This is a genomic window from Trinickia symbiotica, from assembly GCF_003028655.1.
Classification (GTDB): Bacteria; Pseudomonadota; Gammaproteobacteria; order Burkholderiales; family Burkholderiaceae; genus Trinickia; species Trinickia symbiotica_A.
On record NZ_PYUC01000013.1, the window covers coordinates 1 to 55,890 of the forward strand.

Below are 55,890 nucleotides of genomic sequence, written 5' to 3' on the forward strand. Positions count from 1 at the left end.
GCCTGATGACCATAGCGAGTTGGTACCACCCCTTCCCATCCCGAACAGGACCGTGAAACGACTCCACGCCGATGATAGTGCGGATCCCCGTGTGAAAGTAGGTAATCGTCAGGCTCCCCAACCCCCATCAAACCCCCGCCAGCTCTCGCTCGCGGGGGTTTGTGCTTTAGCGCACCAAAATAGGTATAAGTGAGGGCGTCGAGAGATGGCTTGGCTGCACTATGCTTGACATAGTCGGTGGTCACCGTCATAATCGTCCGTTCTCTGCGGAGGGGTGCCCGAGTGGCTAAAGGGGGCAGACTGTAAATCTGTTGGCTTACGCCTACGTTGGTTCGAATCCAACCCCCTCCACCAGAATGCAATGGTGAGTGGCAGGAATCGCATGGCCCAAGCGGGTGTAGCTCAATGGTAGAGCAGAAGCCTTCCAAGCTTACGACGAGGGTTCGATTCCCTTCACCCGCTCCAATGCCAAGAAGTACCTGCCCATGTGGCTCAGTGGTAGAGCACTCCCTTGGTAAGGGAGAGGTCGGCAGTTCGATCCTGCCCATGGGCACCAGAGAGTGTCAGTGATAGTTTGCGTGCGGCGCAACATACGGTAAATCCTCTTAGGAGTCGAACATGGCTAAAGGCAAGTTTGAGCGGACCAAGCCGCACGTGAACGTCGGCACGATCGGTCACGTGGATCATGGCAAGACGACGCTGACGGCGGCGATCACGACGATTCTGTCGCAAAAGTTCGGCGGCGAAGCGAAGGCGTACGACCAGATCGACGCGGCGCCGGAAGAAAAGGCGCGCGGCATCACGATCAACACGGCGCACGTGGAGTACGAGACGGCCAACCGTCACTACGCGCACGTGGACTGCCCGGGGCACGCGGACTACGTGAAGAACATGATCACGGGCGCGGCGCAGATGGACGGCGCGATCCTGGTGTGCTCGGCCGCGGACGGCCCGATGCCGCAAACGCGCGAGCACATTCTGCTGGCGCGCCAGGTCGGGGTGCCGTACATCATCGTGTTCCTGAACAAGTGCGACATGGTCGATGACGCGGAGCTGCTCGAGCTGGTGGAAATGGAAGTGCGCGAGCTGCTGTCGAAGTACGACTTCCCGGGCGACGACACGCCGATCGTGAAGGGCTCGGCTAAGCTGGCGCTCGAAGGCGACAAGGGCGAGCTGGGCGAGCAGGCGATCATGAGCCTGGCCGACGCGCTGGATTCGTACATTCCGACGCCGGAGCGCGCGGTGGATGGCACGTTCCTGATGCCGGTGGAAGACGTGTTCTCGATCTCGGGGCGCGGCACGGTGGTGACGGGTCGCGTGGAGCGCGGCATCGTGAAGGTCGGCGACGAAATCGAGATCGTGGGGATCCGGGCGACGGCGAAGACGACGTGCACGGGCGTGGAAATGTTCCGCAAGCTGCTGGACCAGGGTCAAGCGGGCGACAACGTGGGTATCCTGCTGCGTGGCACGAAGCGCGAGGAAGTGGAGCGCGGTCAAGTGCTGGCCAAGCCGGGCTCGATCACGCCGCACACGCACTTCACGGCCGAGGTGTACGTGCTGTCGAAGGACGAAGGCGGTCGTCACACGCCGTTCTTCAACAACTACCGGCCGCAGTTCTACTTCCGTACGACGGACGTGACGGGCTCGATCGAGTTGCCGAAGGACAAGGAAATGGTGATGCCGGGCGACAACGTGTCGATCACGGTGAAGCTGATTGCGCCGATCGCGATGGAAGAAGGTCTGCGCTTCGCTATCCGTGAAGGCGGCCGTACCGTCGGCGCCGGTGTCGTCGCGAAGATCATCGAGTAAGCCAGTCCCGTCTCGTTGATCAGTGGTTTCGGGGTTGGCGGCAAGCCAACCCCAAATGGTTTAGGGGTATAGCTCAACTGGCAGAGCGTCGGTCTCCAAAACCGAAGGTTGGGGGTTCGATTCCCTCTGCCCCTGCCAACTTTCTGCGCGTAGTAGGCGCAAATAAGGTGTTATGGCGAATCCTTCCGTCGAAGCTGTGGATACTTCCAGCGACAAATTGATGCTTATCGCGGGCGTACTGCTTTTCTTGGCCGGATTCGTTGCTTTCTTCTGGCTGAGTGGCCAGGAATGGTATGTGCGCGGTGCGGCCTTGGTGGTCGGCATCGCCGCGGGTGTTGTGGTCGGTCTGTTCTCCTCCCCCGGTAAGAGCTTCATCGCTTTCGCCAAGGACTCCTACAAAGAAGTTCGCAAGGTCGTCTGGCCGACTCGCAAAGAAGCGACGCAGACCACGCTCGTGGTCTTCGGCTTCGTGCTCGCAATGGCGGTCTTTCTTTGGGTTAGCGATAAGTCCATCGAATGGGTCATTTTCTCGGCGATTCTGGGTTGGAAATGATATGAGCGGCGATACTCCGGCATCCCCGAGCGGCAAACGTTGGTACGTCGTGCACGCCTACTCCGGCATGGAGAAGAGCGTGCAACGCGCGCTTCAGGAGCGCATCGAACGCGCCGGCATGCAAGACAAGTTCGGCCAGATTCTCGTTCCGACCGAAGAGGTCGTCGAAGTGAAGGGCGGTCACAAATCGGTGACGGAACGCCGCTTCTTCCCCGGCTATGTGCTCGTCGAGATGGAAATGACCGACGAAACCTGGCACCTCGTGAAAAACACGGCCAAGGTCACGGGCTTCGTCGGCGGGGCGCGCAATCGCCCGAGCCCGATTTCCCCGCGGGAAGTCGAAAAGATCATGTCGCAGATGCAAGAGGGCGTGGAGAAACCGCGTCCGAAGACATTGTTCGAGGTCGGCGAAATGGTGCGCGTCAAAGACGGCCCGTTCACGGACTTCAACGGCAGCGTCGAAGAGGTCAACTACGAGAAGTCGCGCGTCCGCGTTTCCGTCACCATTTTTGGTCGCGCCACGCCCGTCGAGTTGGAATTCGGGCAGGTCGAAAAGCTGTAATCGAGCTTCATGGGGATTGCCCGCCCGCGGGCAGCCCCTTCAGCGCTTACGGTCCGCTCAATGACCGTTGAGGAGCGTCAGTAGCCGCCAGCATCGAAGCGACGAACGCGCGTTATCACTCACCGAACGCCCACGCGTTCCAACGAGGTTGTCCAAATGGCAAAGAAAATTGTCGGCTTTATCAAGCTGCAGATTCCTGCAGGTAAAGCCAACCCGTCGCCGCCGGTCGGTCCGGCACTGGGCCAGCGCGGCCTGAACATCATGGAGTTCTGCAAGGCGTTCAACGCGCAGACCCAGTCGATGGAGCCGGGTCTGCCCGTCCCCGTCGTCATCACCGCGTTCGCCGACAAGAGCTTCACGTTCATTCTGAAGACGCCGCCGGCCACGGTGCTGATCAAGAAGGCCGCGAAGGTCGACAAGGGCTCGAGCAAGCCGCATACCGACAAGGTCGGCAAGATCACGCGCGCTCAGGCAGAAGAAATCGCCAAGACGAAGATGCCGGATCTCACGGCAGCCGACTTGGATGCCGCGGTCCGTACGATCGCCGGCAGCGCCCGCTCGATGGGCATCACCGTGGAGGGCGTGTAAATGGCTAAGGTTTCGAAGCGTTTGCAGGCATTCGCAAGCAAGGTCGATCGTCAGAAGCTCTACCCGATCGAGGAAGCCCTCGTGCTCGTCAAGGAATGCGCGACGGCGAAGTTCGATGAATCGATCGACGTGGCCGTGCAGCTCGGCATCGATGCGAAGAAGTCGGATCAGGTCGTGCGCGGCTCCGTCGTGCTGCCGGCCGGTACCGGCAAATCGGTGCGAGTCGCCGTCTTCGCGCAAGGCGAAAAGGCCGAGCAGGCCCGCGCCGCCGGTGCGGAGATCGTCGGTATGGAAGACCTCGCCGAGCAGATCAAGGGCGGCAACCTGAACTTCGACGTGGTGATCGCGTCGCCCGACACGATGCGCGTGGTCGGCACGCTCGGTCAGATCCTCGGTCCGCGCGGCCTGATGCCGAACCCGAAGGTCGGCACCGTAACGCCCGACGTCGCGACGGCAGTGAAGAACGCGAAGGCCGGTCAGGTGCAGTTCCGCGTCGACAAGGCAGGGATTATCCACGCCACGATCGGCCGTGCCTCGTTCGAGCCGAGCGCGCTGCGCACGAACCTGTCGGCGCTCGTCGAAGCGCTGCAAAAGGCGAAGCCGGCGTCGAGCAAGGGCGTGTACCTGCGCAAGATCGCGGTGTCGAGCACGATGGGTGTCGGCGTACGCGTCGATCAAGCATCGCTCGCCGCGCAGTAAGCAGTCACCGCGGAATAGAGCAAGGTAGTAAAGAATCTATCGCGCCGGCAGGCAAGGCCACTCAGGGAGTTGGAACAGCCGGTAGCCGGCGCGATATTTAAGTGCTTTGGGCGGTCGCGGGAAGCGGAAGTTCGCCTCTCTCGGCCGGTTGTCAAAGACCGTTGGCGGAAGTGCAGCAGTTGGGCATTTCCTTAATCCCAAAGCCAACGCAGATGGCGAACCCGAACAGTTTTGCAGTGATGAAGCCGGCCGCCGGCTGCAGCGATGCGAAGGCGGACGGTCGAAATACTCCTAACACCTCGGACGCCGTTGTTGAACGCGGCACGCAAGGTTCGATTGAAGCAATCGCACCGCGTGTGTCGAATTTGGAGGTTGACCGTGCCACTCAACAAGGAAGATAAGCAGGCCGTCGTGGCTGAGGTTTCCGCGCAGGTCGCGAAAGCCCAGTCCATGGTGCTGGCCGAGTATCGTGGAATCACGGTTGGCGATCTGACGAAGCTGCGCGCGAAAGCGCGCGAGCAGCAGGTGTACCTGCGCGTGTTGAAGAACACGCTGGCGCGTCGCGCCGTCGAAGGTACCCCGTTTGCTCCGCTGGCTGAGCAGATGACCGGTCCTCTGATCTACGGCATCTCCGAAGATGCCATTGCCGCGGCCAAAGTCGTCAACGACTTCAGCAAGGGCAATGACAAGTTGATCATCAAGGCCGGTTCCTACGAAGGCAAGGTGATGGACAAGGCTGGCGTGCAAGCGCTCGCCAACATCCCGAGCCGCGAGGAACTGCTCTCGAAGCTGCTGTTCGTCATGCAGGCGCCTGTTTCGGGCTTTGCGCGCGCGCTTGCCGCGCTCGCCGAGAAGAAGCAGGGCGAAGCCGCCTGAGCTTGCTCAGGCCACGCATGAGGGACGGCGGCCGGGCGTAACTGATCGCTGGCTGTATCCGAATTCAATTTAGGAGTATTTCAAATGGCAATCGCAAAAGAAGACATCCTCGAAGCCGTTGGCGCGATGTCGGTGCTGGAACTGAACGAGCTCGTCAAGGCGTTCGAAGAGAAGTTTGGCGTGTCGGCCGCTGCCGTGGCAGTGGCGGGCCCGGCGGGTGCTGGCGGCGGCGCGGCCGCGGCGGCGGAAGAGCAGACCGAATTCACGGTCAACCTGCTCGAAGCCGGCGCGAACAAGGTTTCCGTCATCAAGGCCGTTCGCGAACTGACGGGCCTGGGCCTGAAGGAAGCGAAGGACCTCGTCGACGGTGCACCGAAGCCCGTCAAGGAAGCGGTGCCGAAGGCTGCCGCCGAAGAAGCGAAGAAGAAGCTCGAAGACGCCGGCGCGAAGGCAGAGATCAAGTAAGATCCTGCGCGCTGTGCGAAGGCTGGCGGTATTTCCACCGCCGGCCTTTTTGTGCTTTGTGGGGACTATGTTTTGCGACGTGCGAGCGCCGCGACCTGGGCCCCAGAGGCCAAAGAAAATTGCCCATCGGCCGCGCGTAGGCCAGCTCGATCGGCATTTTTCTTTGTCTTCTGAAGCGACTGCAGAAGGCAAGTTTGGTCGGGCAACGGAACGCAGTATTCAAAAGCAGCAGGCTCCGTTGCCGTCAGCCAGCGGTTGGTAGCGGCCAACCACCAAGCTTCTAGGCTCGTTCAAGCCTTAGGACGGCCATCGGGTCTCAGTCGGTGAACACTCGGGTTCTCAAATCTTGGCCACACGCCTCGACAATGCCCGCCGTGATTCGGAGATCGTATGCAATATTCCTTCACCGAGAAGAAGCGTATTCGCAAGAGTTTCGCGAAGCGCCCCATCGTTCACCAAGTACCTTTCCTGCTGGCCACCCAGCTTGAATCATTCAGCACGTTTCTGCAAGCGGAAGTGCTCGCTTCACAACGCAAGCCCGAAGGTTTGCAGGCGGCGTTTACCTCCGTTTTCCCGATCGTTTCGCACAATGGCTTCGCGCGCCTCGAGTTCGTGAGCTATGCCCTGTCGGCACCTGCGTTCAACATCAAGGAATGCCAGCAGCGCGGCCTCACTTATTGCTCGGCGCTGCGCGCCAAGGTGCGCCTCGTCATCCTCGACAAAGAGTCGCCGAGCAAGCCTGTCGTCAAGGAAGTGAAGGAGCAGGAAGTCTACATGGGCGAAATTCCGCTCATGACGCCGACCGGCTCGTTCGTCATCAACGGTACCGAGCGTGTCATCGTCTCGCAGCTGCACCGTTCGCCGGGCGTGTTCTTCGAGCACGACAAGGGCAAGACGCACAGCTCGGGCAAGCTGCTGTTTTCCGCGCGGATCATTCCGTATCGCGGCTCGTGGCTCGACTTCGAGTTCGACCCGAAGGACGTTCTCTATTTCCGCGTCGACCGTCGCCGCAAGATGCCGGTCACGATCCTCTTGAAGGCGATTGGCCTCACGCCCGAGCAGATCCTCGCGAACTTCTTCGTCTTCGACAACTTCGCGCTGATGGGCGAAGGCGCGCAGATGGAGTTCGTGCCCGAGCGTCTGCGCGGTGAAGTCGCGCGCTTCGACATCACCGATCGCGACGGCAAGGTCATCGTCCAGAAGGACAAGCGGATCAATGCGAAGCACATTCGCGACCTCGAGAACGCGAAGACCAAGTACATCTCGGTGCCCGAGGACTATCTGATCGGCCGCGTGCTCGCGAAGAACGTGATCGATAGCGAGACGGGCGAAGTGATCGCGAACGCGAACGACGAGATCACCGAAAGCACGCTGCAAAAGCTGCGCGAGGCGAAGGTCAAGGACATCCAGACGCTCTACACGAACGATCTGGATCAAGGCGCGTACATTTCGTCGACGCTGCGTATCGACGAGACGGCCGACAAGACGGCCGCGCGTATCGCGATCTACCGGATGATGCGTCCGGGCGAGCCGCCGACGGAAGAAGCGGTCGAAGCGCTCTTCAATCGTCTCTTCTACAGCGAAGAGGCTTACGATCTCTCGAAGGTCGGCCGTATGAAGTTCAACCGTCGCGTGGGCCGTGAAGAGATCACGGGCCCGATGACGCTGAACGACGACGACATCCTCGCGGCGATCAAGATCCTCGTCGAGCTGCGCAACGGCAAGGGCGAGGTCGACGACATCGACCACCTCGGCAACCGGCGCGTGCGCTGTGTCGGCGAGCTCGCGGAGAACCAGTTCCGCGCGGGCCTCGTGCGCGTCGAGCGCGCGGTCAAGGAGCGCCTCGGCCAGGCCGAGAGCGAGAACCTGATGCCGCACGATCTGATCAACTCGAAGCCGATTTCGTCGGCGATCCGCGAGTTCTTCGGCTCGTCGCAGCTCTCGCAGTTCATGGACCAGACGAACCCGCTCTCCGAGATCACGCACAAGCGCCGCGTCTCCGCGCTGGGTCCGGGCGGTCTCACGCGCGAGCGCGCGGGCTTCGAGGTGCGCGACGTGCACCCGACGCACTACGGCCGTGTGTGCCCGATCGAAACGCCGGAAGGTCCGAACATCGGTCTCATCAACTCGCTCGCGCTTTATGCGCACCTGAACGAGTACGGCTTCCTCGAGACGCCGTACCGGAAGGTCGAGGACGGCAAGGTCACGAACCAGATCGATTACCTCTCGGCGATCGAAGAAGGGCGCTACGTGATCGCGCAGGCAAACGCGGCGGTGGCCGACGACGGCACGCTGACGGACGAACTGGTTTCGTCGCGTGAAGCGGGCGAAACGCTGATGGTCACGCCGGATCGCATCCAGTACATGGACGTCGCGCCGTCGCAGATCGTCTCGGTCGCGGCTTCGTTGATTCCGTTCCTCGAGCACGACGACGCGAACCGCGCGCTGATGGGCTCGAACATGCAGCGGCAGGCAGTGCCGTGTCTGCGTCCCGAAAAGCCGGTCGTCGGCACGGGCATCGAGCGCACGGTGGCGGTCGACTCGGGTACGACGGTGCAGGCGCTGCGCGGCGGTCAGGTCGACTATGTCGACGCGGGCCGTATCGTCATTCGCGTGAACGACGATGAAGCGGTTGCCGGTGAAGTCGGTGTCGACATCTACAACCTGATCAAGTACACGCGTTCGAACCAGAACACGAACATCAACCAGCGTCCGATCGTGAAGGTCGGGGACCGCGTCGCGCGCGGTGACGTGCTCGCCGACGGCGCATCGACGGATCTCGGCGAGCTCGCGCTCGGCCAGAACATGCTGGTCGCGTTCATGCCCTGGAACGGCTACAACTTCGAGGACTCGATTCTGATCTCCGAGAAGGTAGTAGCCGACGATCGTTATACGTCGATCCACATCGAAGAGCTCAACGTCGTCGCTCGCGACACGAAGCTCGGACCCGAGGAAATCACGCGCGACATCTCGAACCTCGCGGAAGTGCAGCTCTCGCGTCTCGACGAGTCCGGCATCGTCTACATTGGTGCCGAAGTCGAGGCGGGCGACGTGCTCGTCGGCAAGGTGACGCCGAAGGGCGAAACGCAGCTCACGCCGGAAGAGAAGCTCTTGCGTGCGATCTTCGGCGAGAAGGCCTCGGACGTGAAGGATACGTCGCTGCGCGTGCCGTCGGGCATGAGCGGCACCGTGATCGACGTCCAGGTGTTCACGCGCGAAGGCATTCAGCGCGATAAGCGCGCTCAGCAGATCATTGACGATGAGCTGAAGCGCTACCGCCTGGACCTCAACGACCAGCTTCGCATCGTCGAGGGCGACGCGTTCCACCGTCTGGCACGCATGCTCGTCGGCAAGGTCGCGAACGGCGGTCCGAAGAAGCTCGCGAAGGGCACCAAGATCGATCAGGCGTACCTCGAGGATCTCGACCACTACCACTGGTTCGATATTCGTCTCGCCGACGAAGACGCGGCCGCTCAGCTCGAAGCGATCAAGGATTCGCTCGAGCAGAAGCGTCACCAGTTCGATCTCGCGTTCGAAGAGAAGCGCAAGAAGCTCACGCAGGGCGACGAGTTGCCGCCGGGCGTGCTGAAGATGGTGAAGGTGTACCTCGCGGTGAAGCGCCGTCTGCAGCCTGGCGACAAGATGGCGGGCCGTCACGGCAACAAGGGCGTCGTGTCGAAGATCGTGCCGATCGAAGACATGCCGTACATGGCCGACGGCCGTCCCGCCGATGTCGTGCTGAACCCGCTCGGCGTGCCGTCGCGGATGAACGTCGGTCAGGTGCTCGAAGTGCATCTCGGCTGGGCGGCGAAGGGTCTCGGCTGGCGCATCGGCGAGATGCTGCAGCGTCAGGCGAAGGTCGAAGAGCTGCGCGTCTTCCTGACCAAGCTCTATAACGAGTCGGGCCGTGCAGAGGAACTCGACGCCTTCTCCGACGACGACATCATCGAGCTCGCGAAGAACCTGCGCGAAGGCGTGCCGTTCGCGACGCCGGTGTTCGACGGTGCGACGGAGCACGAGATGTCGAAGATGCTCGACCTCGCGTTCCCGGACGACGTTGCCCAGCAACTCGGCATGACGAAGTCGAAGAACCAGGTGCGCCTCTATGACGGCCGCACGGGCGAGGCATTCGAGCGCTCGGTGACGGTCGGCTACATGCACTACCTGAAGCTGCACCACTTGGTGGACGACAAGATGCACGCCCGTTCGACCGGTCCATACTCGCTCGTGACTCAGCAGCCGCTGGGCGGTAAGGCGCAGTTCGGCGGTCAGCGCTTCGGTGAGATGGAAGTCTGGGCGCTCGAAGCGTACGGTGCGTCGTATGTGCTGCAGGAAATGCTGACGGTCAAGTCGGACGACGTGACGGGCCGGACCAAGGTCTACGAGAACCTGGTGAAGGGCGACCACGTGATCGACGCCGGCATGCCCGAGTCGTTCAACGTGCTGGTGAAGGAAATCCGGTCGCTCGGTATCGATATCGACCTGGACCGGAACTAATAGGACTATTGGAGAAAAGCGATGAAAGCTTTGCTCGATCTATTCAAGCAAGTCCAACAAGAAGAAGTTTTCGACGCGATCAAGATCGGTCTTGCCTCGCCCGACAAGATTCGTTCGTGGTCGTTCGGTGAAGTGAAGAAGCCCGAGACGATCAACTACCGCACGTTCAAGCCCGAGCGCGACGGCTTGTTCTGCGCGAAGATCTTCGGCCCGATCAAGGACTACGAGTGCTTGTGCGGCAAGTACAAGCGGCTCAAGCACCGTGGCGTGATCTGCGAGAAGTGCGGCGTCGAAGTGACGCTCGCGAAGGTGCGCCGTGAGCGCATGGGCCATATCGAGCTCGCCTCGCCGGTTGCGCACATCTGGTTCCTGAAGTCGCTGCCGTCGCGTCTCGGCATGGTGCTCGACATGACGCTGCGCGACATCGAGCGCGTGCTTTATTTCGAAGCGTATGTGGTGATCGATCCGGGCATGACGCCGCTGAAGGCGCGTCAGATCATGACCGAAGAGGATTACTACAACAAGGTCGAGGAATACGGCGACGAATTCCGTGCCGAGATGGGCGCGGAAGGCGTGCGCGAACTGCTGCGCGCGATCAATATCGACGAGCAGGTCGAGCAGCTTCGCACCGAGCTCAAGAACACGGGCTCCGAGGCGAAGATCAAGAAGTTCGCGAAGCGCCTGAAGGTTCTCGAAGCATTCCAGCGCTCGGGCATCAAGCCCGAGTGGATGGTGCTCGAGGTGCTGCCGGTGCTGCCGCCCGAACTGCGTCCGCTCGTGCCGCTCGACGGCGGCCGGTTCGCGACGTCGGACTTGAACGACCTCTATCGCCGCGTGATCAACCGTAACAACCGGTTGAAGCGCCTGCTCGAGCTGAAGGCGCCTGAAATCATCGTCCGCAACGAAAAGCGGATGCTGCAGGAAGCTGTCGACTCGCTGCTCGACAACGGCCGTCGCGGCAAGGCGATGACGGGTGCGAACAAGCGTCCGCTGAAGTCGCTCGCCGACATGATCAAGGGCAAGGGCGGTCGCTTCCGTCAGAACCTGCTCGGTAAGCGTGTCGACTACTCGGGCCGTTCCGTTATCGTGGTCGGCCCGACGCTGAAGCTGCATCAGTGCGGCCTGCCGAAACTGATGGCGCTCGAGCTCTTCAAGCCGTTCATCTTCAACAAGCTCGAAGTGATGGGCGTGGCGACGACGATCAAGGCCGCGAAGAAGGAAGTCGAGAACCAGACGCCGGTCGTGTGGGACATCCTCGAAGAGGTGATCCGCGAGCACCCGGTGATGCTGAACCGCGCGCCGACGCTGCACCGTCTCGGCATTCAGGCGTTCGAGCCCGTGCTGATCGAAGGCAAGGCCATTCAGCTGCACCCGCTCGTTTGCGCGGCGTTCAACGCCGACTTCGACGGCGACCAGATGGCCGTGCACGTGCCGCTGTCGCTCGAAGCGCAGATGGAAGCGCGCACGCTGATGCTCGCGTCGAACAACGTCCTGTTCCCGGCCAACGGCGATCCGTCGATCGTGCCGTCGCAGGATATCGTGCTCGGCCTCTACTACGCGACGCGCGAAGCCGTCAACGGCAAGGGCGAAGGCATGTCCTTCACGGGCGTGTCGGAAGTTCTGCGCGCGTATGAGAACAAGGAAGTCGAGCTCGCTTCGCGCGTGAACGTCCGGATCACCGAAATGGTGGCGAACGAGGATACGTCCGAAGGCGCGCCGAAGTTCGTGCCGAAGATCACGCTCTATCCGACGACGGTCGGCCGCGCGATCCTCTCGGAGATCCTGCCGCCGGGCCTGCCGTTCTCGGTGCTCAACAAGCCGCTCAAGAAGAAGGAAATCTCGCGCCTCATCAACACGGCGTTCCGCCGTTGCGGTCTGCGTGAGACTGTGATCTTTGCCGACCAGCTGATGCAGTCGGGCTTCCGCCTGGCGACGCGCGCCGGTATCTCGATCTGCGTCGACGACATGCTCGTGCCGCCGCAGAAGGAAGTGATCGTCGGGGACGCGGCGAAGAAGGTGAAGGAGTACGACCGTCAGTACATGTCGGGTCTCGTCACCGCGCAAGAACGCTACAACAACGTCGTCGACATCTGGTCGGCCACGTCGGAAGCGGTCGGCAAGGCCATGATGGAGCAGCTCTCGACGGAACCCGTTACCGATCGCGACGGCAATGAGGTGCGTCAGGAGTCGTTCAACTCGATTTACATGATGGCCGACTCGGGCGCGCGCGGTTCCGCCGTGCAGATCCGTCAGCTCGCCGGGATGCGCGGTCTGATGGCGAAGCCGGACGGCTCGATCATCGAGACGCCGATCACGGCGAACTTCCGCGAAGGCCTGAACGTGCTGCAGTACTTCATCTCGACGCACGGCGCGCGTAAGGGCCTGGCCGATACGGCGCTGAAGACGGCGAACTCGGGCTACCTCACGCGTCGTCTCGTCGACGTGACGCAGGACCTCGTCGTCACCGAAGACGATTGCGGCACGAGCAACGGCGTCGCGATGAAGGCGCTCGTCGAGGGCGGTGAAGTCGTCGAAGCGCTGCGCGACCGGATCCTCGGCCGCGTGGCTGTGGCGGACGTCGTCAACCCCGAGACGCAGGAGACGCTTTACGAAGCGGGCACGCTGCTCGACGAAGTGGCCGTCGAAGAGATCGAGCGCCTCGGCATCGACGAAGTGCGCGTGCGCACGCCGCTCACCTGCGAAACGCGCTATGGCTTGTGCGCGTCTTGCTACGGCCGCGACCTCGGCCGCGGCTCGCTCGTGAACGTCGGCGAAGCGGTCGGCGTGATCGCGGCGCAGTCGATCGGCGAACCGGGCACGCAGCTCACGATGCGTACGTTCCACATCGGTGGCGCGGCGTCGCGTGCGGCTGTTGCGTCGTCGGTGGAAGCGAAGAGCAACGGTACGGTGCGCTTCACGTCGTCGATGCGCTACGTGACGAACGCGAAGGGCGAGCAGATCGTCATCTCGCGTTCGGGCGAAGCGATGATCGCCGACGATCACGGCCGCGAGCGCGAGCGTCACAAGGTGCCTTACGGCGCGACGCTGTTGCAGCTCGACGGTGCGCAGATCAAGGCCGGCACGCAGCTCGCGACGTGGGATCCGTTGACCCGTCCGATCATCACCGAGTACGGCGGTACGGTGAAGTTCGAGAACGTCGAGGAAGGCGTCACGGTCGCCAAGCAGATCGACGACGTCACGGGTCTTTCGACGCTCGTCGTCATCGATGCGAAGCGCCGCGGCTCGCAAGCGGGCAAGAGCGTGCGTCCGCAGGTGAAGCTGCTCGACGCGAACGGCGAGGAAGTGAAGATCCCCGGCACCGAGCACGCAGTGCAGATCGGCTTCCAGGTCGGCGCGCTGATCACGGTGAAGGACGGCCAGCAGGTGCAGGTCGGTGAAGTGCTTGCGCGTATTCCGACGGAATCGCAGAAGACGCGTGACATTACCGGCGGTCTGCCGCGTGTGGCCGAGCTCTTCGAAGCGCGTTCGCCGAAAGACGCCGGCATTCTCGCGGAAGTCACGGGCACCGTGTCGTTCGGCAAGGACACGAAGGGCAAGCAGCGGCTCGTCATCACGGACCTCGAAGGCAACCAGCACGAGTTCCTGATCGCGAAGGAAAAGCAGGTCCTGGTCCACGACGGTCAGGTCGTCAACAAGGGCGAAATGATCGTCGACGGTCCGGCCGACCCGCACGACATCCTGCGTCTGCAGGGCGTCGAGGCGCTCTCGCGCTACATCGTGGACGAAGTGCAGGACGTGTACCGTCTGCAGGGCGTGAAGATCAACGACAAGCACATCGAAGTCATCGTGCGTCAGATGCTGCGCCGTGTGCAAATCGTCGACAACGGCGATACGCGCTTCATCCCGGGCGAACAAGTCGAGCGTTCCGACATGCTCGACGAGAACGACCGGATGACGGCGGAAGACAAGCGTCCGGCCACGTACGAGAACGTGCTGCTCGGTATCACGAAGGCGTCGCTCTCGACGGATTCGTTCATCTCGGCGGCATCGTTCCAGGAAACGACGCGCGTGCTGACCGAGGCGGCGATCATGGGCAAGCGCGACGACCTGCGCGGTCTGAAGGAGAACGTCATCGTCGGTCGTCTGATTCCGGCCGGTACGGGCCTTGCGTTCCATAAGGCGCGCAAGATCAAGGAAGCGTCCGATCGTGAGCGTTACGATCAGATCGCGGCCGAAGAAGCGTTCGAGTTCGGCACACCCGAGACGCCTGTCGAGGAGCCGCAGCAGCAGCATCCGACGGAGTAAGCCGCGGCGGCGTATGCCGCTCGGCCGATTCCACGGCGAAACCGCTCAGTCGCGAGGCTGGGCGGTTTTTTTTTACGCTTCTGGAAGGCGAAGCGGGTGCTGACTCACGCGTCGTTTTTACGAAGGGAAATCGAAAGAAAGACCTGGTTCTCGTTAGAAGCCCCGATGTCACTCATCTATCGTACGTGGGCGCAACTGCAAGTAAATGGGCCGCGCGCCGGCAATGAAAGCTTTGGATGGCCGCGCGCATTAAATTGAGCTTCGAATGAGAATCACGCCATCACAAATTGCCCCAGTCAACGCACTCGAAACCGGTGAACAATCGTCCGGTTCGACGCAAGTGCAACAGGAGGAGGGCGAGCAGGCCGCCGCTCGTCACTTCTCTGATCATGCTGATGCGCCGGACTCTTTGCGGATTATTGAGAACGACGCGAGGATGAAGACGGCGCTTCTCGACGAGGCAAGACAACAGCGCACGAAGCGGTTCGTTAGTGTGGCGGACCCTCTTATCATCGGCCCTGTCCTCGCGCGAGCGATTGCGGCGGTAGTGGACTCGGTCCGGAACAAAGAAGAAGCCGCGGCCCCCGCCAAGACCGATCGGTTTGTCTTTCTGACGATCGACAAGGAGTCGCCCGCATGGGGCACTCTATCAGCGATTCAGACAGCGACTCAGGCGCTGCTGGCTGCGGCTGTCACACAGCATGGCGAGCTTGGTTTCGCCGTTGCCGAAGGATTCGTCGAACGGTTGTTGGATGCGAGCGGCGAGCGAGCACGGTCGCTACCCCTCGAAATTTCGCGAGTGGTCGATAACGAAACGAAGCGACAGCGACTATCCGAACTCGCTGCACTGCTTTACTGCGCCGCTCGCGTGAAGATCTCGCCGTCGACCCGGGAGATAACGGTGGAGGGCGGTATCGCGCTCAACCAGTTCAACCCCGTGCTCGAGGGCGAGGCACTCAGGCGCCGCATGTTCGAGCGGCCTTCTCTCCCTGAGCACGAGCTACAAGACAAGGTTTATTTCGACGGCAACGCACTCGTCAACGCTGTCGGCAAGAGCGTCTCACAGCTGGCGGAGGAGCCCTCGCTCTTGAACATCCCCGCCTATGCCCGATTGAGCGCAAGTGACCGACTCGAAGCAGTCGAGAAATTCCTGGACGAGCGCGGGCTGGACTACCAATATCCGATTGGCCGCATGGAGAATGCCATGGCCAGCGTGCTCAAGGCTTCGGCGCTTGCGCGGGGCAATCCAGCCCCGGAACCTTATGCCACAGAAGCCGACGTCTATCGAGCCTTTATGGCGCTCGTCAACGATTGGCAGCAGGTAGACGGAACCCTAATCGATCCGCGAGTGCTCCTCGGAATCAATCTCGCCAAAACACGAGGCATTGCCCTAGCCGGCAATACTCCGGAAGAACGGTTCGCCGATTTGTGCAGCTATCTCAACGATGTCCTCATCGAATACAGTGGGCCGCCGCACTTCGACGAGCGTGCCGTTACGCTCGAAATCCTGATGGAGGAGACGGGGCTGAGTGCCGCCCAACTCATCCAACCGTTAAAGACGACCGGCAAGAGCATGCTCGATACGTTTCTCGATCGGAGCAAACAGACGCCAATTAACGATGCTGCACTTATTGCGGACAACGGTGCGGAGATCCATGTCCCATCCGTTGCTCGCAAACTCAAAAAAGCCGAGTCGACCTTCCGGACTGAGGGCCGATTCGATGCCCCGTACTTCAGCGCAGCGGCTCGCCTTCGGCTGCGCACCATCGATAAGGTTCCGCAGACTGATGCAGCCATCGAGGCAATACTGGCTGAACTTGTGAAGAGCGCGCAGAAGGAGGAGAGCGACGCACGGACGGCCGAGGCCGTCCGTGAGATAGCGAAGAAACATCCCCCTCGCGTTATCGATCCCTTCGTCGGTCCTATCGTAAATAGCGTCAACTGGATTTTGGCGCGCGTGAAGGAGCACGACTCAGAAAGGGGGACGAATATCAGGCACTGGCTGGATAACATGCCTATCCTCTCGAACGTTATTGGCTTTGCAGAAGGCGTCGAGACCGCAAACTTGGAGCAGATCATCAACTCCCTGCCGGTGGTCGGGGCCGCCTATAACATGGGGGACGGCCTTCGCACGGGTGACCACGAGCGGTTCGGGATGGCGGTGGTGTCGATGGTTCCTTTAGTTGGACCCGGCATCACTATCGCCGAGGGCATCGCCAAAGACGATACCGCGCAAGTGGTGGGCGGAATCTTGGGCCTCGCGCTCGATGCCGCGCCCTTTGCGGAAGGCAAGGGCAAGGCTGGGGGTGTTCGCAAGGTCGTCTCCTACTCCGCCTTGGACGATGCACGCGTGACTTCCCGGACGATCCCATTGGAGGGGATTTCTCGTCCACTGCAAGTGCAGGTGAACCAGAGCCTGACCGCACTGCGGGATCTTGGGTTTGCTCCTGATGCCAAGGCGCTGAAAATCGCTAGGGTGAAAGTACCCGGGAAAGCGGCTCCAAAGCCTGTCCCCTCCATATCCACGATCCGATCGCTCGATGTTGTTCGGGTTGCGAAGAAGCTCGAGGGCTACGAAGTCGCGACGCGACCTGCCATGTTGCAGCGAACCGCCTCTGGCATGCTCTGGGACCCTGCCACCGCTGCGCATTACGCGGAGTTGGAAGGCAATCTGTATCGGCTTGCTCCCGATAGGGCGAAAACCACGCCGCAGCGGCCGATCTGGAACGTCGTTTCGCCGGACGGCTCCAACAGGGTAAGGGCTGTCCACCTCGAATACATATTCGATAACGATGTGGAGGTGGGCCAGTGGCGGAATGCGAAGAACCTTCCCGGCCTCAAGGGAGGCAACCCGGACGGGGAAATCGGGGCGCATGGCGTCGATACCAATGTGTATGACGAGAGGGGATTCTTCAAGGTGGAGCTGGCGCGAGAGCGCGTTGAGAAAATTGATACGTATAACCGAGACAAGCGGCTCGGGTTCGATAGCGACGTTAGCCGCCTATCCCTTATGTTGGATCCGTTGGAGCGGCTGAAGGAAGAGGGACGTCGTGAGAAGGGCGCGCTAGTTGAGAAAAAAGAGCTCTTGAAGAAAGAACCAACTGACGGCGAAAAAAGCCGCCTCATTGAAGATATATCGAAACACAGAAGTCGGTTCAACGATATGGCAGCTCGGTACGGTGACTTGTCGAGCCAGTTTAGCTTCGCGCTTGAGGAAGTCGCAAAAAAAATAAATGACAAACTTAGTCACGTTGCCAGGATTGAGAGCACGGTCAAAGCCTTAGTGGATGAAGTACCGACAGGGCGATCATCTGATGGCGGCACGGTAATGCGTCTGATGTCGAAAGCGGAGGCCGACGATATCAAGAGTTCTGGCGAGTTGAGGCAGGGTGGAAGTTCTTTTGAGCAGCACAAGTGGTTTTACACTGACCGAAACAATCCTCCGATCCAGGGTAAATCTTCACCATATCGACTTGAAATCGATGTTCCAAAGAGCATCGTTGACGAGATTCACGACATGGGTAGCAACGACCCAACCGGAACGACCGACGCGTTCCGGGTGAAGCTGGGGCCAACAAATGAGTACCCGGATGCGCCTACGGCTGAGGAGAAAGCATTCGGCGTTCAAACGTATGGGCTTCGAGAGTTCTCGCGTCTTCTCGACAAACGCCCCTGGAAGATCGTGGATAACCAAACTGGCAGGGTCTATTTCAGCAAGTAGATCCACATGCTGATGGTGTGGGAGGGGCGCGGCCATATTGCGGCCCTATGCTTTCTCTGGCAAGGCTCTCGAGGGCTTGATCTCCTTGGCGGCCGCGACGCCGTCCGCCATGGACGTCATGCAGCACGGATGAATTCGCTGACCTCCTATGATCCCACTAGCTCTTATAGCTTGAATGGCCAGACGAACTCACATAAGATCGACTGGTTCCGAGAGGGCGCAACTTGGCGCCGATGCCATTACATAACGATAAGGTGAGCGCACAATGCCGTATATCTGTTATTGACCAATGGTCGACGAGTGGCACTATCAGGAAGCGGCGGCTCCGATTTCCCGGTAAGGACAAGAATGGGAACTATATTTCGCCTAGCGATAACGGTGATGCATTCTCGGTGATCAAGTGATTATGCGACTTTATCCTGGTTTTGCCGAAGTTGTTGCGCTATCGTCGCTCGTCATCCTTCCGGCGATTAGCCGAGCCGAAATTGCGTCTACTTGCCCCGCACATATTGCCGTGAGCCAGGCTTTCTCCGGCAAGGCGCCCGAGGGCTGGTCAAGCTATGACGCCAAGGGCGACTATCCGCTCACGAACGTTTCGTTCTGGTCAGGCCCGCCAACAGACAAGGCACAACTCGTTCCTGACCAACGTATACGCCGCGCCAACAGTGAAGTCGACACTTGGACGTTTCCGGATTCACCCAACGCCTACTGGGTAGCATGCGAGTATGCGGGGACAAGCGTGCTAATGGCGAGGCCGCTCGGCAAGGAGACGCGGGCTTGTACCGTCGAATACGACGGCCGGTTCTCGAACCCGGTCGCAAGAACCTGGCATTGCACAGCCGCCCGGTGATTCCGTTGGGCCCCGTTTGAGGGCGAGCGATCTGCCGATCGGCCAACGCGCGCATTCCGGGCGGCCTCACCACGCGACACATTGTTAGAATTGCGCCATCCGCAGCCAGTGTCGCAGCCCTCTCGCCATTTCATGTCACGCCCGCTCGAAATCCTCAACGAAGTCTTCGGTTATCCCGCTTTCAGAGGGCAGCAGCGCGATATTGTCGAACACGTGGCCGGTGGCGGCGATTGTCTCGTCCTCATGCCGACGGGCGGCGGCAAGTCGCTGTGCTATCAGATTCCTTCGCTCGTGCGCAGCGAGGCCGGGCTCGGCGCCGGCATCGTCGTCTCGCCGCTGATCGCGCTGATGCAGGATCAGGTCGCCGCGCTGACCGAGCTCGGCGTTCGCGCCGCTTTTTTGAATTCGACACTCTCGGGTGCCGAGGCGGCCGCGACGGAGCGCGCGCTACGCAACGGCGAAATCGACCTGCTCTACGTCGCGCCCGAGCGCTTGATGACGCCGCGGTTTCTCGATCTGCTCGAGCGCACGCGCGTCGCTCTGTTTGCCATCGACGAGGCGCATTGCGTGTCTCAATGGGGACACGATTTCCGGCCCGAGTATATCCAGCTGTCGGTGCTGCACGAGCGGTTCCCATCGGTGCCGCGCATCGCGCTGACGGCCACAGCCGACGCCATCACGCGCGAGGAGATCGTTCACCGTCTCGCGCTCGACGACGCGCGCGTCTTCGTTTCGAGCTTCGATCGCCCGAACATCCGGTATCGGATCGTCGAAAAGGACAATGCGCGCGCGCAACTGCTCGACTTCATCCGCGCCGAGCATACGAATGCCGACGGCACGACCGACGCCGGCGTCATCTACTGCCTGTCGCGCCGCAAGGTCGAGGAGACGGCCGAATGGCTCAAAGCGCAGGGCATACGCGCGCTGCCGTACCACGCCGGCATGCAGTTCGAGATGCGGCAGCGCCATCAGGAGATTTTCCAGCGTGAGGAAGGCGTCGTGATCTGCGCGACGATTGCGTTCGGCATGGGCATCGACAAGCCCGACGTGCGCTTTGTCGCCCACCTCGATTTGCCGAAGAGCGTCGAGGGCTACTACCAGGAGACTGGCCGCGCGGGCCGCGACGGCTTGCCCGCGAACGCGTGGATGGCCTACGGCCTCGGCGATGTCGTGCAGCAGCGCAAGATGATCGACGAATCCGATGCCGACGATGCGCACAAGCGGGTCCAAACGGCCAAGCTCGAGGCGCTTCTCGGTCTTTGCGAGACGATTTCCTGCCGCCGCGTGCGGCTGCTCGACTACTTCGGCGAAACGAGCGCGCCGTGCGGCAACTGCGACGTCTGTCTCGAGCCGCCCGCCTCGTGGGATGCAACGCGCGAGGCGCAAATGGCGCTCTCGTGCGCGTTCCGCGCACAGCGCGCGAGCGGCTTCAACTTCGGGGCGGGGCACCTCATCGATATCTTGCGCGGCAACCGCAACGAGAAGGTGCTGCAGCGCGGCCATGAATCCCTCAGCACGTTCGGAATCGGAGCGAGCCTTTCCGAAGCCGAGTGGCGTGCCGTTTTCCGGCAACTGGTGGCGTTCGGCTACCTCGCCGTCGACCACGGCGGGTTCGGGGCGCTGGTGCTGACGGAGGCGAGTAAGCCCGTGCTGAAGGGGGAGCGGACGGTCACCCTGCGTCCTTATGCAAAGCCTCAGCGCACGCGCCAGGCGTCAGGGCGCTCGGCGCAACGAGCCGACCCCACGGCCGGCATGGCACCGCGCGAGCGCGCCCGCTGGGAGCGGCTGCGCGTCTGGCGTACCGATACGGCGAAGCGCGACGGGGTGCCGGCCTACGTCATTTTTCACGACGCCACCCTTGCCGAGATCGCGCGCAGCTCACCGGACTCGATCGACGATCTGCGCCAGATACCGGGCATCGGCGCGCGCAAGCTCGAGCGCTTCGGGGGCGAATTGCTGGAAGTCGTCGCCGCCGACTGAGCGCCCCGTCGCGGCAACGCTCGCAAGCTATTGACGCGCTTGACGTTTTTGCCATATCATGCCGGGTTCCTGTTCGTGGCTTTTGGTATCGCTCGCCCCGAACGGGAGAAGAAGGTTTGGACGCAGGCGCGCTGCCGCTTTGCCCGGCAAGGCGTCGCGTCGGTTTTGATTAATTTCGGGAATACACAATGCCAACCATCAATCAATTGGTTCGCAAAGGCCGTGCTTCGGAAGAGACGAAGAGCAAGAGCCCGGCCCTGCAGAACTGCCCTCAGCGTCGCGGTGTGTGCACGCGTGTGTACACCACGACGCCGAAAAAGCCGAACTCGGCGCTTCGTAAGGTCGCCAAGGTTCGACTGACGAACGGCTTCGAAGTCATTTCGTACATCGGTGGTGAAGGCCACAACCTGCAGGAGCACTCGGTCGTGCTGATTCGCGGCGGCCGTGTGAAGGACTTGCCGGGTGTGCGTTACCACATGGTCCGCGGCTCGCTCGATACGCAAGGCGTCAAGGATCGTAAGCAGGCTCGCTCGAAGTACGGTGCGAAGCGCGCAAAGGCTGCGAAGTAAGCAGTACTGGTAGCAATCGAAAGCGGTGGTGCCGGAATGGCCGGTGCTGTCGAGTAAGTGGTCACCCGGCCAAGCTGGTTTGTCGTGCGATCGATCGGGTTAGTTGGTGGCCGCGGGGCGTGCAAGCGCTCCAACTGAAACGTCAAAGGAAGAAACATGCCGCGTCGTCGCGAAGTTCCCAAGCGGGAAGTGTTGCCGGATCCGAAGTTCGGCAACGTTGATGTAGCTAAGTTCATGAACGTGTTGATGCTCTCGGGCAAGAAGTCGGTGGCCGAGCGCATCGTTTATGGCGCTTTTGAGCAGATCCAGACCAAGGGTGGCAAGGACCCGCTGGAAGTGTTCACGGTGGCGCTCAACAACGTGAAGCCGGTGGTCGAAGTGAAGAGCCGGCGCGTTGGTGGGGCGAACTATCAGGTTCCGGTCGAAGTGCGTCCGTCGCGTCGTATGGCATTGGCGATGCGCTGGTTGCGTGAGGCCGCGAAGAAGCGCAGCGAGAAGTCGATGGCTCTGCGTCTTGCCGGTGAGTTGCAAGAAGCCGCGGAAGGTCGCGGCGGCGCGATGAAAAAGCGCGACGAAGTGCACCGGATGGCCGAGGCCAACAAGGCGTTCTCGCATTTCCGTTTCTAACAATCGCGCTTGCGGCTGCCTTCCCGGTCTGCTCGCAGGCGAAATCAAGCGGAAATACTTTCCGGGCGGGTGCGCTTTTCAGCGCCTCGCCCGTTTGTGTTAGGGCGCGAAGACTTTTCGAGATGCTTCGCGCGATCCAATAGAGGATAAAAGTGGCTCGTAAGACACCCATCGAGCGCTACCGCAATATCGGTATTAGCGCTCACATCGACGCCGGCAAGACGACGACGACCGAGCGCATTCTGTTTTACACCGGCGTGAACCACAAGATCGGCGAGGTTCACGACGGCGCGGCGACCATGGACTGGATGGAGCAGGAGCAGGAGCGCGGCATCACCATCACGTCCGCGGCGACGACGGCCTTCTGGAAGGGCATGGGCAACAACTATCCGGAGCACCGGATCAACATCATCGACACCCCGGGGCACGTCGACTTCACGATCGAAGTCGAGCGCTCGATGCGCGTGCTCGACGGTGCCTGCATGGTCTATTGCGCCGTGGGCGGCGTGCAGCCGCAATCGGAAACGGTCTGGCGCCAGGCCAACAAGTACCGGGTGCCGCGTCTCGCGTTCGTCAATAAGATGGACCGCACCGGCGCAAACTTCTTCAAGGTCTATGACCAGTTGAAGCTGCGCCTGAAGGCGAACCCGGTGCCCGTCGTCGTGCCGATCGGCTCGGAAGAGAACTTCAAGGGCGTCGTCGATCTGCTGAAGATGAAGGCGATCATTTGGGACGAGGCCTCGCAAGGCACGAAGTTCGACTACGTCGACATCCCGGCCGAGCTCGTCGATACCTGCAACGAGTGGCGCGAGAAGATGATCGAATCGGCCGCCGAGGCGAGCGAAGAGCTGATGGAGAAGTATCTCGGCGGCGAGGAGCTCACGGAAGCGGAGATCGTCAAGGCGCTGCGCGACCGTACGATCGCCTGCGAGATCCAGCCGATGCTGTGCGGCACCGCGTTCAAGAACAAGGGCGTGCAGCGCATGCTCGACGCCGTGATCGACTTCCTGCCGTCGCCGGTCGACATTCCGCCGGTGAAGGGCGAGCTCGAAAGCGGCGAATCGGCTGAGCGTAAGGCGTCGGACGACGAGAAGTTCTCGGCGCTCGCGTTCAAGATCATGACGGACCCGTTCGTCGGCCAGCTGATCTTCTTCCGCGCCTATTCGGGCGTCGTGAACTCGGGCGACACGGTCCTGAACTCGACGAAGGGCAAGAAGGAGCGCATCGGCCGGATTCTGCAGATGCACGCGAACCAGCGCGAGGAAATCAAGGAAGTGCGCGCGGGCGACATCGCCGCGGCCGTCGGCTTGAAGGAAGCGACGACGGGCGACACGCTCTGCGACCCGGCGCACCCGATCGTGCTCGAGCGCATGATCTTCCCCGAGCCCGTGATCTCGCAGGCCGTCGAGCCGAAGACGAAGGCCGACCAGGAAAAGATGGGCATCGCGCTCAATCGTCTTGCGCAGGAAGACCCGTCGTTCCGCGTGCAGACGGACGAAGAGTCGGGCCAGACGATCATCTCGGGCATGGGCGAGCTCCACCTCGAAATTCTGGTGGACCGCATGAAGCGTGAGTTCGGCGTCGAAGCGACGGTCGGCAAGCCGCAAGTCGCGTATCGTGAAACGATCCGCGCGACGGCGACGGACGTCGAAGGCAAGTTCGTCAAGCAATCGGGCGGTCGCGGCCAGTACGGTCACGCGGTCATCACGCTCGAGCCGCACGAGCAGGGCAAGGGCTACGAGTTCCTGGACGAGATCAAGGGCGGTGTGATTCCTCGCGAATACATCCCGGCGGTCGACAAGGGTATCCAGGAGACGTTGAAGAGCGGCGTGCTGGCGGGCTTCCCCGTCGTCGACGTGAAGGTCCATCTGACGTTCGGTTCGTACCACGACGTCGACTCGAACGAAAATGCGTTCCGGATGGCCGGTTCGATGGCGTTCAAGGAAGCGATGCGCCGCGCGAGCCCGGTTCTTCTCGAGCCGATGATGGCTGTCGAAGTGGAGACGCCGGAAGAGTACATGGGCAACGTGATGGGCGATTTGTCGGGCCGCCGCGGTATCGTCCAGGGCATGGAAGACATGGTCGGCGGCGGCAAGATCGTCCGTGCGGAAGTGCCGCTTTCGGAAATGTTCGGCTACTCGACGTCGTTGCGCTCGCTCACGCAGGGCCGCGCGACGTACACGATGGAGTTCAAGCATTACGCCGAAGCGCCGCGCAACGTTGCCGAAGCGATCATCAGCGCGAAGGCGAAGTAAGCTCGAAGTTGCTCGCGCAGTCTCGAATACCGGCTGAGCATTCTCATCGATACTTTATTTTTGAAAGAAGCGAATCATGGCAAAAGGTAAGTTTGAGCGGACCAAGCCGCACGTGAACGTCGGCACGATCGGTCACGTGGATCATGGCAAGACGACGCTGACGGCGGCGATCACGACGATTCTGTCGCAAAAGTTCGGCGGCGAAGCGAAGGCGTACGACCAGATCGACGCGGCGCCGGAAGAAAAGGCGCGCGGCATCACGATCAACACGGCGCACGTGGAGTACGAGACGGCCAACCGTCACTACGCGCACGTGGACTGCCCGGGGCACGCGGACTACGTGAAGAACATGATCACGGGCGCGGCGCAGATGGACGGCGCGATCCTGGTGTGCTCGGCCGCGGACGGCCCGATGCCGCAAACGCGCGAACACATTCTGCTGGCGCGTCAGGTCGGTGTGCCGTACATCATCGTGTTCCTGAACAAGTGCGACATGGTCGATGACGCGGAGCTGCTCGAGCTGGTCGAAATGGAAGTGCGCGAGCTGCTGTCGAAGTACGACTTCCCGGGCGACGACACGCCGATCGTGAAGGGCTCGGCTAAGCTGGCGCTCGAAGGCGACAAGGGCGAGCTGGGCGAGCAGGCGATCATGAGCCTGGCGGACGCGCTGGATTCGTACATCCCGACGCCGGAGCGCGCGGTGGATGGCACGTTCCTGATGCCGGTGGAAGACGTGTTCTCGATCTCGGGTCGCGGCACGGTGGTGACGGGTCGCGTGGAGCGCGGCATCGTGAAGGTCGGCGACGAAATCGAGATCGTGGGGATCCGGGCGACGGCGAAGACGACGTGCACGGGCGTGGAAATGTTCCGCAAGCTGCTGGACCAGGGTCAAGCGGGCGACAACGTGGGTATCCTGCTGCGCGGCACGAAGCGCGAGGAAGTGGAGCGCGGTCAAGTGCTGGCCAAGCCGGGCTCGATCACGCCGCACACGCACTTCACGGCCGAGGTGTACGTGCTGTCGAAGGACGAGGGCGGTCGTCACACGCCGTTCTTCAACAACTACCGGCCGCAGTTCTACTTCCGTACGACGGACGTGACGGGCTCGATCGAGTTGCCGAAGGACAAGGAAATGGTGATGCCGGGCGACAACGTGTCGATCACGGTGAAGCTGATTGCGCCGATCGCGATGGAAGAGGGTCTGCGCTTCGCTATCCGTGAAGGCGGCCGTACCGTCGGCGCCGGTGTCGTCGCGAAGATCATCGAGTAAAATCGACGATTCGCTTCGGGAATCCCGCTCGGCATGATCGAGCGGGGCGCCCGCGGCAAGCCAGCAGTCTGTAGCTGTGTAGTGCAATACCAGGGGCCTGGCGCGGGCTGCCGAGTTCGGCGCCCGGCCCTGCGTTCTTTCATCAATCCGGCGGTGCAAGGCCGCCTCGCTCTTTCAAGGAATCGTCATGCAGAACCAGAAAATCCGCATTCGCCTGAAGGCATTCGACTATCGCCTGATCGATCAGTCGGCAGCCGAAATCGTCGACACGGCAAAGCGGACCGGTGCGATCGTCCGCGGCCCCGTGCCCCTGCCGACGCGCATCCAGCGTTTCGACATCCTGCGTTCGCCGCACGTCAACAAGACGTCGCGCGATCAGCTCGAAATCCGCACCCACCAACGGCTGATGGACATCGTCGATCCGACGGACAAGACCGTCGACGCGCTGATGAAGCTCGATCTGCCGGCCGGCGTGGACGTCGAGATCAAGCTGCAATAAGGTTTTCGTGCCGTCGCCGGCCCGCCGCGTCTCGTTGTGCGGCGCCGACGGCGGTAAGTCTTTGATTGCTTGCGAAAAACGAAAAGCCTCGCTATAATGCAAGGCTTTTCGCGCATTTGCGAAAAAAGTCAACGTCATTAGCCCCGGCCAATCGCAGTCGGGAATGGAGAAAACGATGAGCCTTGGACTCGTAGGTCGCAAGGTTGGCATGACCCGTATCTTCACGGCTGAAGGGGATTCGATCCCTGTCACCGTGCTGGACGTGTCCGACAACCGCGTGACGCAGATCAAGACCGTTGAAACGGATGGCTACACCGCCGTTCAAGTGGCATTCGGCAAGCGTCGTGCGTCGCGCGTGACGAAGCCGTTGGCAGGTCACCTCGCCAAAGCCGGTGTCGAAGCCGGTGAAATTCTCAAGGAATTCAAGATCGATGCGGCGAAGGCCGCCGACCTCACCGTCGGCGCCATGGTCGGCATCGATATTTTCGAAGTGGGCCAGAAGATCGACGTTCAGGGTGTGTCGATCGGTAAGGGCTACGCCGGTACGATCAAGCGTTACAACTTCGGCTCGGGCCGTGCCACGCACGGTAACTCGCGTTCGCACAACGTGCCGGGCTCGATCGGTATGGCGCAGGATCCGGGTCGCGTGTTTCCGGGTAAGCGCATGACCGGCCACATGGGTGACGATACCGTCACCGTTCAGAACCTCGAAATCGCTCGTATCGACGCCGAGCGCAAGCTGCTGCTCGTCAAGGGCGCGGTGCCGGGCGCGAAGGGCGGCAAAGTTTTCGTGACGCCGGCTGTCAAGGCGCGTGCCGTCAAGGGGGCGAAATAATGGAACTGAAGCTCCTCAATGCGAATGGTCAGGAAGCCGCGGGCGTGAACGCGTCGGACGTCGTGTTCGGCCGTGACTACAACGAAGCGCTGATTCACCAGATCGTCGTCGCCTACCAAGCCAACGCGCGCAGCGGCAACCGTGCGCAGAAAGACCGCGAGCAGGTCAAGCACACGACGAAGAAGCCGTGGCGTCAGAAGGGTACGGGCCGTGCCCGCGCCGGTATGTCGTCGAGCCCGCTCTGGCGCGGCGGTGGTCGGATTTTCCCGAACTCGCCCGAAGAGAACTTCGCGCACAAGGTCAACAAGAAGATGCATCGCGCAGGCCTCTGCTCGATCTTCTCGCAGCTCGTCCGTGAAGGCCGTCTGTCGGTCGTCGAGGATATCGTCCTCGAAGCGCCGAAGACGAAGCTTTTGGCCAGCAAGTTCAAAGCCATGGGTCTCGATTCCGTGCTCGTGATTACGGACACGGTCGACGAGAACCTCTACCTCGCGTCGCGCAACCTGGCCAACGTGGCCGTTGTCGAGCCGCGCTATGCCGATCCGCTCTCGTTGATCTACTTCAAGAAAGTTCTGATCACGAAGGCTGCGGTCGCCCAGATCGAGGAGTTGCTGTCATGAGCGAGATTCGCAAGAACGATCATCGTTTGATGCAGGTTCTGCTCGCGCCGGTGATCTCCGAAAAGGCGACGCTGGTGGCCGACAAGAACGAGCAAGTGGTGTTCGAGATCGCGCCCGATGCGACGAAGCAGGAAGTGAAGGCCGCTGTCGAGCTGCTCTTCAAGGTCGACGTCGAATCCGTCAACGTGCTCAACGTCAAGGGCAAGGCAAAGCGCTTCGGCCGTTTCATGGGTCGCCGCAAGGACGTCAGGAAGGCCTATGTCTGCCTGAAGCCGGGCCAGGAAATCAACTTTGAAGCGGAGGCCAAGTAATCATGGCACTCGTGAAAGTTAAGCCGACCTCGCCCGGACGCCGTGCGATGGTCAAGGTGGTCAACAAGGATCTGCACAAGGGCAAGCCGTTCGCGGCCCTCGTCGACAAGCAATCCAAGACCGCCGGCCGCAACAACAACGGCCATATCACGACGCGCCACAAGGGTGGCGGTCACAAGCAGCACTATCGCGTGATCGATTTCCGTCGCACGAAGGACGGTATCCCCGCGAAGGTTGAGCGTATCGAATACGACCCGAACCGCAGCGCGAATATCGCGCTCGTGCTCTACGCCGACGGTGAGCGTAGCTACATCATCGCGCCGAAGGGCGTGGCGGTGGGCACGCAGCTGATGTCGGGCTCGGAAGCGCCGATCCGCGCGGGCAACGCGCTGCCGATCCGCAACATTCCGGTCGGTACGACGATCCATTGCATCGAGATGCTGCCGGGCAAGGGCGCGCAGATGGCGCGTTCGGCCGGTACCTCGGCCATGCTCCTCGCACGTGAAGGCACGTATGCTCAGGTCCGCCTGCGCTCAGGCGAAATCCGCCGCGTGCATATCGAGTGCCGCGCGACGATCGGTGAAGTCGGCAACGAAGAGCACAGCCTGCGCCAGATCGGCAAGGCCGGTGCCAACCGTTGGCGCGGCATTCGCCCGACCGTCCGTGGCGTGGCGATGAACCCGATCGACCACCCGCACGGCGGCGGCGAAGGCCGTACTGCCGCGGGCCGCGATCCGGTGAGCCCGTGGGGCACGCCGACGAAGGGCTATCGCACCCGTCGCAACAAGCGCACGACGACGATGATCGTCCAGCGCCGTCACAAGCGTTAAGGAGTAGGCAATGGCACGTTCTGTTAAAAAAGGTCCGTTCTGCGACGCCCATTTGCTGAAGAAGGTCGAGGCGGCTGTGGCTTCGCGCGACAAGAAGCCGATCAAGACGTGGTCGCGTCGTTCGACGATCCTTCCCGACTTCATCGGCCTGACGATCGCCGTGCACAACGGGCGTCAACACGTTCCGGTGTACATCTCGGAAAACATGGTCGGCCACAAGCTTGGCGAGTTCGCATTGACCCGGACGTTCAAGGGTCACGCGGCCGACAAGAAGGCCAAGAAATAAGGGGCAATCAAGATGGAAGTGAAAGCAATTCATCGCGGTGCCCGCATCTCGGCGCAAAAGACGCGCCTTGTGGCTGACCAGATCCGCGGTTTGCCGGTCGACAAGGCGCTGAACGTCCTGACGTTCTCGCCGAAGAAGGCGGCTGGCATCGTGAAGAAGGTCGTGCTGTCGGCGATCGCGAATGCGGAGCACAACGAAGGCGCCGATATCGACGAGCTCAAGATCAAGAGCATCTACGTCGACAAGGCTGCTTCGCTCAAGCGCTTCACGGCGCGCGCGAAGGGCCGCGGCAATCGCATCGAGAAGCAATCCTGTCACATCACTGTGACGGTCGGGAATTAAGGGGTCACACGATGGGACAGAAAATTCATCCGACTGGCTTCCGTCTGGCCGTCAGCCGCAATTGGGCTTCGCGTTGGTACGCGAACAACAACAATTTCGCGGCGATGCTGCAGGAAGACATCGGCGTCCGTGAGTATCTGAAGAAGAAGCTGAAGAACGCTTCGGTCGGCCGCGTGGTCATCGAGCGTCCGGCGAAGAACGCGCGCATCACGATTTTCAGCTCGCGTCCTGGCGTCGTCATCGGCAAGAAGGGCGAGGACATCGAGCTGTTGAAGTCGGAGCTGCAGCGCCGCATGGGCGTGCCGGTCCACGTCAACATCGAGGAAATCCGCAAGCCGGAAACCGATGCGCAGTTGATCGCCGATTCGATCACGCAGCAGCTCGAGCGCCGGATCATGTTCCGCCGCGCGATGAAGCGTGCGATGCAAAACGCGATGCGTCTCGGCGCGCAAGGCATCAAGATCATGAGCGCCGGTCGTCTGAACGGCATCGAAATCGCGCGCACCGAGTGGTACCGCGAAGGCCGCGTGCCGCTCCATACGCTGCGCGCAGACATCGATTACGCCGTGTCGGAAGCGAAGACGACGTACGGCATCATCGGCGTCAAGGTCTGGGTCTACAAGGGCGACACGCTCGGCCGCAACGAAGCGCCGGTCGTCGAAGAGGCTGTCGAGGAAAAGCGTCCGCGCCGCAACGCACGTCCGGGTGGCGATCGCCGTCCGCGTCGCGACGGTGAGGGTGGCGCGCCGGCGGGCCAACGCCGCGGCGGTCCCCGCCGTGGTGGCGGCGGTGCCGGTGGTGCCGGCGGCAAGCCCGAAGGCGACGGCAAGACTGGAGAATAACGATGCTGCAACCGAAACGCAGAAAGTATCGCAAAGAGCAGAAAGGTCGTAACACCGGTGTAGCGACGCGCGGCAACGCCGTATCGTTCGGTGAGTTCGGCCTCAAGGCGATCGGTCGCGGCCGCTTGACTGCCCGTCAAATCGAGGCGGCGCGTCGTGCCATGACGCGTCACATCAAGCGCGGCGGCCGCATCTGGATTCGCATCTTCCCCGACAAGCCGATCTCGCAAAAGCCGGCTGAAGTGCGGATGGGTAACGGTAAGGGTAACCCCGAGTACTACGTCGCCGAGATCCAGCCGGGCAAGATGCTATACGAAATGGATGGCGTGTCCGAAGAGTTGGCGCGTGAAGCGTTCCGTCTGGCCGCAGCGAAGCTGCCGCTCAAGACGACCTTCATCGTCCGTCAGTTGGGCGCCTAAGGAGCAGATGATGAAGGCTTCCGAACTTCACCAAAAAGACAAGGCGGCGCTCAACAAGGAGCTGTCGGACCTGTTGAAAGCGCAATTCGGCCTGCGCATGCAGCTCGCGACGCAGCAGCTCACGAACACGAGCCAGCTGAAGAAGGTTCGTCGCGACATCGCACGTGTGCGGACCGTCCTGACTCAGAAGGCGAACCAGAAATGAACGATAGCGTGAAAACCTCGCTCAAGCGGACGCTGGTCGGCAAGGTCGTCAGCAACAAGATGGACAAGACGGTCACCGTGCTCGTCGAGCATCGCGTGCAGCACCCGATTTACGGCAAGTACGTCGTGCGTTCGAAGAAGTACCATGCGCACGACGAAGCGAACACGTACAACGAGGGCGATCTCGTCGAAATCCAGGAAACGCGTCCGATTTCGAAGACGAAGGCCTGGACGGTGTCGCGTCTCGTCGAAGCAGCGCGCGTGATCTGACACCGCTTGGTGCCTGATCGAAGCGGCTTCTGTCGAAGAAGTCGTTGAAAAAGCAGTAATTTTGCTTGCAAGACCGAGATTTCGTTTGATAGAATCTCGGTCTTCCCTCTTTTTGCGGGGTCCGTTAGGGCTGGTAGAGCCGAGCGGGGTCCGGGCGGAAGGGGAGCGGCGGGTCCCAAGCTCGTCCGAAGGATTCACTCGAATGCGATGGCGGTTTCGCATGCCGTCGCTGCTGTTCCAACCCAAGCAGCCGATTGGCTGACGGGACCAAGACTGACCGGCTGAACCATGGTGGTGCAGGCGGATTAAGTTGGGAAAGACAAACCATGATCCAGACCGAATCTCGGCTTGAAGTGGCCGACAACACGGGTGCGCGTGAAGTCATGTGCATCAAGGTGCTCGGCGGCTCGAAGCGTCGTTACGCCAACATCGGCGACATCATCAAGGTGAGCGTCAAAGAGGCAACGCCGCGCGGGCGCGTGAAGAAAGGCGAAATCTATAACGCCGTGGTCGTCCGTACGGCCAAGGGCGTGCGTCGCCAGGACGGCTCGCTGATCAAGTTCGACGGCAACGCCGCCGTGCTTTTGAACAACAAGCTCGAGCCTATCGGCACCCGCATTTTCGGGCCCGTCACGCGTGAGCTGCGTAGCGAACGGTTCATGAAGATCGTTTCGCTCGCGCCCGAAGTGCTGTAAGGAGTCGCGATGAACAAGATTCGCAAGGGTGACGAAGTCATCGTCATCACCGGCAAGGACAAGGGTAAGCGTGGCGTGGTGCTCGCCGTCAAGGACGAGCATGTGACGGTCGAAGGCCTCAACCTCGTCAAGAAGCATGTGAAGCCGAACCCGATGAAGGGTACGACGGGTGGCGTGGAAGCCAAGTCGATGCCGCTGCACATTTCGAATGTCGCGCTCGTCGACGCGAACGGCAAGGCTTCGCGCGTGGGCATCAAGGTCGAGGACGGCAAGAAGGTCCGCTTCCTGAAGACGACCGGCGCCGTGCTTAGCGCCTGACGCTGCGGAGTAAAAAATGGCTCGTTTGCAAGAGTTTTACAAAGAGAACGTTGTACCCGAACTCATCAAGAAGTTCGGCTACAAGTCCGTCATGGAAGTGCCGCGCATCACGAAGATCACGCTGAACATGGGTCTTGGCGAAGCGGTTGCGGACAAGAAGATCATCGAGAACGCCGTCGGCGATCTGACGAAGATCGCGGGTCAGAAGCCCGTCGTCACGAAGGCGCGCAAGGCTATCGCGGGCTTCAAGATCCGTCAGGGCTACCCGATCGGTGCGATGGTGACGCTGCGCGGTCAAGCGATGTTCGAATTCCTCGATCGTTTCGTCACCGTGGCGCTGCCGCGCGTGCGCGACTTCCGCGGCGTTTCGGGCCGCGCGTTCGACGGTCGCGGCAACTACAACATCGGTGTGAAAGAGCAGATCATTTTCCCCGAGATCGATTACGACAAGATCGACGCGCTGCGTGGGCTGAACATCAGCATCACGACCACCGCGAAGACCGACGAAGAAGCCAAGGCACTGCTCGCCAGCTTCAAGTTCCCGTTCAGAAACTGAGGTTACCGTGGCTAAACTGGCACTGATCGAACGTGAAAAGAAGCGCGCCCGCCTGGCGGCCAAATACGCAGGAAAGCGCGCGGCGCTGAAGGCGATCATCGACGACCAATCGAAGTCGGAAGAAGAGCGCTACGCGGCTCGCCTCGACCTGCAGCAACTGCCCCGCAATGCGAACCCCACGCGCAAGCGCAATCGCTGCGCGATCACGGGTCGTCCGCGCGGCACGTTCCGCAAATTCGGACTGGCGCGCAACAAGATTCGCGAAATCGCATTCCGCGGCGAGATCCCTGGCCTGACCAAGGCAAGCTGGTAATAGGAGAAACATAAATGAGCATGAGTGATCCTATCGCCGACATGCTGACTCGCATCCGCAATGCGCAGTTGGTCGAGAAGGTTTCGGTGACGATGCCTTCGTCGAAGGTCAAGGTGGCGATTGCACAAGTCCTGAAGGACGAAGGCTATATCGAAGACTTCGCGGTGAAGGCGGACGGCCCGAAGACGGAGCTCAACATCGCGTTGAAGTACTACGCGGGTCGCCCCGTCATCGAGCGCCTCGAGCGCGTGTCGAAGCCGGGCCTGCGCGTATACCGCGGCCGCAACGACATTCCGCAGGTCATGAACGGCCTCGGCGTGGCCATCGTTTCGACGCCCAAGGGTGTGATGACGGACCGCAAGGCGCGTGCAAACGGCGTCGGCGGCGAAGTCATCTGCTACGTCGCTTAACACCGAAAGGAGAGGAAACAATGTCTCGAGTAGGTAAAAGCCCAGTTGCGCTGAACGGCGCGAAAGTGGCTCTGAGCGGCGGGCTCATCACCATCACGGGTCCGCTCGGCACGATCTCGCAGGCGCTGAACAAGCTCGTGGACGTCAAGGACGACAACGGCACGCTGAAGTTCGAGCCGGTCGACGAGAGCCGCGAAGCGAATGCGATGTCGGGTACGTTCCGCGCGCTCGTCGCAAACATGGTTCATGGCGTGACGAAGGGTTTCGAGCGCAAGCTGACGCTCGTGGGCGTGGGCTATCGCGCGCAGGTGCAAGGCGACAAGCTCAACCTGTCGCTGGGCTTCTCGCACCCTGTCGTGCACCAGATGCCTGAAGGCGTGAAGGCGGAAACGCCCTCGCAAACGGAAATCGTGATCAAGGGGATCGACAAGCAGAAGGTTGGCCAGGTGGCCGCCGTCGTGCGCGGCTATCGCCCGCCCGAGCCCTACAAGGGCAAGGGTGTGCGCTATGCCGACGAGGTCGTGATCCTCAAGGAAACGAAGAAGAAGTAAGGGTGCGCAATCATGGATAAGACTCAATCTCGCCTGCGCCGTGCTCGCCAGACGCGTATCAAGATCGCGGAACTGCAGGTCGCGCGTCTCGCCGTGCATCGCACGAACACGCACATCTATGCGCAGGTGTTCTCGCCTTGCGGCACGAAGGTGCTCGCCAGTGCGTCGACGCTCGAAGCCGAAGTGCGCGCTCAACTCGCCGATCAATCGGGCAAGGGCGGCAACGTTGCCGCGGCCACGCTGATCGGCAAGCGCATCGCGGAAAAAGCCAAGGCTGCCGGCATCGAATCCGTCGCCTTCGACCGCTCGGGTTTCCGCTACCACGGCCGCGTGAAGGCGCTGGCCGATGCGGCGCGTGAAGCCGGGCTCAAGTTCTAAGGGAAGAATTCGTCATGGCAAAGATGCAAGCGAAAGTTCAGGCTGACGAACGCGACGACGGCCTTCGCGAAAAGATGATCTCGGTCAACCGCGTGACCAAGGTCGTGAAGGGCGGCCGGATTCTCGGCTTCGCCGCACTGACCGTGGTGGGCGACGGCGACGGCCGTGTCGGCATGGGCAAGGGCAAGGCGAAGGAAGTGCCCGTCGCCGTGCAAAAGGCGATGGAGCAAGCCCGCCGCAACATGTTCAAGGTGCCGCTCAAGAATGGCACGTTGCAGCATGAAGTGCACGGCAAGCACGGCGCTTCGACGGTCCTGCTCGCTCCGGCGAAGGACGGTACCGGCGTGATCGCCGGCGGCCCGATGCGCGCCGTGTTCGACGTGATGGGCGTCTCGAACGTCGTCGCGAAGAGCCACGGCTCGACGAACCCGTACAACCTCGTTCGCGCGACGCTCGACGGACTGCGTAAGCAGTCGACGCCGGCTGACATCGCCGCGAAGCGCGGCAAGTCGGTCGAAGAAATTTTGGGCTGAAGCCCGGGTGGTCACCATGTCTGAAAAAACTGTCAAGGTTCAGCTCGTGAAGAGCCTGATTGGGACCCGCGAATCGCACCGCGCCACGGTGCGCGGCCTGGGCCTGCGCCGACTCAACTCGGTTAGCGTTCTGCAAGACACGCCCGCCGTGCGCGGCATGATCAACAAGGTTTCGTACCTTGTTAAGGTCGTCGACTGAACGCGCACCAGGGACTCGAGGAGTTGAATATGGAATTGAATAACCTGAAGCCGGCGGAAGGCGCGAAGCACGCGAAGCGCCGCGTTGGCCGCGGTATCGGCTCGGGCCTCGGCAAGACGGCAGGCCGCGGTCACAAGGGTCAGAAATCGCGTTCGGGCGGCTTTCACAAGGTCGGCTTCGAAGGCGGTCAGATGCCGCTGCAGCGTCGCTTGCCGAAGCGCGGATTCACGTCGCTGACGAAGGAGTTCGTCGGTGAAGTGCGTCTTGGCGACCTGCAAGGGCTGCCGGTCGACGAAATCGATCTGCTCGCGTTGAAGCAGGCCGGTCTCGTCAGCGAGCTGACGAAGAGCGCAAAGATCATCGCCACGGGCGAGATCTCGCGCAAAGTGGTCGTGAAGGGTCTTTCGGCAACGAAGGGCGCTCGCGCGGCAATCGAAGCCGCCGGCGGCTCGTTCGCCGAGTAAGCGGCTTTTGATCGCGTGAGAAGCCGATTGCCGATCAAGGCGTTCGAATCGGAGAAGGTACTTGGCTAACAGTCCGAGTCTCGCAAAAACCGGCAAGAGCACGGCGAAGTTCGGCGACTTGCGCCGGCGCGCAGTTTTTCTGCTGCTGGCGCTCGTCGTCTATCGGATCGGCGCGCACATTCCGGTGCCGGGGATCGACCCGGATCAGCTGGCGAAGCTGTTCCAGAGCCAGGCAGGCGGCATCCTGGGCATGTTCAACATGTTCTCGGGCGGCGCGCTGTCGCGCTTCACGATTTTCGCGTTGGGGATCATGCCTTACATCTCCTCGTCGATCATCATGCAGCTGCTCGCGATCGTTTCGCCGCAGCTCGAGGCGCTGAAGAAGGAAGGGCAGGCGGGCCAGCGCAAGATCACGCAGTACACGCGGGTCTTCACCGTGGTGCTCGCCACGTTCCAGGCGTTCGGCATCGCCGTGGCGCTCGAGAACCAGCCGGGCCTCGTGATCGATCCGGGCATGCTGTTCCGCCTGACGACGGTCGTGACGCTCGTCACGGGCACGATGTTCCTGATGTGGCTCGGCGAGCAGATCACGGAGCGCGGGCTCGGCAACGGCATCTCGATCATCATTTTCGGCGGGATCGCGGCGGGCTTTCCGAACGCGGTCGGCGGGCTTGCTTCGCTTGTGCAGTCGGGTTCGATGAATCCGTTCTCGGCGATCGTCATCGTTGTGCTGATCGCGGCAGTGACGTATCTCGTGGTGTTCATCGAGCGCGGCCAGCGCAAGATTCTCGTGAACTACGCGAAGCGCCAGGTCGGCAACAAGATTTACGGCGGGCAATCGTCGCACTTGCCGCTGAAGCTGAACATGTCGGGTGTGATTCCGCCGATCTTCGCGTCGTCGATCATCCTGTTTCCGGCAACGATCCTGAACTGGTTCAGCGCCGGTTCGCACAGCGGATGGTTTTCGGACACGCTGCATAACGTGGCCAATGCGCTGAAGCCGGGCCAGCCCGTCTATGTGCTGCTGTATGCGTTGGCGATCGTGTTCTTCTGCTTTTTCTACACCGCGCTGGTGTTCAACAGCAGGGAAACGGCCGACAACCTGAAGAAGAGTGGGGCTTTTGTTCCGGGTATTCGCCCGGGCGATCAGACCGCGCGATATATCGACCGCATCCTCACGCGTCTTACGCTTGCCGGTGCGATCTACATCGTGTTCGTCTGCCTGCTGCCCGAGTTTTTGGTGTTGCGCTGGAACGTGCCGTTCTATTTCGGCGGAACGTCGCTGCTGATCATCGTCGTCGTCACCATGGACTTCATGGCGCAAGTGCAGTCGTACGTCATGTCGCAACAGTATGAATCGCTGCTCAAGAAAGCCAATTTCAAGGGCAGCAACATTCCGATGCGTTAGAAGGGCTTATGGCTGCCAAAGACAAAGAGGATGTGATCCAGATGCAGGGTGAGGTCATCGAAAACCTCCCCAATGCAACCTTCCGAGTGAAGCTGGAGAACGGCCATGTCGTGCTGGGCCACATCTCGGGCAAGATGCGGATGCACTACATCCGCATTCTGCCGGGCGACAAGGTAACCGTTGAGTTGACGCCTTACGATCTCTCGCGTGCGCGAATCGTGTTCCGGGCGAAGTGATTTGGAAAAAAGGGTAATATCATGAAAGTGATGGCATCGGTTAAGCGCATTTGCCGCAATTGCAAGATCATCAAGCGCAAAGGTGTCGTGCGCGTGATTTGCAGCTCTGATCCGCGCCACAAACAGCGTCAAGGCTAACGGCCTCGCTTTTGCTTGCGCTTTTTGTTTGAGGAAAAACAATGGCTCGTATTGCAGGGGTGAACATCCCGAACCACCAGCATACCGAAATCGGCCTCACGGCGATCTACGGTGTCGGCCGCACGCGCTCGCGCCAAATTTGCGACGCGGCTGGTGTCCAGTATTCGAAGAAGGTCAAGGACCTGACCGACGCGGATCTCGAAAAGTTGCGTGAAGAAGTCGGCAAGTTCGTGGTCGAGGGCGATCTGCGCCGCGAAGTGACGATGAGCATCAAGCGCTTGATGGACCTCGGCTGCTATCGCGGCGTCCGTCACCGCAAAGGTCTGCCCCTGCGCGGCCAGCGTACCCGCACGAATGCGCGTACGCGCAAGGGTCCGCGCCGTGCCGCGGCAGCGCTGAAGAAATAAGCGCGATTGAAAGTTACAGGAAAACGTAATGGCTAAGGCTTCGAACAGCACCGCGGCGCAACGCGTTCGCAAGAAGGTCAAGAAGAACGTCGCCGAGGGCGTGGTTCACGTTCACGCGTCGTTCAACAACACCATCATCACGATCACCGATCGTCAAGGCAACGCGCTTGCCTGGGCGACGTCGGGTGGCCAGGGCTTCAAGGGCTCGCGCAAGTCGACGCCGTTCGCGGCGCAGGTTGCGGCCGAGTCGGCTGGCCGCGTGGCGATGGAATATGGCGTGAAGAACCTCGAAGTGCGGATCAAGGGCCCCGGCCCCGGCCGCGAATCGGCGGTGCGCGCGTTGCATGGTCTTGGCATCAAGATCACCGCGATCTCCGACGTGACGCCCATCCCGCACAACGGTTGCCGTCCGCCGAAGCGCCGCCGCATCTAAGGCGTGCGCATGTAAGACGCCTGCTTGCGCAGCATGGGTTGCGCCAGCAGGCTATTTGCTATCGATCGATTTGCTAAGTCCACCGTTCGGCCCGACAGGGGTCGGACTAGCGCGGGGCGATGAGCTTCGCGTGATCAAACCTAGAAGGAACGCAAAGTGGCACGTTATACCGGCCCCAAAGCCAAGCTGTCCCGCCGTGAAGGCACCGACCTCTTTCTGAAGAGCGCTCGCCGCTCGCTCGCCGACAAATGCAAGCTCGACAGCAAGCCGGGTCAGCACGGCCGCACCTCGGGTGCGCGCACGTCCGACTATGGCACGCAGTTGCGCGAAAAGCAAAAGGTGAAGCGCATCTACGGTGTGCTCGAGCGCCAATTCCGCCGCTATTTCGCCGAAGCGGACCGCCGCAAGGGCAACACGGGTGAGAACCTGCTGCAGTTGCTCGAGTCGCGGCTCGACAACGTCGTCTACCGGATGGGCTTCGGCTCGACGCGCGCTGAAGCGCGCCAGCTCGTGAGCCACCGTGCCATCACGGTGAACGGCCAGGTCGCGAACATCCCGTCGCTGCAAGTGAAGGCCGGCGACGTCGTCGCCGTGCGCGAGCAGGCGAAAAAGCAGGCGCGGATTCTCGAGGCGGTGTCGCTCGCCGAGCAAACCGGTATGCCGAGCTGGGTATCGGTCGATACGAAGAAGTACGAAGGGACGTTCAAGCAAGTGCCCGAGCGTGCCGATATCGCCGGCGACATCAACGAAAGCCTGATCGTCGAATTGTATTCGCGTTAATCAGATTGACGGCCGGGGTACCCGATTGCCTTGGGCAAGAGGGCGCCTCGGCTCATCTTTTTAGGGTTGTTACCGGTCAGCCTTATCGGTGTAACGAGCCGAGGGTATTGAAAAGGAAAACCTACATATGCAAACCAGTTTGTTGAAGCCCAAGATCATCGCCGTGGAATCGCTTGGCGACAACCACGCGAAAGTGGTGATGGAGCCGTTTGAACGCGGCTACGGCCACACTTTGGGCAACGCGCTTCGGCGCGTCCTGCTGTCGTCGATGATCGGCTATGCGCCGACCGAAGTGACGATCGCAGGCGTCGTGCACGAGTACTCGACGCTCGACGGAGTGCAGGAGGACGTCGTCAACCTGCTGCTGAACCTGAAGGGTGTGGTATTCAAGCTGCACAATCGCGACGAAGTGACGGTCACGCTGCGCAAGGAAGGCGAAGGCTTGGTGACCGCGCGCGACATCGAACTGCCGCATGACGTCGAGGTAATCAACCCCGACCACATCGTCGCGCATCTGTCGAAGGGCGGCAAGCTTGATGTGCAGATCAAGATCGAGAAGGGCCGTGGCTATGTGCCCGGCAACGTGCGCCGTTACGGCGACGAAACGGCGAAGATCATCGGCCGCATCGTCCTCGATGCATCGTTCTCGCCGGTTCGCCGCGTCAGCTATGCCGTCGAAAGCGCGCGCGTCGAGCAGCGCACCGATCTCGACAAGCTCGTCATGAACATCGAGACGAACGGCGTTATCTCGCCCGAGGAAGCGATTCGCCAATCGGCGCGCATCCTCGTCGACCAGCTCGCCGTATTCGCGGCGCTGGAAGGCACGGAAGCCGCCGCGGAAGCGCCTTCGCGCGCGCCGCAGATCGATCCGATCCTGCTGCGCCCCGTCGACGACCTCGAGCTCACCGTCCGTTCGGCGAACTGCCTCAAGGCCGAGAACATTTATTACATCGGCGATCTCATCCAGCGCACGGAGAACGAGCTGCTGAAGACGCCGAACCTCGGCCGCAAGTCGCTCAACGAGATCAAGGAAGTGCTCGCTTCGCGCGGCTTGACGCTCGGCATGAAACTCGAGAACTGGCCGCCGGCCGGTCTCGACAAGTAACTCGCCGGGCGCCCCGGCAACTGGCGAGGTCGCGGATTTCGCATTACAATCCGCGCCTTGCCGTTTTTCTGTTACCGGCCCGTGTCCCCGTCAGTCGTTCGAGGCGGGGGCGATAGAAGAGCTGGATCAAAACTTTGAATCAAGGAAACTGAAATGCGTCACCGTCATGGTTTGCGGAAACTGAACCGCACGAGCAGCCACCGCCTGGCAATGCTCCGTAACATGTCCAACTCGCTGATCGAGCATGAAGTCATCAAGACGACGCTGCCGAAGGCGAAGGAACTCCGTAAAGTCGTCGAGCCGCTCATCACGCTCGGCAAGAAGCCCTCGCTCGCCAATCGCCGCCTCGCGTTCAACCGCCTGCGCGATCGCGATTCGGTGACGAAGCTCTTCGACGTGCTCGGTCCGCGCTTCGCGAATCGTCCGGGCGGCTACCTGCGCATTCTGAAGTTCGGCTTCCGCGTGGGCGACAACGCGCCCATGGCGCTCGTCGAACTGCTCGACCGTCCGGAACCGGTGGAAGCGGAAGAAGTACAAGAAGCGGAATAAGCACCATCCGCGATCGATAAAAGGGGTCAAGCGTCATTCGAGCTTGGCCCTTTTTTTCATCAAAGGTCTTCGCTCGGCGGGGACGATAGTGCGCCCGCGCTCGCTTCCGGCCATCCGGCCAGTCCCGGTCGGCCAAGTGAAACCTCGGCCGGTGATACGATAATGCGTGCTTGATCGCTTGCCGTTGGAGGGAGTCGTGCCGCTCGAAATCGTTCTGATGCTGACGACGCTGCCGGATGCCGCGTCGGCGCAACAGCTTGCCGATGGCGTGCTCGACGAGCGGCTGGCAGCGTGCGTCACGGAACTCGGCCGTGTCCGTTCGCGCTATCGCTGGAAAGGCCAGGTCGAATCGGCCGAGGAAGTGCAGTTGCTCTTCAAGACGAGCGCGGCGCGCGCGCTGGAGCTCGAGCGCTTCATCGCGGCGCATCACCCCTATGAGACGCCCGAGATCATTTCATGGCCCGCGACTGCGTCCGCCGCCTATGGGCAATGGGTGGCCACTGAAACTCATCGTCCGACTCATGTATAAACCGGCTCAACCGCGCCGCGACGCCTTCGTCATGCGCTTCGTGCTATGGCTCTTCGCGGCCTGCCTGGCGGCAGGATTGACGAGTGCGGCGCGTGCCGACGATTTTCTCGATCCATCGGCCGCGTTTCGCTTCAGCGCGAGCGAGCAGCCCGGCGAGGTCGACGTCAAGTTCAAGATCGCGAACGGCTACTACCTCTATCGCGAGCGTTTCGCGTTCGCCGTAAAGGGCGGCACGGCAACGCTGGGCACGGTTCAGCTGCCCGCGGGACATGTGAAGTTCGATCCGACGTTTCAAAAAAACGTCGAGACCTATCGGCAGGAAGTCGATATCCGTGTGCCGGTGCAAGCCGCCAGCGGACCGTTCGAGCTCGCCGTCACTTCGCAAGGGTGCGCCGATGCCGGCATCTGCTACCCGCCCGCCACGCATGTCTATCGAGTCGAGGGCGCGGCGCTACAGCAGGCTACCGCCTCGACCGGCGGCAACGCGACGGCCGCGAACACCGCGATCCACGATGTTGGAGCGGCGGAGCCTCAGTCATGGCTCGATCGCGCGACCAGTGCGGACTACGCGCAATCGCTGCTTCAAGGCGGCAGCTTCTTCGCCACGGTCGGCCTCTACTTTATCGCCGGCATCGTTCTCAGTTTGCTGCCGTGCTCGTATCCGATGATCCCGATCGTGTCGGCAATCATCGTCGGCGAAGGGCGCAAGGTGACGCACGCACGCGGGTTCGCGCTGTCGTTCGCCTACGTCGTCGGCATGGCGCTCGTCTATACGGTGCTCGGCATTGCCGCCGCGCTCGTTGGGCAAGGCCTCGGGGCCTGGCTGCAGAACCCATGGGTGCTCGGGGCATTCGCGCTGCTCTTGAGCGCGTTCGCGCTGACATTGATCGCGGGCGTCGATATCGTCTTGCCGCAGCGCTGGCACGACAAGGTCACGGACGCATCGAACCGCCGCTCCGGCGGCAAGTTCGTCGCCGTCGCTGGAATGGGCGCGCTCTCGGCGCTGGTCGTCGGCGCCTGCATGACCGCACCGCTCTTCGCCGTGTTGGCATTCATCGCGCATACCGGCGACGCCGTGCTCGGCGGCGCGGCGCTCTTTTCGATGGGGCTCGGCCTTGGCGTGCCGCTCCTGATCGTCGGCCTCGGCGCCGGCGCGATATTGCCGAAGGCCGGCGCATGGATGGAAGGCATCAAGCTCTTCTTTGGCGTGATGCTGCTTGCCGCCGCGCTATGGATCGTCTGGCCCGTGCTCGCGTCGACGGCGCAGATGCTGCTCGGTGCGCTCTGGCTGTTGCTCGCCGCCGCGATGCTCGGGCTCTTCACCCCGCAGGGAACGGCCGTCTCGGTCTGGCGTCGCCTCGGCCGTGGCGTCGGGGCGGCACTCGCGATCTGGGCGGCGGCCTTGCTCGTCGGTCTCGCCGCCGGCTCCGCGGACCCACTGCGTCCGCTTGCGGTCTTGGCAGGGCGCATCGGCGCGCCGGATCAGTCAACCGGGACCGGGGCCGCGACTTCGTTGACCGCAGGGCGTGCCGTCAATGCAGCCGATACGCTGACGTTCGAACCCGTGCGCTCGACGGCCGTGCTCGACGATGCTTTAAAGGCGGCCGGGCGGCCCGCGATGCTCGACTTCTACGCCGATTGGTGCGTGAGCTGCAAGGAAATGGAGCGCATCACGTTCGGCGACCCGCGCGTGCGCGCGCGGCTCGCGCAACTGCAGTTGATGCGGGCCGACGTGACGGCCAACAACGCCGACGACCAGGCGCTCCTCAAGCGCTTTGCGCTGTTCGGGCCGCCGGGGATCGTCTTCTTCGACCGCGACGGGAAAGAGATCACGCGCGTCGTCGGATACGAATCGGCCGATGCGTTTCTGCGTAGGCTCGATCGCTTGACCGCCGCGCCGCCCCCGTCGAGCGCGGCGCCGCAGTCCTGAGCTGAGCGCCGGCTGCTGCTCGCGGCGCGGCGTAGGCACTTACTTTTGCGCGCGCAGCAGCCGCGCGGCGTCGAGCGCGAAGTAGGTCAGTATGCCGTCCGCACCCGCGCGCTTGAACGCGAGCAGCGACTCCATCATCACTTTGTCGTGATCGAGCCAGCCGTTTTGCGCGGCGGCCTTCAGCATGGCGTACTCGCCGCTCACCTGGTAGACGAAGGTTGGAAAGCGATACTCGTCCTTCACGCGCCGGACCACATCGAGATAAGGCATGCCGGGCTTGACCATCACCATGTCGGCGCCTTCGTCGATATCGAGACCGACCTCGCGCAGGGCCTCGTCCGAGTTCGCCGGGTCCATCTGGTACGTCATCTTGTTGCTCTTGCCGAGGTTCGACGCCGAGCCGACGGCATCGCGAAACGGTCCGTAGAACGCCGACGCGTACTTCGCGGCATACGCCATGATCTTCGTGTGGATATGGCCTTCGTCTTCGAGCATGCGGCGCAGCGCGCCGATACGGCCGTCCATCATGTCCGACGGCGCGACGATATCGACGCCGGCTTCCGCCTGCGCGCGCGCCTGCGCGACGAGAATCTCGATCGTCTCGTCGTTGATGACGTAGCCCGCTTCGTCGAGCACGCCGTCCTGGCCGTGGCTCGTGTACGGATCGAGTGCGACGTCTGTCAGCACGCCGAGTTCGGGAAAGCGTGCTTTGAGCTCGCGCACGGCGCGCGGAATGAGCCCTTCGGGGTTCGTGGCCTCGCGGCCGTCGGGCGTTTTCAGTGACGGCTCGATCGCGGGAAACAGCGACAGGACGGGAACGCCGAGCTCGAGGCACTGCTCGGCCACGCCGAGCAGCAGATCGACCGATACGCGCTCGACGCCCGGCATCGATGGCACTGACTGCCGCGCGTTCGAGCCTTCGGAGATGAACACGGGGTAGATGAGATCGTTCGTCGTCAGTACGTTCTCACGCATCAGACGACGGGAAAATTCGTCGCGGCGCATACGGCGCGGGCGGTAGTGCGGATGGAAGCTCATGAGCATCGGAAAAAGTCGAGCAATTCGTTGACAGGTGGCGCCCGTCACGGCTCTACGCAGGGCCGGAGCGAGCGCTGAAGCGCTAACAATGGTATATGATAGCGATCGAGCGACGCGCTTGGCGCCGAGCTCCCCGCTTCTCCTCCCTGAGCGGGTGCCTGTCGTTTTTTCGATTAGGCTGTTTAACCCGCCGAGGTCCGGCGGGTTTTTTTATGAACGCCCGTGCGGTTCAGTCGGCTTCGGACGATCCCGCACCGCCCGTCGACAGCCAGCCTTCGATCAACTCGTGCGCCTCGTCGAGCCCGGTGCGCTTCAGCGCGGAAAAAAGCTGGGCGGTCAACTCGCCCGCAAATCCCGCATTGCGATATTCGGCGAGCCCTTTTTGTGTCGCGCGCAGTGCGTTGATGCTTTCCTGCCGCGTCAATTTGTCGCATTTGGTCAGCAGCGTATGAATCGGCTTGCCTGTCGGCGCGAACCATTCGATCATGCGCCGGTCGAGCTCCGTCAGCGGCCGGCGCGAATCCATCATGAGCACCATGCCGCGCAGTTGCGCGCGACTTTGCAGATAGCTCGAGAGCAGCGCTTCCCAATGCGCCTTCGCTGCGCCGGGCACTTCGGCGTACCCGTAGCCGGGCAGGTCGACGAGATAGCCGGTCGGCTCGTCCACGGGCCCGACGCTGAAATAGTTGATATGCTGCGTGCGTCCCGGCGTCTTGCTGGCGAAAGCGAGGCGCTTCTGGTTGCAGAGCACGTTGATCGCCGTCGACTTGCCTGCGTTCGAGCGGCCGGCGAACGCGATCTCGGGCGCCACCGTGGCAGGCAGGTCGCGCAGATGGTTGACTGTCGTGAAAAAGCGCGATTGGTGCAGCAAGAAGGCCATAACGAAATCTGAAACGCGCTCGAGAGCGGCGTGGAAGAGTTGAAACCGCGGGCGGGCACGACCCTGACAGGTCTTGCGGCAAGCGGTGGGGCGCGGCCGGGGTGTCGCCGACTGGCGTCTCGGGCGATAGCGCGGTATTGTACAATACGACGGTTTGCACCCGCCGGAAGCATGCGTGAACCCTGAGCATGCGTCGGCATTCCATTCCAAAAGACGAGACAAGACGGTGTGCGAATGAATCGACTCTGCAAGTCCTTGGTGGTCCTTGAACTGGTGGCGGCAAGTTGGTTGGTTTGGGCAGGAGACGTCAGTGCGGCTGAGGCGCCGAAGCCGGACATGAATCGGGGGCAAGCCATCGCGACGGGCGTTTGCGCAGCCTGCCACGGTGCCGACGGGAACAGCGCCACGGCAGCGTTTCCGAAGCTTGCGGGTCAGCACCAGGAGTATCTGATCAAGCAGTTGAAGGATTTCAAGACCAAGGCGGGAGAGAAGGTCGCCGCGCGCCAGAACCCGGTCATGGCCGGCATTGCCGCGTCGCTTTCCGATCAGGACATGGTCAACGTTGCGGCATACTTTGCGTCGCAAACGCCGAAGCCTGGCGTGGCGCGCGATGCGGCGACGGTCCCTCTTGGGCAGAAGATTTACCGCGGCGGTATCGCGGACAAGGGCGTGCCGGCTTGTGCGGCCTGTCACGGGCCGACGGGCCAGGGGATACCGATCGAGTATCCGCGCGTGTCGGGGCAGTGGGGCGACTATCTCGCTGCGCAGTTGACGGCCTTCCAGCAAGGCACGCGCAACAATAGCGCGCCGATGCACGACATCGCGCAGCGGTTGTCGGACCAGGAAGTGAAGGCGGTCGCCGATTACATGGCCGGCCTGCACTGAAGGCTCGAAGCGCGACAAGAACAAAAAGGGTGGGGCGCCGCGCGATCGGCCGGCGGCCCTACCCTTTTTTGCTGGCAGTTTTGGAGTGGTAATGAGCGTCACCACCTCGGGTTATGAGTTGAAGTCGGACCGGCGCGCGCTGAAAAGCGCCGTCGAGTTGTTGAGCTCCATGCGGTTTGCGATCGCGCTGCTCGTCGTGCTCGCGATCGCGAGCATCATCGGGACGGTGCTGACGCAGGACGATCCCTACCCGAACTACGTCAATCAATTCGGTCCGTTCTGGGCCGACATCTTCCGCGGGCTCAGCCTCTACACGGTCTATAGCGCCTGGTGGTTCATGCTGATCCTCGGCTTTTTGATCGTGTCGATCTCGCTTTGCGTGATCCGCAACGCGCCGAAGATGATCGCGGATGCGCGCAGCTGGAAGGACAAAGTGCGCGAAGGCAGCCTGCGCGCGTTTCACCACAAGGCTGAGTACGAGGCGCGCGGCACGCGTGCCGAAACCGCGACACGGCTCGCGTCGCTGCTCGGCAAGCTCGGCTATCGCTACATCGTTCGCGAGAGCGAGGGTGCGACGCTCGTCTCCGCGAAGCGCGGCGCCCTTGCGAAAATCGGCTACATCTTCGCGCATCTCGCGATCGTCGTGATCTGCCTCGGCGGGCTGCTCGACAGCAATCTGCCCATCCGATTCCAGATGTGGCTCTTCGGCAAGACGCCTGTCGCAAGCAATGCCCCGATCGCCGATATCTCGCCCGAGCATCGGCTCTCGTCGTCGAATCCCACATTCCGCGGCTATGCCTGGGTGCCCGAGGGGCAGCACGTGTCGACGGCGATCCTCAATCAACCGAGCGGCTCGCTGATCCAGGACCTGCCGTTCTCGATCGAACTCGAGAAGTTCATCGTCGACTACTACTCGACCGGCATGCCGAAGCTCTTCGCAAGCGACATCGTCGTGGTCGACCACAAGACCGGCAAGCGCATTCCGGCCCGCGTCGAAGTCAACAAGCCGTTCGAGTACGACGGCGTCTCGATTTATCAATCGAGCTTCCAGGACGGCGGCTCGCAACTGTCGATGACGGCATGGCCGATGACGAGCGCGAGTGCGAAGACGATGTCGATCGACGGCACCATCGGCTCGTCGGCGCCGCTGTCAGCGTCGATGCCCGGCGTTTCCGGGCAGACGGTCGAGTTCGCGGACTTCCGGGCCATCAACGTCGAGAACATCACCGATGCGAGCGGCAAGACCGACGCCCGCGGCGTAACGTCGCACCAGACGCTCGCGAAGTTCTTCGACGATCGACTCGGCTCGGGCGCGAAGACGGACAGGCCCGTCGAGCTGCGCAACATCGGCCCGTCGGTGCAGTACAAGGTGCGCGGCACGGATGGGCAGGCGCGCGAATTCAACAACTACATGCTGCCCGTCGAGATCGGCGGCGAGCGCGTGTTTCTTGCCGGGGTGCGGCTTGCGCCCGACGATCCGTTCCGCTATCTGCGCATCCCGGCCGACAGTAGCGGCACGGTCAAAGAATGGATGATGCTGCGCGCGGCGCTCGACAACCCCTCGCTGCGAGCGCAAGCCGCGCACCGCTTCGCCGAGCGCTCCGTGCCCGGGAACAATGCGGAGCTGCGCCAGCATCTCGAAGAGAGCGCGCTGCGCGTCCTGACGCTTTTCGCCGGATCGGACGAGCGAGTGCCGGCCGGCCCCAGCGCGGCGCAAGCCAACGCGGGCTTCCAGGCGATCGCGGCGTTCATCGATCACTCGGTGCCGAAGGCCGAGCAGGAAAAGGCGGCATCGTTGTTGCTGCGCATGCTCGAAGGGGCCACATGGGACCTCTGGCAGCTCGCGCGCGAGCAGGCCGGCGAGCCCGATGCGCAGGCCGACGCGGCGACGAGCCGTTTCGTGCAAAGCTCGATCAACGCGCTTTCGGACAGCTTTCTGTACGGATCTCCCGTCTATCTTCAGCTCGATTCGTTCAAGCAAGTGCAGGCATCGGTGTTTCAACTCACACGCGCGCCGGGCAAGAAAGTGGTATATCTTGGCAGCCTGCTGCTCGTGGCCGGCATCTTTTCGATGTTCTATGTGCGCGAGCGGCGTGTCTGGTTCTGGCTCAAGGATTCGGCCGCGGGCACTAGCGTCGTGATGGCGATGTCGTCGGCGCGCAAGACACTCGATTTCGAGAAGGAATTCGCGCGCACGCGCGATACGGTGGGCGCCACGCTCGGCGCGGCGCCTCGTGATGCAAGCTCGCCCGCTTGAACGCGCGGGCCACGATCTCACCCGGTAACAGCATGGATCTGACAAACGTCTCCCGCTCCGACCCCATGGCGGACGAACCTTCCGCGGCCGCGAGCCACGTCTTCGACGATCGTTCGTTCCTTCGGCGCCTGAGCGTCATCGACTGGCTTTTCGCTGTGGCGCTCGTCGGCGGCGCGGGCTTCGCGCTGTCGCGCTATCACGCGTTCATGAACTACTACGACGAGCTCGTGCTGATGGGCTCGACGCCGGCGCTCGTCGCCCTTGGGTGGCGCTGGAAATCCGCGCGGCCGCTGATGGCCGCCATCGCCGTGCTGTCGTTGCTGTCGATCGAGCTCTATGGCGGCGATCTGACACGGGCCGACAGCGCCTTCCTGCTCAAGTACTTTCTCTCGAGCCAGTCGGCGATTCTCTGGATGAGCGCGCTCTTCGTGCTCGCCACGCTGTTTTACTGGATCGGCATGCTCTCGCGCTCGCCCACGGGCGGCGCGATCGGCACCAGGCTGACCTGGTTCGCCGTGCTCATGGGCTTCACCGGCATGATGGTGCGTTGGTACGAGTCGTATCTGATCGGCGCCGACGTGGGCCATATCCCGATTTCGAACCTCTACGAAGTCTTCGTTCTTTTCTGCCTGATCACGTCGCTCTTCTATCTGTATTACGAACAGCACTACGCCACGCGCGCGCTCGGCGCGTTCGTCATGCTCGTGATCAGCGCGGCCGTCGGCTTCCTGATGTGGTACTCGATCGCACGCGATGCGCAGCAGATCCAGCCGCTCGTGCCGGCGCTGCAAAGCTGGTGGATGAAGATTCATGTGCCGGCGAACTTCATCGGCTACGGCAGCTTCGCGCTCTCGGCGATGGTGGGCGTCGCGTATCTCGTGAAGGAGCGCGGCGTGCTCGCCGACCGGTTGCCGGCGCTCGAAGTGCTCGACGATGTCATGTACAAGTCGATCGCCGTCGGCTTCGCGTTCTTCACCATTGCGACGATTCTCGGCGCGCTCTGGGCCGCCGAGGCTTGGGGCGGCTACTGGAGTTGGGACCCTAAGGAAACGTGGGCGCTCATCGTCTGGCTCAACTACGCCGCGTGGTTGCACATGCGGCTCATGAAGGGTTTGCGCGGGGCCGTCGCCGCCTGGTGGGCGCTCACCGGTCTGCTGGTGACGACATTCGCGTTCCTCGGTGTCAATATGTTCTTGTCCGGTCTCCATAGCTACGGGAAGCTGTAAGCCGTCTGACGGAATACCGGTTTCATCGCGAAACCGCCGGATGAGCCTTTCGGCTCCCGGCGGTTTTTTATTCGTCGGTGAATTGGCATGCATCCAAATGCCGAAACGATCGGTATATGAAAACGACAGCCCGACGTCTTCTATGAGGAACCATCATGGTGTTGATCAAACGAGAGCAGAGCCGGCAACTGACGGGCGAAGACCTCCGCCCGAGCGAGATCGCGCCGCGCGCTGTATTCGAGAATCGTCGCCGGTTGCTGCAGGCGGCCGGCGTGGCGGGCCTCGCAGCGGCGGGCGGCGCGCTCGGCCTCGCGAGCCCGGCCGCTCGCGCCGAATTTGCGTCGCCCGATCCGAAGGCCCAAAAGCTCGCCGCGGCGACGAACGCGAAGTTCGTCGTGCCCGATAAAGTGACGTCGTACAAAGACATCACCAACTACAACAACTTCTATGAGTTCGGCACCGACAAGGGCGATCCATCGCAAAACGCCGGGACGCTGCGCCCGCGTCCGTGGCGCGTGAGCGTCGAAGGCGAGGTCAAGAATGCGAAGGTCTACGACATCGACGAACTGCTGAAGCTCGCCCCGCTCGAGGAGCGCGTCTATCGGCTTCGATGTGTCGAGGGCTGGTCGATCGTCGTTCCGTGGATCGGTTACCCGCTAGCGGAACTCATCAAGCGCGTGCAGCCGACAGGCAACGCGAAATTCGTGCAGTTCATCACGCTCGCCGATCCGTCGCAGATGCCGGGCCTGGCAGATCCCATTCTGAATTGGCCATACTCGGAAGGGCTGCGCATGGACGAAGCCATGAATCCGCTGACGCTGCTGACGGTGGGGCTCTACGGGCAAGTGCTGCCGAATCAGGACGGCGCGCCGATTCGCATCGTCGTGCCGTGGAAGTACGGCTTCAAGAGTGCCAAGTCGCTCGTGAAGATTCGCTTCGTGGAGAAGCAACCGCCGACATCGTGGAACACCTATGCGCCGAACGAGTACGGCTTTTATTCGAACGTGAATCCGAACGTCGACCACCCGCGCTGGAGTCAGGCCACGGAGCGGCGCATCGGCGAGGACGGCTTCTTCACGCCGAAGCGCAAGACATTGATGTTCAATGGCTATGGCAATCTCGTCGCCTCGATGTATCAGGGCATGGACCTGCGCAAGTACTACTGACTCCGGGCAATGCCTGATCACTCGCGGCGAAACGCAATCATGACGACTGACACATCCACCGTGACCCGAGCGAGAGCGGCCGCGGCGCAAGGCGATGGGAGCCGCCTGACGGCGGTCAGTGCCGCCGCCAAAACGGGCCGCCCGGCACGCGCGGCCACTCCCGCTCGCAAAGGCGAAGGCTGGGTCGTGCCGGCCAAGATCGCCGTCTTCATGGCGGCCTGGTTTCCGCTTGTGCGTCTCGTCGTGTATGGATTGACGGACCGGCTCACCGCCGATCCGATCCGTTTCATCACATGGTCGACCGGAACCTGGACACTCGTCTTTCTCTGCATCACGCTCGCCGTGACACCGCTGCGCAAGCTGACCGGCATCAACGCGCTGTTACGATTCAGGCGCATGCTCGGTCTCTATGCGTTCTTCTACGGAACGCTGCACTTCGTCACCTACGTCTGGTTCGATCAGTGGTTCAACATCGCGTCGATCGTCAAAGACATCGGCAAGCGGCCATTCATTACCGTCGGCTTCGCTGCGTTCTTGTTGCTCGTCGTGCTGGCCGCGACCTCGCCGCGTGCCGCCGCGCGCAAGCTCGGGCGGCGCTGGCAGACGTTGCATCGCGCCATCTATCTGATCGGCGCGCTGGCAATTTTGCACTTCTGGTGGATGAAGGCCGGCAAACACGATTTGATCGAGCCGAAAATCTACGGCTCGATCATAGTTCTGCTGCTCGGATGGCGGCTCGTCGCTTGGATGAGGCCGCGGCTCTTGCGTGGCCGACCAGGGTCAGTCCGGCAATAGCGCTTCAGTCGCGAAGAGCGACTCGACCGTTTCGCGCGGCCGTGCGACGTAAGCCTTGTTTCCGTCGACGATGACTTCCGCGGCGCGCGGCCGCGTGTTGTAGTTGGAGCTCATGACGAAGCCATAGGCACCGGCCGAGCGGATGGCGAGCAAATCGCCGGGACGGACCGCAAGCGCGCGCTCGCGGCCAAGCCAGTCGCCGCTTTCGCAAACGGGGCCGACCACGTCGTACACGCTCGGTGCCTCGTTGCGCGGCACGACGGGATCGATCGCATGGAACGCCTGGTACATCGCGGGGCGGGCGAGATCGTTCATCGCCGCGTCGACGATCGCGAAGTTCTTTTCTTCCCCCGGCTTAAGGAATTCGACGCGCGTCAGCAGCATGCCCGCATTGCCCGTCACCGAGCGGCCCGGCTCGAAGAAAACCGAGCGGTGGCCGTGGCCGCGCGCGTCGATATGGTCAAGCAGCGTGCGCACGAACAAACCGGTGTCGGGCGGCGTTTCATCGTCGTAGGTGATGCCGAGACCGCCGCCGACATCAACGTGATGGATCTTCGTGCCGTCGGCTTCGATTTGCTCGACGAGCGCGAGCAGGCGATCGACGGCATCGAGATAGGGGGCGATCTCGGTGATTTGCGAGCCGATATGGCAATCGATGCCGACTACTTCGAGATGCGGCATCGCGGCAGCGCGCCGGTAGGCATCGCGCGCATCGTCGAACGCGACGCCGAACTTGTTCGCCTTCAAACCCGTCGAGATGTACGGGTGCGTTTTCGGATCGACGTTCGGATTCACGCGCAGCGACACGGGCGCCTTCTTGCCGAGCGCGCCCGCCACCGCATCGAGCCGATCGAGCTCCGCGATCGATTCGACGTTGAAGCATTTCACGCCGGCTTCAAGCGCCTGGCGCATTTCATCGGCGCTCTTGCCGACGCCCGAGAACACGACGTTCTCGGCCTTGCCGCCTGCCGCGAGTACGCGCGCGAGCTCGCCGCCCGACACGATGTCGAAGCCCGCGCCGAGTCGTGCAAAGACATTCAGCACCGCGAGATTGCTGTTCGCCTTCACGGCCACGTGCACCGATGCTCGACGGCCGGCGCAGGCGCGCGCGTAGGCTTCGTACGCGTCGGTCAACGCGGCGCGCGAATAGACGTAGAGCGGCGTGCCGAACTCGTCGGCAAGAGAAACGGCGCTGACCTGTTCGGCGTGCAAGACACCGTCGATGTAGGTGAAGGCGGAATGAGTCATGCGATGACGACCGTGTCGCGTGAGCGGTTACTGATCTTGCGAAGGGTTCGAGCGGCCGCGCGTGTCCGAAGCGGCGCTTGCCGGCGACGGCGCGTTCGCGGCGGCAGGATTCGCAGCCTGCGCATCGGACGTGGCGCCTTGGGGCGCCCCGGTTGCGGCGGCAGGCTTGGGCGGCAGCGGCGGGACCGTCGGCAGATAAAGCGGTCCGCGTTGCCCACAGCCGGCGAGCGTGACACCGCCCGCGATGGCAATGGTCAAAGCCGCTACAATCGCGCTCATCCTGCAGACGACTCGCATGACTGCTGGGTCCGTGAAGTATTCAAACCCCGGAGTTTAGCATGACCGACAGTGACTACCTGACGCGTGCGGAAGCCGTGCTGGCAGCCGTCGAGCGCTCGCTCGACTACTGTGACGCCGACATCGAGGCGGAACGCAACGGCAACGTCCTTACGCTTGAGTTCGCGAACGGCACGAAGATCATCGTCAATTTGCAGCCGCCGATGCAGGAGATCTGGATCGCCGCGAAGGCGGGCGGTTTTCACTTCAAATTCGCGGACGGCGAATGGCGAGACACGCGCAACGGGACCGAGTTCTTTGCGGCGCTATCGGATTATGCTTCCCAGCAAGCCGGTGAGGCGGTGACGTTCGAGCCGTGAAGCGCCCCGCGTTCAGCGACTTTCCGCTGGACTAGCGGCACCGCCGCCGTTATCGGTGGCCGGCAGGCCCACGGCCACGGGTTCGATACTTGCCGTGCCCGATGCGGCGCCTGGTTGTTGGACTCCGTGGTTTTCGCCGGCTTCGGTTTCGGTTGGCGAGGGCACGCCCACTGACGCGATGAAGCCATGCCCGGGCAAAAATGCGTCGAAATAGAGTTCGCCGCCCGCCGATACGACCTCGGCCGGCATCGGCATCGTGTACTCAGGTACACCCTTCAACGCATCGCGCATGTAGTCCATCCATATCGGCAAGGCCACGCCGCCGCCCGTCTCGCGATCGCCGAGACTGCGCGGGCTGTCGTAGCCGACCCATGCAATCGCCGCGAGCGTGTGCTGATACCCTGCGAACCAGGCATCGCGCGAGTCGTTCGTCGTGCCTGTCTTGCCCGCGAGATCCTTGCGCCCGAGCTCGTTCGACTTCGCGCCCGTGCCGTGCTGCGCCACGCTTTGCAGCAGACTGTTCATTACGTAGGCGTTGCGCGCATCGATGGCGCGCGGCGCATCGTTCTCCGCGACGATCGGCGTCGCGCGCGCGAGCACGACGCCGTGCTGATCGGTCACTTCGCCGATCAGATAGGGATTCACGCGATAGCCGCCGTTGGCGAAGACGGAGTAGGCCGCGGCCATCTGCAACGGCGTCACGAGGCCGGCGCCGAGCGCCATCGGCAAGTAGGCCGGATGGCGCTCGGCGTCGAAGCCGAAGCGCGTGACGTATTGCTGCGCGTAGTGCGTGCCGATATGGGCGAGGATGCGGATCGAGACGAGGTTGCGCGATTTTTGCAGCGCGGTTCGCATCGTCATGGGTCCGTCGAAGCCGCCACCGTAGTTCTTCGGCTCCCATGGCGCGCCGCCTGTTTGCGCCGCGCTGAAAAAGAGCGGCGCATCGTTGATGACGGTCGCGGGACCGAGGCCCTTGTCGAGCGAGGCCGAATAGATGAAGGGCTTGAAGCTCGAGCCGGGTTGGCGCCACGCCTGCGTCACATGGTTGAATTTGTTCTTGTTGAAATCGAAGCCGCCGATGAGCGAGCGGATCGCACCGTCTTGCGGCGCGATGGAGATGAACGCGCCCTCGACTTGCGGCAACTGGACGATTGCCCAGCCGCCGTCGTCCCGCTTGGCGACGCGCACGATGGCGCCCGGGCGGATGCGTGAAGCCGCCTGCGCACGCGCGCTCGGCGCCGCCGCCGAAAAACGCAGGCCGTCCCCTTCGATCGCGGCGGTGCTGCCGTCGGCCAGCACGGCCTCGACTCGCCGAGGGTCCGCGACCGTCACGACGGCCGCCGCGATCTCACCCGTGTCGGGCCGCGCGGACAGGGCATCGGCAATGGCGTCGGCGCGCGCGCCGGCTTCGGCGGGCAAGTCGATGAAAGCCTCCGGGCCGCGATACCCGCGGCGCGCGTCGTACGCGAGGAGACCTCGGCGCAGCGCACGATAGGCGCTCGCCTGGTCGGCCGAATCGATCGTCGTCGTGACGATGAGGCCGCGCGTGTAGGCTTCGTCGTGATATTGCTGATACATGGCCTGGCGCACGATCTCGGCGACATACTCGGCATGCACGCTGAATTGCTGCGCCGGCCCTTTGGCGAGCGCGAGCGGTTCTTTCGCCGCCGCTTCGTACTGGGCTTGCGCGATGTAGCCGAGCTCGAGCATCCGCTGCAGGATGTACTGCTGGCGCAGCTTCGCGCGCTCGGGATTGACGACGGGGTTGTAGGCCGATGGCGCCTTCGGCAACCCGGCCAGCATCGCCGCCTCGGCCAGCGTGATGTCCTTGAGACTCTTGCCGAAGTAGATGCGCGCGGCGGACGCGAACCCGTAGGCGCGTTGGCCCAGGTAGATCTGATTCATGTACACCTCGAGAATCTGATCCTTCGTGAGCTCGCTCTCGATCTTGTAGGCGAGCATCATTTCGTAGACCTTGCGCGTGTAGGTCTTTTCGCTCGAGAGAAAGAAATTGCGCGCGACTTGCATCGTGATCGTGCTCGCGCCCTGCGTCGCGTGGCCGTTCGTCAGCGCCGCCATGCCGGCGCGCACGACGCCGGCGGGATCGACGCCGCCGTGATCGTAAAAGCGCGCGTCTTCGATCGCGAGAACGGCCTGCTTCAGGTAGGGCGGCACGTCCGCGATATGGACGACGTCGCGCCGCTCGTCGCCGAACTCCCCGATCAGCACATGATCGGCCGTATAAATCCGCAACGGGATCTTCGGCCGGTAATCCGTCAGCGCGTCGATGGAGGGCAGTCGCGGACTCGCCACGATCAACGCATAGGCGACCACGAGCCCGACCGCGAGCGCGCCCGCGGCCGCGAGGCCCGCGAGTCCGGCGAGAAGCTTCGCCAGCAGACGGCGCCCGCGCGGGGCGGGCGCTGACGGTGCGGTGGGCGGCGGCGACACGGGCGGCTGCATATGAAAGGTGATGTAAGGAAGGCCGCGATTATAGCGGGCGAACGGTGACCGTTTCGACACCGCTGGCCGAGCGGACAAGCGTGAAGTCCCAACGGTCGGCGTGCCGGGCGCTCGATCGTCGTGCCCCTCGCACGGGCGGCCGCGTTGGCCATTTGGTCGAATGTCGCGACGGCCGCGCGCTCTGCAGAATTTCTCCGACGCGAACGACGCCACGGCCAAGCCGGCCGGGCCTAGCAAGGAGAACTCATGCTGGTTGCAAACGAACTGTTGTGCTCGCCCCTTCCCCAGCCATTCAGCCGCCG

General features: G+C 62.2%; 60 protein-coding genes, 4 tRNA genes and 1 rRNA gene (1 of these 65 only partly in view). 60 read left to right on the forward strand and 5 right to left on the reverse strand.

Annotation, left to right across the window (positions count from 1 at the left end):
* The first annotated feature begins 1 nt into the window (after window position 1).
* The 53 genes from rrf (at window position 2) to dsbD (ending at window position 42,974) form a co-directional block, all read left to right on the forward strand.
* A 5S ribosomal RNA gene (rrf, locus tag C9I57_RS23375) occupies window positions 2–114 on the forward strand.
* 154 nt (window positions 115–268) lie between these two features.
* A tRNA-Tyr gene (locus tag C9I57_RS23380) sits at window positions 269–354 on the forward strand.
* 37 nt (window positions 355–391) lie between these two features.
* A tRNA-Gly gene (locus C9I57_RS23385) sits at window positions 392–465 on the forward strand.
* A 16-nt stretch (window positions 466–481) separates the two neighbouring features.
* A tRNA-Thr gene (locus C9I57_RS23390) sits at window positions 482–556 on the forward strand.
* A gap of 62 nt (window positions 557–618) precedes the next feature.
* Window positions 619–1,809 carry an elongation factor Tu gene (gene tuf, locus C9I57_RS23395; RefSeq protein ID WP_107153017.1) on the forward strand — a complete coding sequence of 397 codons (1,191 nt, stop codon included), beginning with the start codon at window positions 619–621 and terminating at the stop codon, window positions 1,807–1,809.
* A gap of 62 nt (window positions 1,810–1,871) precedes the next feature.
* Window positions 1,872–1,947: transfer RNA gene (locus C9I57_RS23400), tRNA-Trp, on the forward strand.
* 34 nt (window positions 1,948–1,981) lie between these two features.
* Window positions 1,982–2,362, forward strand: a complete 381-nt coding sequence (secE, locus tag C9I57_RS23405; protein WP_107153018.1) for a preprotein translocase subunit SecE — start codon at window positions 1,982–1,984, stop codon at window positions 2,360–2,362.
* A gap of 1 nt (window position 2,363) precedes the next feature.
* Window positions 2,364–2,924 (forward strand): transcription termination/antitermination protein NusG, encoded by a 561-nt coding sequence (nusG, locus tag C9I57_RS23410; protein ID WP_018442866.1) that lies wholly within the window; start codon window positions 2,364–2,366, stop codon window positions 2,922–2,924.
* A gap of 156 nt (window positions 2,925–3,080) precedes the next feature.
* Entirely contained in the window at window positions 3,081–3,512 is a 432-nt protein-coding gene (gene rplK / locus C9I57_RS23415) for a 50S ribosomal protein L11 (RefSeq protein ID WP_107153019.1), read from the forward strand.
* Entirely contained in the window at window positions 3,513–4,211 is a 699-nt protein-coding gene (gene rplA / locus C9I57_RS23420; RefSeq protein ID WP_107153020.1) for a 50S ribosomal protein L1, read from the forward strand.
* 378 nt (window positions 4,212–4,589) lie between these two features.
* Window positions 4,590–5,087, forward strand: a complete 498-nt coding sequence (rplJ, locus tag C9I57_RS23425; RefSeq protein WP_026230078.1) for a 50S ribosomal protein L10 — start codon at window positions 4,590–4,592, stop codon at window positions 5,085–5,087.
* 84 nt (window positions 5,088–5,171) lie between these two features.
* On the forward strand, window positions 5,172–5,552 hold the full coding sequence (gene rplL, locus C9I57_RS23430) for a 50S ribosomal protein L7/L12 (RefSeq protein ID WP_018442862.1): 381 nt from the start codon (window positions 5,172–5,174) through the stop codon (window positions 5,550–5,552).
* Between the two features lie 390 nt (window positions 5,553–5,942).
* The gene (rpoB, locus tag C9I57_RS23435) at window positions 5,943–10,049 is read left to right on the forward strand and encodes a DNA-directed RNA polymerase subunit beta (RefSeq protein WP_107153021.1); all 4,107 of its coding nucleotides are present in this window, start codon (window positions 5,943–5,945) and stop codon (window positions 10,047–10,049) included.
* Between the two features lie 21 nt (window positions 10,050–10,070).
* A complete protein-coding gene (rpoC, locus tag C9I57_RS23440; RefSeq protein ID WP_107153022.1) occupies window positions 10,071–14,315 on the forward strand; it encodes a DNA-directed RNA polymerase subunit beta' in 4,245 nt (1,414 codons plus the stop codon).
* A 265-nt stretch (window positions 14,316–14,580) separates the two neighbouring features.
* Complete coding sequence (locus tag C9I57_RS23445; protein WP_107153023.1) at window positions 14,581–18,036, forward strand: hypothetical protein; 3,456 nt, start codon at window positions 14,581–14,583, stop codon at window positions 18,034–18,036.
* 233 nt (window positions 18,037–18,269) lie between these two features.
* Entirely contained in the window at window positions 18,270–18,440 is a 171-nt protein-coding gene (locus C9I57_RS32495) for a BPSL0067 family protein (protein WP_258187800.1), read from the forward strand.
* 2 nt (window positions 18,441–18,442) lie between these two features.
* Complete coding sequence (locus C9I57_RS33690) at window positions 18,443–18,886, forward strand: STY0301 family protein (protein WP_369008108.1); 444 nt, start codon at window positions 18,443–18,445, stop codon at window positions 18,884–18,886.
* A gap of 132 nt (window positions 18,887–19,018) precedes the next feature.
* Window positions 19,019–20,866: a DNA helicase RecQ gene (recQ, locus tag C9I57_RS23450; RefSeq protein ID WP_107153024.1), complete on the forward strand. Its 1,848-nt coding sequence runs from the start codon at window positions 19,019–19,021 to the stop codon at window positions 20,864–20,866.
* 188 nt (window positions 20,867–21,054) lie between these two features.
* The gene (gene rpsL, locus C9I57_RS23455; RefSeq protein WP_018442855.1) at window positions 21,055–21,435 is read left to right on the forward strand and encodes a 30S ribosomal protein S12; all 381 of its coding nucleotides are present in this window, start codon (window positions 21,055–21,057) and stop codon (window positions 21,433–21,435) included.
* A 156-nt stretch (window positions 21,436–21,591) separates the two neighbouring features.
* Window positions 21,592–22,062: a 30S ribosomal protein S7 gene (gene rpsG / locus C9I57_RS23460; protein ID WP_008343817.1), complete on the forward strand. Its 471-nt coding sequence runs from the start codon at window positions 21,592–21,594 to the stop codon at window positions 22,060–22,062.
* 152 nt (window positions 22,063–22,214) lie between these two features.
* Window positions 22,215–24,317, forward strand: coding sequence for an elongation factor G (gene fusA, locus C9I57_RS23465; RefSeq protein WP_107153025.1), 2,103 nt, complete (start codon window positions 22,215–22,217; stop codon window positions 24,315–24,317).
* Window positions 24,318–24,393: 76 nt separating this feature from the next.
* Window positions 24,394–25,584, forward strand: a complete 1,191-nt coding sequence (gene tuf, locus C9I57_RS23470) for an elongation factor Tu (protein ID WP_107153017.1) — start codon at window positions 24,394–24,396, stop codon at window positions 25,582–25,584.
* A gap of 187 nt (window positions 25,585–25,771) precedes the next feature.
* The gene (gene rpsJ / locus C9I57_RS23475; RefSeq protein ID WP_006998489.1) at window positions 25,772–26,083 is read left to right on the forward strand and encodes a 30S ribosomal protein S10; all 312 of its coding nucleotides are present in this window, start codon (window positions 25,772–25,774) and stop codon (window positions 26,081–26,083) included.
* Between the two features lie 175 nt (window positions 26,084–26,258).
* The gene (gene rplC / locus C9I57_RS23480; RefSeq protein WP_107153168.1) at window positions 26,259–26,918 is read left to right on the forward strand and encodes a 50S ribosomal protein L3; all 660 of its coding nucleotides are present in this window, start codon (window positions 26,259–26,261) and stop codon (window positions 26,916–26,918) included.
* Window positions 26,918–27,538, forward strand: a complete 621-nt coding sequence (gene rplD, locus C9I57_RS23485) for a 50S ribosomal protein L4 (RefSeq protein ID WP_107153026.1) — start codon at window positions 26,918–26,920, stop codon at window positions 27,536–27,538. Before rplC ends, rplD begins: the two co-directional genes overlap by 1 nt.
* The gene (gene rplW / locus C9I57_RS23490) at window positions 27,535–27,849 is read left to right on the forward strand and encodes a 50S ribosomal protein L23 (RefSeq protein WP_018440480.1); all 315 of its coding nucleotides are present in this window, start codon (window positions 27,535–27,537) and stop codon (window positions 27,847–27,849) included. The genes rplD and rplW overlap by 4 nt, the downstream gene beginning before the upstream one ends.
* Before the next feature lie 2 nt (window positions 27,850–27,851).
* Window positions 27,852–28,679: a 50S ribosomal protein L2 gene (gene rplB, locus C9I57_RS23495; protein WP_107153027.1), complete on the forward strand. Its 828-nt coding sequence runs from the start codon at window positions 27,852–27,854 to the stop codon at window positions 28,677–28,679.
* Window positions 28,680–28,689: 10 nt separating this feature from the next.
* Entirely contained in the window at window positions 28,690–28,965 is a 276-nt protein-coding gene (rpsS, locus tag C9I57_RS23500) for a 30S ribosomal protein S19 (protein ID WP_018440478.1), read from the forward strand.
* Window positions 28,966–28,977: 12 nt separating this feature from the next.
* Window positions 28,978–29,307: a 50S ribosomal protein L22 gene (gene rplV, locus C9I57_RS23505; RefSeq protein WP_004199272.1), complete on the forward strand. Its 330-nt coding sequence runs from the start codon at window positions 28,978–28,980 to the stop codon at window positions 29,305–29,307.
* Between the two features lie 11 nt (window positions 29,308–29,318).
* The gene (gene rpsC / locus C9I57_RS23510; protein WP_018440477.1) at window positions 29,319–30,149 is read left to right on the forward strand and encodes a 30S ribosomal protein S3; all 831 of its coding nucleotides are present in this window, start codon (window positions 29,319–29,321) and stop codon (window positions 30,147–30,149) included.
* Window positions 30,150–30,151: 2 nt separating this feature from the next.
* Window positions 30,152–30,568, forward strand: coding sequence for a 50S ribosomal protein L16 (rplP, locus tag C9I57_RS23515; RefSeq protein ID WP_018440476.1), 417 nt, complete (start codon window positions 30,152–30,154; stop codon window positions 30,566–30,568).
* 10 nt (window positions 30,569–30,578) lie between these two features.
* Window positions 30,579–30,773: a 50S ribosomal protein L29 gene (rpmC, locus tag C9I57_RS23520; protein ID WP_026229631.1), complete on the forward strand. Its 195-nt coding sequence runs from the start codon at window positions 30,579–30,581 to the stop codon at window positions 30,771–30,773.
* Window positions 30,770–31,042 (forward strand): 30S ribosomal protein S17, encoded by a 273-nt coding sequence (gene rpsQ, locus C9I57_RS23525; RefSeq protein ID WP_107153028.1) that lies wholly within the window; start codon window positions 30,770–30,772, stop codon window positions 31,040–31,042. The genes rpmC and rpsQ overlap by 4 nt, the downstream gene beginning before the upstream one ends.
* A gap of 326 nt (window positions 31,043–31,368) precedes the next feature.
* Entirely contained in the window at window positions 31,369–31,737 is a 369-nt protein-coding gene (gene rplN, locus C9I57_RS23530) for a 50S ribosomal protein L14 (RefSeq protein ID WP_026229630.1), read from the forward strand.
* Window positions 31,738–31,746: 9 nt separating this feature from the next.
* Entirely contained in the window at window positions 31,747–32,055 is a 309-nt protein-coding gene (gene rplX, locus C9I57_RS23535; protein ID WP_107153029.1) for a 50S ribosomal protein L24, read from the forward strand.
* Window positions 32,056–32,071: 16 nt separating this feature from the next.
* Complete coding sequence (gene rplE / locus C9I57_RS23540; RefSeq protein ID WP_018440471.1) at window positions 32,072–32,611, forward strand: 50S ribosomal protein L5; 540 nt, start codon at window positions 32,072–32,074, stop codon at window positions 32,609–32,611.
* 7 nt (window positions 32,612–32,618) lie between these two features.
* The gene (rpsN, locus tag C9I57_RS23545; RefSeq protein WP_018440470.1) at window positions 32,619–32,924 is read left to right on the forward strand and encodes a 30S ribosomal protein S14; all 306 of its coding nucleotides are present in this window, start codon (window positions 32,619–32,621) and stop codon (window positions 32,922–32,924) included.
* Between the two features lie 14 nt (window positions 32,925–32,938).
* Window positions 32,939–33,334, forward strand: coding sequence for a 30S ribosomal protein S8 (gene rpsH / locus C9I57_RS23550; RefSeq protein ID WP_018440469.1), 396 nt, complete (start codon window positions 32,939–32,941; stop codon window positions 33,332–33,334).
* A gap of 20 nt (window positions 33,335–33,354) precedes the next feature.
* Window positions 33,355–33,885, forward strand: a complete 531-nt coding sequence (gene rplF, locus C9I57_RS23555) for a 50S ribosomal protein L6 (RefSeq protein WP_018440468.1) — start codon at window positions 33,355–33,357, stop codon at window positions 33,883–33,885.
* A 12-nt stretch (window positions 33,886–33,897) separates the two neighbouring features.
* Entirely contained in the window at window positions 33,898–34,263 is a 366-nt protein-coding gene (gene rplR, locus C9I57_RS23560; RefSeq protein WP_008923336.1) for a 50S ribosomal protein L18, read from the forward strand.
* 14 nt (window positions 34,264–34,277) lie between these two features.
* Window positions 34,278–34,796 carry a 30S ribosomal protein S5 gene (gene rpsE / locus C9I57_RS23565; protein ID WP_018440467.1) on the forward strand — a complete coding sequence of 173 codons (519 nt, stop codon included), beginning with the start codon at window positions 34,278–34,280 and terminating at the stop codon, window positions 34,794–34,796.
* 16 nt (window positions 34,797–34,812) lie between these two features.
* Window positions 34,813–34,995, forward strand: a complete 183-nt coding sequence (gene rpmD / locus C9I57_RS23570; protein WP_219909905.1) for a 50S ribosomal protein L30 — start codon at window positions 34,813–34,815, stop codon at window positions 34,993–34,995.
* 29 nt (window positions 34,996–35,024) lie between these two features.
* Window positions 35,025–35,459 carry a 50S ribosomal protein L15 gene (gene rplO, locus C9I57_RS23575; protein WP_107153031.1) on the forward strand — a complete coding sequence of 145 codons (435 nt, stop codon included), beginning with the start codon at window positions 35,025–35,027 and terminating at the stop codon, window positions 35,457–35,459.
* A gap of 61 nt (window positions 35,460–35,520) precedes the next feature.
* Window positions 35,521–36,867, forward strand: a complete 1,347-nt coding sequence (gene secY, locus C9I57_RS23580) for a preprotein translocase subunit SecY (RefSeq protein ID WP_018440464.1) — start codon at window positions 35,521–35,523, stop codon at window positions 36,865–36,867.
* A gap of 8 nt (window positions 36,868–36,875) precedes the next feature.
* Window positions 36,876–37,103: a translation initiation factor IF-1 gene (infA, locus tag C9I57_RS23585; protein WP_018440463.1), complete on the forward strand. Its 228-nt coding sequence runs from the start codon at window positions 36,876–36,878 to the stop codon at window positions 37,101–37,103.
* Window positions 37,104–37,124: 21 nt separating this feature from the next.
* Entirely contained in the window at window positions 37,125–37,241 is a 117-nt protein-coding gene (gene rpmJ / locus C9I57_RS23590; RefSeq protein WP_004199844.1) for a 50S ribosomal protein L36, read from the forward strand.
* 41 nt (window positions 37,242–37,282) lie between these two features.
* Entirely contained in the window at window positions 37,283–37,648 is a 366-nt protein-coding gene (rpsM, locus tag C9I57_RS23595; RefSeq protein WP_018440462.1) for a 30S ribosomal protein S13, read from the forward strand.
* Between the two features lie 28 nt (window positions 37,649–37,676).
* Window positions 37,677–38,081: a 30S ribosomal protein S11 gene (rpsK, locus tag C9I57_RS23600; protein ID WP_018440461.1), complete on the forward strand. Its 405-nt coding sequence runs from the start codon at window positions 37,677–37,679 to the stop codon at window positions 38,079–38,081.
* Between the two features lie 156 nt (window positions 38,082–38,237).
* On the forward strand, window positions 38,238–38,861 hold the full coding sequence (rpsD, locus tag C9I57_RS23605) for a 30S ribosomal protein S4 (RefSeq protein ID WP_107153032.1): 624 nt from the start codon (window positions 38,238–38,240) through the stop codon (window positions 38,859–38,861).
* A gap of 127 nt (window positions 38,862–38,988) precedes the next feature.
* Window positions 38,989–39,966, forward strand: coding sequence for a DNA-directed RNA polymerase subunit alpha (locus C9I57_RS23610; RefSeq protein WP_018440459.1), 978 nt, complete (start codon window positions 38,989–38,991; stop codon window positions 39,964–39,966).
* 153 nt (window positions 39,967–40,119) lie between these two features.
* Window positions 40,120–40,515, forward strand: coding sequence for a 50S ribosomal protein L17 (gene rplQ / locus C9I57_RS23615; RefSeq protein WP_085228303.1), 396 nt, complete (start codon window positions 40,120–40,122; stop codon window positions 40,513–40,515).
* A 217-nt stretch (window positions 40,516–40,732) separates the two neighbouring features.
* Window positions 40,733–41,044 carry a divalent-cation tolerance protein CutA gene (gene cutA, locus C9I57_RS23620; protein WP_107153169.1) on the forward strand — a complete coding sequence of 104 codons (312 nt, stop codon included), beginning with the start codon at window positions 40,733–40,735 and terminating at the stop codon, window positions 41,042–41,044.
* The gene (gene dsbD, locus C9I57_RS23625; protein WP_107153033.1) at window positions 41,037–42,974 is read left to right on the forward strand and encodes a protein-disulfide reductase DsbD; all 1,938 of its coding nucleotides are present in this window, start codon (window positions 41,037–41,039) and stop codon (window positions 42,972–42,974) included. The genes cutA and dsbD overlap by 8 nt, the downstream gene beginning before the upstream one ends.
* A gap of 39 nt (window positions 42,975–43,013) precedes the next feature.
* Here the strand turns inward: dsbD and hemB are convergent, their stop codons facing one another.
* Complete coding sequence (gene hemB, locus C9I57_RS23630) at window positions 43,014–44,012, reverse strand: porphobilinogen synthase (RefSeq protein WP_107153170.1); 999 nt, start codon at window positions 44,010–44,012, stop codon at window positions 43,014–43,016.
* A gap of 229 nt (window positions 44,013–44,241) precedes the next feature.
* Entirely contained in the window at window positions 44,242–44,892 is a 651-nt protein-coding gene (yihA, locus tag C9I57_RS23635; protein ID WP_107153034.1) for a ribosome biogenesis GTP-binding protein YihA/YsxC, read from the reverse strand.
* 234 nt (window positions 44,893–45,126) lie between these two features.
* Between yihA and C9I57_RS23640 the strand changes: the two genes are divergently transcribed.
* The 5 genes from C9I57_RS23640 to msrQ all read left to right on the forward strand — a co-directional run bounded on the left by C9I57_RS23640 (window position 45,127) and on the right by msrQ (window position 51,221).
* A complete protein-coding gene (locus C9I57_RS23640; protein ID WP_026229627.1) occupies window positions 45,127–45,777 on the forward strand; it encodes a c-type cytochrome in 651 nt (216 codons plus the stop codon).
* A gap of 91 nt (window positions 45,778–45,868) precedes the next feature.
* Window positions 45,869–48,034, forward strand: coding sequence for a cytochrome c biogenesis protein ResB (locus tag C9I57_RS23645; protein WP_107153035.1), 2,166 nt, complete (start codon window positions 45,869–45,871; stop codon window positions 48,032–48,034).
* Between the two features lie 32 nt (window positions 48,035–48,066).
* A complete protein-coding gene (gene ccsB, locus C9I57_RS23650) occupies window positions 48,067–49,260 on the forward strand; it encodes a c-type cytochrome biogenesis protein CcsB (protein ID WP_107153036.1) in 1,194 nt (397 codons plus the stop codon).
* A gap of 155 nt (window positions 49,261–49,415) precedes the next feature.
* Complete coding sequence (msrP, locus tag C9I57_RS23655; RefSeq protein ID WP_219909906.1) at window positions 49,416–50,426, forward strand: protein-methionine-sulfoxide reductase catalytic subunit MsrP; 1,011 nt, start codon at window positions 49,416–49,418, stop codon at window positions 50,424–50,426.
* 39 nt (window positions 50,427–50,465) lie between these two features.
* Window positions 50,466–51,221, forward strand: a complete 756-nt coding sequence (gene msrQ, locus C9I57_RS23660) for a protein-methionine-sulfoxide reductase heme-binding subunit MsrQ (protein ID WP_258187792.1) — start codon at window positions 50,466–50,468, stop codon at window positions 51,219–51,221.
* On the opposite strand, the gene lysA is transcribed toward msrQ, so the two are convergent.
* Together lysA and lptM are read right to left on the reverse strand one after the other, a co-directional pair.
* Entirely contained in the window at window positions 51,207–52,469 is a 1,263-nt protein-coding gene (gene lysA / locus C9I57_RS23665) for a diaminopimelate decarboxylase (RefSeq protein ID WP_107153037.1), read from the reverse strand. The two genes, msrQ and lysA, sit on opposite strands and share 15 nt — an antisense overlap.
* 27 nt (window positions 52,470–52,496) lie before the next feature.
* The gene (gene lptM, locus C9I57_RS23670) at window positions 52,497–52,766 is read right to left on the reverse strand and encodes an LPS translocon maturation chaperone LptM (protein ID WP_107153038.1); all 270 of its coding nucleotides are present in this window, start codon (window positions 52,764–52,766) and stop codon (window positions 52,497–52,499) included.
* 41 nt (window positions 52,767–52,807) lie between these two features.
* Between lptM and cyaY the strand changes: the two genes are divergently transcribed.
* A complete protein-coding gene (gene cyaY / locus C9I57_RS23675) occupies window positions 52,808–53,125 on the forward strand; it encodes an iron donor protein CyaY (RefSeq protein WP_107153039.1) in 318 nt (105 codons plus the stop codon).
* 12 nt (window positions 53,126–53,137) lie between these two features.
* Here cyaY and C9I57_RS23680 read toward each other — a convergent pair whose 3' ends face one another.
* Complete coding sequence (locus C9I57_RS23680; RefSeq protein ID WP_107153040.1) at window positions 53,138–55,588, reverse strand: penicillin-binding protein 1A; 2,451 nt, start codon at window positions 55,586–55,588, stop codon at window positions 53,138–53,140.
* 246 nt (window positions 55,589–55,834) lie between these two features.
* Between C9I57_RS23680 and pilM the strand changes: the two genes are divergently transcribed.
* A protein-coding gene (gene pilM / locus C9I57_RS23685) for a pilus assembly protein PilM (protein ID WP_107153041.1) crosses the window boundary here: on the forward strand, window positions 55,835–55,890 show its beginning. The gene runs 988 nt beyond the window's last position; 56 of the gene's 1,044 nt are visible here — the first part of the coding sequence; its start codon is at window positions 55,835–55,837; its stop codon lies beyond the right edge, outside the window.

Coding starts and splice junctions, on each gene's coding strand:
- tuf (WP_107153017.1), top strand. CDS start 619: ATGGCTAAAGGCAAGTTTGAGCGGACCAAGCCGCACGTGAACGTCGGC.
- secE (WP_107153018.1), top strand. CDS start 1,982: ATGGCGAATCCTTCCGTCGAAGCTGTGGATACTTCCAGCGACAAATTG.
- nusG (WP_018442866.1), top strand. CDS start 2,364: ATGAGCGGCGATACTCCGGCATCCCCGAGCGGCAAACGTTGGTACGTC.
- rplK (WP_107153019.1), top strand. CDS start 3,081: ATGGCAAAGAAAATTGTCGGCTTTATCAAGCTGCAGATTCCTGCAGGT.
- rplA (WP_107153020.1), top strand. CDS start 3,513: ATGGCTAAGGTTTCGAAGCGTTTGCAGGCATTCGCAAGCAAGGTCGAT.
- rplL (WP_018442862.1), top strand. CDS start 5,172: ATGGCAATCGCAAAAGAAGACATCCTCGAAGCCGTTGGCGCGATGTCG.
- rpoB (WP_107153021.1), top strand. CDS start 5,943: ATGCAATATTCCTTCACCGAGAAGAAGCGTATTCGCAAGAGTTTCGCG.
- rpoC (WP_107153022.1), top strand. CDS start 10,071: ATGAAAGCTTTGCTCGATCTATTCAAGCAAGTCCAACAAGAAGAAGTT.
- C9I57_RS23445 (WP_107153023.1), top strand. CDS start 14,581: ATGAGAATCACGCCATCACAAATTGCCCCAGTCAACGCACTCGAAACC.
- C9I57_RS32495 (WP_258187800.1), top strand. CDS start 18,270: ATGCCATTACATAACGATAAGGTGAGCGCACAATGCCGTATATCTGTT.
- C9I57_RS33690 (WP_369008108.1), top strand. CDS start 18,443: ATGCGACTTTATCCTGGTTTTGCCGAAGTTGTTGCGCTATCGTCGCTC.
- recQ (WP_107153024.1), top strand. CDS start 19,019: ATGTCACGCCCGCTCGAAATCCTCAACGAAGTCTTCGGTTATCCCGCT.
- rpsL (WP_018442855.1), top strand. CDS start 21,055: ATGCCAACCATCAATCAATTGGTTCGCAAAGGCCGTGCTTCGGAAGAG.
- rpsG (WP_008343817.1), top strand. CDS start 21,592: ATGCCGCGTCGTCGCGAAGTTCCCAAGCGGGAAGTGTTGCCGGATCCG.
- tuf (WP_107153017.1), top strand. CDS start 24,394: ATGGCAAAAGGTAAGTTTGAGCGGACCAAGCCGCACGTGAACGTCGGC.
- rpsJ (WP_006998489.1), top strand. CDS start 25,772: ATGCAGAACCAGAAAATCCGCATTCGCCTGAAGGCATTCGACTATCGC.
- rplC (WP_107153168.1), top strand. CDS start 26,259: ATGAGCCTTGGACTCGTAGGTCGCAAGGTTGGCATGACCCGTATCTTC.
- rplD (WP_107153026.1), top strand. CDS start 26,918: ATGGAACTGAAGCTCCTCAATGCGAATGGTCAGGAAGCCGCGGGCGTG.
- rplW (WP_018440480.1), top strand. CDS start 27,535: ATGAGCGAGATTCGCAAGAACGATCATCGTTTGATGCAGGTTCTGCTC.
- rplB (WP_107153027.1), top strand. CDS start 27,852: ATGGCACTCGTGAAAGTTAAGCCGACCTCGCCCGGACGCCGTGCGATG.
- rpsS (WP_018440478.1), top strand. CDS start 28,690: ATGGCACGTTCTGTTAAAAAAGGTCCGTTCTGCGACGCCCATTTGCTG.
- rplV (WP_004199272.1), top strand. CDS start 28,978: ATGGAAGTGAAAGCAATTCATCGCGGTGCCCGCATCTCGGCGCAAAAG.
- rpsC (WP_018440477.1), top strand. CDS start 29,319: ATGGGACAGAAAATTCATCCGACTGGCTTCCGTCTGGCCGTCAGCCGC.
- rplP (WP_018440476.1), top strand. CDS start 30,152: ATGCTGCAACCGAAACGCAGAAAGTATCGCAAAGAGCAGAAAGGTCGT.
- rpmC (WP_026229631.1), top strand. CDS start 30,579: ATGAAGGCTTCCGAACTTCACCAAAAAGACAAGGCGGCGCTCAACAAG.
- rpsQ (WP_107153028.1), top strand. CDS start 30,770: ATGAACGATAGCGTGAAAACCTCGCTCAAGCGGACGCTGGTCGGCAAG.
- rplN (WP_026229630.1), top strand. CDS start 31,369: ATGATCCAGACCGAATCTCGGCTTGAAGTGGCCGACAACACGGGTGCG.
- rplX (WP_107153029.1), top strand. CDS start 31,747: ATGAACAAGATTCGCAAGGGTGACGAAGTCATCGTCATCACCGGCAAG.
- rplE (WP_018440471.1), top strand. CDS start 32,072: ATGGCTCGTTTGCAAGAGTTTTACAAAGAGAACGTTGTACCCGAACTC.
- rpsH (WP_018440469.1), top strand. CDS start 32,939: ATGAGCATGAGTGATCCTATCGCCGACATGCTGACTCGCATCCGCAAT.
- rplF (WP_018440468.1), top strand. CDS start 33,355: ATGTCTCGAGTAGGTAAAAGCCCAGTTGCGCTGAACGGCGCGAAAGTG.
- rplR (WP_008923336.1), top strand. CDS start 33,898: ATGGATAAGACTCAATCTCGCCTGCGCCGTGCTCGCCAGACGCGTATC.
- rpsE (WP_018440467.1), top strand. CDS start 34,278: ATGGCAAAGATGCAAGCGAAAGTTCAGGCTGACGAACGCGACGACGGC.
- rpmD (WP_219909905.1), top strand. CDS start 34,813: ATGTCTGAAAAAACTGTCAAGGTTCAGCTCGTGAAGAGCCTGATTGGG.
- rplO (WP_107153031.1), top strand. CDS start 35,025: ATGGAATTGAATAACCTGAAGCCGGCGGAAGGCGCGAAGCACGCGAAG.
- infA (WP_018440463.1), top strand. CDS start 36,876: ATGGCTGCCAAAGACAAAGAGGATGTGATCCAGATGCAGGGTGAGGTC.
- rpmJ (WP_004199844.1), top strand. CDS start 37,125: ATGAAAGTGATGGCATCGGTTAAGCGCATTTGCCGCAATTGCAAGATC.
- rpsM (WP_018440462.1), top strand. CDS start 37,283: ATGGCTCGTATTGCAGGGGTGAACATCCCGAACCACCAGCATACCGAA.
- rpsK (WP_018440461.1), top strand. CDS start 37,677: ATGGCTAAGGCTTCGAACAGCACCGCGGCGCAACGCGTTCGCAAGAAG.
- C9I57_RS23610 (WP_018440459.1), top strand. CDS start 38,989: ATGCAAACCAGTTTGTTGAAGCCCAAGATCATCGCCGTGGAATCGCTT.
- rplQ (WP_085228303.1), top strand. CDS start 40,120: ATGCGTCACCGTCATGGTTTGCGGAAACTGAACCGCACGAGCAGCCAC.
- cutA (WP_107153169.1), top strand. CDS start 40,733: ATGCTGACGACGCTGCCGGATGCCGCGTCGGCGCAACAGCTTGCCGAT.
- dsbD (WP_107153033.1), top strand. CDS start 41,037: ATGTATAAACCGGCTCAACCGCGCCGCGACGCCTTCGTCATGCGCTTC.
- hemB (WP_107153170.1), bottom strand. CDS start 44,012: ATGAGCTTCCATCCGCACTACCGCCCGCGCCGTATGCGCCGCGACGAA.
- yihA (WP_107153034.1), bottom strand. CDS start 44,892: ATGGCCTTCTTGCTGCACCAATCGCGCTTTTTCACGACAGTCAACCAT.
- C9I57_RS23640 (WP_026229627.1), top strand. CDS start 45,127: ATGAATCGACTCTGCAAGTCCTTGGTGGTCCTTGAACTGGTGGCGGCA.
- C9I57_RS23645 (WP_107153035.1), top strand. CDS start 45,869: ATGAGCGTCACCACCTCGGGTTATGAGTTGAAGTCGGACCGGCGCGCG.
- ccsB (WP_107153036.1), top strand. CDS start 48,067: ATGGATCTGACAAACGTCTCCCGCTCCGACCCCATGGCGGACGAACCT.
- msrP (WP_219909906.1), top strand. CDS start 49,416: ATGGTGTTGATCAAACGAGAGCAGAGCCGGCAACTGACGGGCGAAGAC.
- msrQ (WP_258187792.1), top strand. CDS start 50,466: ATGACGACTGACACATCCACCGTGACCCGAGCGAGAGCGGCCGCGGCG.
- lysA (WP_107153037.1), bottom strand. CDS start 52,469: ATGACTCATTCCGCCTTCACCTACATCGACGGTGTCTTGCACGCCGAA.
- lptM (WP_107153038.1), bottom strand. CDS start 52,766: ATGCGAGTCGTCTGCAGGATGAGCGCGATTGTAGCGGCTTTGACCATT.
- cyaY (WP_107153039.1), top strand. CDS start 52,808: ATGACCGACAGTGACTACCTGACGCGTGCGGAAGCCGTGCTGGCAGCC.
- C9I57_RS23680 (WP_107153040.1), bottom strand. CDS start 55,588: ATGCAGCCGCCCGTGTCGCCGCCGCCCACCGCACCGTCAGCGCCCGCC.